The sequence below is a fragment of the Aliivibrio sifiae genome (genome assembly GCF_002954705.1).
Taxonomy (GTDB): domain Bacteria; phylum Pseudomonadota; class Gammaproteobacteria; order Enterobacterales; family Vibrionaceae; genus Aliivibrio; species Aliivibrio sifiae_A.
This window is the reverse complement of record NZ_MSCO01000001.1, coordinates 1,761,266-1,805,450: the sequence shown is the minus strand read 5'-3', so window position 1 is coordinate 1,805,450 and position 44,185 is coordinate 1,761,266. Positions and strand designations below refer to the sequence as shown.

The following is a 44,185-nucleotide window of genomic DNA, read 5'->3' as shown; positions in this document are numbered from 1 at the left end:
TTGAAAAGCCCAGTCAGAAATGATTGGGCTTTTTAACGTTTATAGCAGAATAAAAAGAGGCTCGACTCATGACCTCAATAGCTAGCGGTTCAACTGGCAGAGCGTAACCTTGCCAAGGTTGAGGTCACGCTTAGTACCTCGAAGATCGGGAGCCTCGTGTGTCGCTCCAAATTAAAAAGCCCAGTCAGAAATGATTGGGCTTTTTAACGTCTATACTTTGACAACTATGAATGATAATTTCCATAATATAAACATCTGTGTTACTTTCCTTCACAATCTCGGAATAATTCTGGGGGAGACGCGTTTTAACTTTATATTTTTATTAAAATTTAAAGAGTAAATACGTAGGGTAGGTATCAACAACAATTTGTTGATAGAAGGGATACTAGTGACGGTAACGTCATGCTTATGGGAAACCCAACATTGAACACATTTAAATTACATTCTCAAATCTGCTTAATACTTCCATTATGCCCTGTCCTAGAAACAGGAAGCATCACCGAACCTTGATCCTTTGAAAAATAATGGCCATTACGTGGTAATGCCGATCAGTTAGTCACTTTATTGAGTAATTATGCACTATTTATTCAATGTCTAATAGATATGGCAAAGTACCCGTTAAGAGAGTGAAAGATAGATACAACAAGGGCTCCAGAATGATTGTAATAAATTCGTCTGAAGCCCTTTTTTTTATTGATGTTCGCTTAACTGACTGGCATTAGCCATTACGTGGCTTAATTTCTATATGCATTTTGCTATGGATAGATTTTTCACATCTTAATTTTCAAGGTTATAAAAATGAGTGCACTCTTTGATGAGAGAACTGATGCTGCTATGTCGCAGTTATCAGTTCAATTGCCAGATCCAACTTCTCTTGCTCCCGGTTATACAGGATTAACTTGTATTGGAACTTGGGTGCAAGGTAAAAAAGATGGAAAAGATCGCAGTGTCTTTATCTACAATAATGCTGATCATGAAGTTGCATATAAAGATGTAGAGCATCAAGCGATTTCTTATACTACGGGGGTGCCAGCAATTACTGCAGCATTGCAATACTTCCACGCTGAGTGGTCAGAAGTAGGCGTATTTAATATGGAACAGTTAGATCCAGACCCATTCCTAGAAACAATACCTAAAATTGGTCTAGATTGGCATGTTCAAGAGCTAACGCCGGGACAACCAGACATTAAAACCCTAAAATAATAGGGTATAACTATCGTCATTATAAATGATGGTGAATTAATTTTAAGCCGATGAATTCATCGGCTTTGTTCGATTTATAGAGAAGAGAATCATGACAGCTCAATTGAAAAAAGTGAGTTTAAACCCCATATTTCATGATTGATGAAGCCAAGCTGATAGCGAACCTTGAAGTCGCGAAGCGCTTGAAAGATCTTTCTGGTGTTAAATTAGTACTGGCATTGAAATGTTTTTCGACATGGGGAATTTTTGACATCATCAAGCCTTATCTTGATGGTTCAACTAGCAGTGGTCCATACGAAGTAAAATTAGGCCATGAAACTTTTGGTGGTGAAACGCATGCTTACAGTGTGGGTTATAGCGAAGATGATGTAAAAGAAGTCGTCGATATTTGCGATAAAATGATATTTAATTCGCAATCCCAGTTAGCTGCTTATCGCCATCTAGTTGAAGGGAAAGCGTCAGTTGGACTTCGTTTAAATCCAGGAGTCAGTTATGCAGGACAAGATCTTGCGAATCCTGCGCGTGAGTTTTCACGTTTAGGTGTACAAGCCGATCAATTAGACCCTCTTGTATTTGAAAGCTTGAATGGCGTTATGTTTCACATGAATTGTGAGAATAAAGACGTAGATGCATTTTCATCGTTATTAGATTCGATTTCAGATAAATTCGGCACTTATCTCGACAAGCTAGAATGGGTAAGCTTAGGTGGAGGGGTATTTTTTACATGGCCAAATTATGATGTTGAAAAGCTCGCTTCTGCCTTAAAAATGTTTTCTGAGAAGCATAAAGTGCAACTTTACCTTGAACCGGGCGAAGCGATCATTACAAAAACAGCGGATCTTGTTGTGAGTGTGGTCGATATTGTTGAGAACGGTAAGAAAACAGCCATCGTTGATTCTGCAGCAGAAGCACATCGCCTTGATACCTTAATCTATAATGAACCAGCATCGGTATTAGAGTCCTCTGAGAATGGAAAATACAATTATGTGATTGGATCTTGTTCGTGTTTAGCTGGAGATCAGTTTTGCGAAACGCAATTTGAGCAACCATTAAAAATAGGTCAAAAACTGCATTTTTTGGATAGTGCGGGTTATACCATGGTGAAGCTAAACTGGTTTAATGGTCTGAAAATGCCATCCGTATATTGCGAGAGAGCAACAGGAGAGATCGAAAAACTCAATGAATTTGGTTATGACGATTTTAAACGATCATTATCAAGGTGGGCGGTAAGCTAATATGTATCGTTAGATGTAAAAATGGCAGCGTAGTAAGCTGCCATTTTTGATTGCTTCGTCGCTTTTATTTAAATAACAGTAACGACCATATCATTACTCAGCGCTTCAATCTCCGCTGCTAAGTCATTTATATTAGCTGATATTGGCAACTTTAAGCTTAATGTAGCGGTAAATACACTGGTGCCATTCGCTGGAACACCAATACGGTGGCTGTTCATATCAATTAATTCAACTGATTCTTTTTGCAAGATATTACTAATATCATTAACGATCCCTGCTCGGTCTTCCGCATCGACTTTTAATCTTGTGTGTTGATGTTCAACAATCGTTTCTAATGCATCAGTGAAAGTGACCAATAAGTCATCTTGCGATGCAAAATAATCTTGTACTGCTTTTTTATGGTTTGTTGGGACTTCTATTTTTATTACCGCTGAGATATGAGCATCAAGGTAATGAACTTTACTTACTAGCCATTTTCCTCCTTCCTTATGGGTAACAGAGGCGAGTTGTTTAATTAAATCTGGGCTAGCAATTCCAACAAAAGCAGCAATAAATACACTTTTCATAGTGAGGCCTCCAACTGAGTTAGGGTGTTCTTTTATTAAAAAGTATCTCTAACACCAGTGTAGACGCCTCGTTCTAAAAAAATTTGATAAACATCAAGTTATCGATAAGCCAAAAAGATCCAGTTCAAACTTTAGCCTTCTATTTTTTCTCTGTTACTTGAGTGCCTAATGTTGCTGATAATGCATGCATTTCAGGTAAGATTTGATGCATTAAATGAAGTTGTTGCAGTACCATTTTGACTGAGTCTTCATCTTCATCACGCCATTCGGATAATCGTTTCTCAATGCTTTCTTCTGCGACAATATTTAGTTTTTCACTGCACTCGGTATTACTCAGTTGGCATTGAATTTGATTCAAATGCGAATGAATAATACGGTGTGATTCGGCAACTAATTGGTGTGTTTCTTCATCTTTTAGGCGGACTCTATGGGCTCCAAGTGCAGATATGTAGCTAAGCATTGCATGGCATAAACAAAGAAAGCGGAATGATTCGTCCACTGCGGTTTGGTATTTTCCTGGTTCAATAAGCATGTTACTAATTGCCGAGCTAAGTGCAGCTTCATTATTATGGGCTTGGCGTCGAGATAATCGATATTGAAGAGAATCTTTTTTCCCTGCTCGATACTGAGCAATAATATTTGATAAATAGTCTTGGTGGGCATGAACGGTATCAGCCATTACTTTGTGTAAACGTTTAGATTGCCAGTCAGGCAAAATATAGGTAACAGCAACTACCGCTAAGATACAGCCAACGATTGTATCGCCTAAACGAGGAAGAATCACCGCATAGCCTTCGCCTAATTGGTTAAAGCAGAATAAAACCAAGATGGTGATGAATGCTGTAGCAAAGCCGTAATTAGCAAGACGAAAAGCAAAAAAGAGTACGCCAGCAATAACCATTAAAACTAACTGACTATCAAGAGAGGGGAACAAGACTAACAGTGCCGTCCCTGCCAATAAACCAATAAGTGTTCCAGCGACGCGAGCAACGAGTTTTTCTTTGGTTGCACTGTAGTTTGGTTGGCAAACAAAAAGCGTGGTTAATAAAATCCAATAACCACGGTCTAAATCAAATGCTTGAATAATTCCATAGCCAGTAGTCAATGCTAATGCCATTCGAATTGCATGGCGAAATAGAACGGAATCTGTTGTTAGATTCGCTTTTAATCGTTGCCACATTGCTTTTGGTGTATGTGCGCCTTGATCGGCTAATACTGTATCTTCTTCACTTTCTAAGCTTCGTTCTGGGTTACTTATATTGGCAAACTGGCGCTCAACGGTTGCGAGATTATTAAACAAATACTCCAATTGAATGACAGATAAACGCCATTCAGGTCGCTGTTGTTCTTTTAAAGCAATAAGTGACTGCTGTAGTTCATCTAAAGCAAATATAGAAGTTTGAGTGTGTTGGTAAGGTAAGCCAAGAGACAAGCAACGAGCGACTTCTTTACAAGCTTCCGATTGACTATGTAATAAATGCTTAAAGCGAAAGAGAATGTCACTTCGATTAAATGTATTAGCAAGATCTTGATAGCGATAATGGCTAGAGCTTACTCGCTCATGAATGTCTTGAGCAATAAAATAAATTTTCAGAAAACGGTCGCTTGCACCGACAACATGACCACCTTTTGCTCTTGTTAATAAAGATGCCTTGCTGTTATTCAATGCCGTCACCATTTGTGCGTTATTTTTTGCTTCTTGAAGGCGGTAAGGTTGCGGTATTAAATTTGTGACGGGATGAAACAACTCACTTTTACTATTCAAATAAGTCGCCATGGTTTCAAAAACAGTGGCCAAGTTTTGTTGTACTGGCTGTAAAGGCCAGAAAATTTGCCAAGTCAGTGAAATTGAATAATACCAAGCAGCACCACTAAGCAGAAGCATGGGTTGATACCAAATATTAGGGCTTTCAGATGCACCGAGCATGGTGTAAATCGCTATCAATAAAGAGCCAAACGCAATGCTTGCATAGCGAGGACCTAAAGCACCCAGCATGATAAAAGAGAAAGTCGAACAGAAAAGACCGATCGCAAATAATACGGGGGTTTTGAAAAGAAGTTCAATCGAGAAAGCCGCAACGGCAAAGCAAATAAAGGTTAAGAAAAGAGCTTTGAGTCGACCAGATAATTTATCGTCAGTTTCTGCTAATGCAGCAGCAATAATACCTAAAATTAATGGGGTTATAGCGGTGTTTTGTTCTAGATACCAACATGGGACAACGGCACCCACCAGAGCGATTAATACACGAACACTAAAATTAATGGTTTTATTGGACCAATATTGACGAAAAAGTTGGCGATAGCTCACGATAGGTATTATCTAATTTGTTGAAAAAAACCATCATAACAAAGTCTTATTGAGAAAAAAGTAGTAGAGAGTAGATCATTGTCTTAATACTGATCTGGGACAACAAAAAAAGAACCTGATATCCTATCCATCTTCCAATCATTCATGAGTGTAGAAATTCACTCATAAATACAATTATCTTTAGGTAGTATCGAATCATGCAGATAAAAGCAACCACCTTCGCTCAGTGGTTAGTTCAAGGTGACTATTATCAACTTGAATTAGAGCAAGAGCAGCTGTTGTTTACTTCACATAAGTTCCAAGTATCTGTTCCGTTTGATAAATGGAGTGGCAAGGTTACCTTTCAAAGAGGATTAATTTGGAGTTCACTGTGTTTTTATAACCGCAACGAGCAAGTGGCATGGCGAGTTTCTGGTTTACCTTGGCAAGAGTGTGATGCCATCATCAATACAGTACTAAATTCATACGCAGATTGGAAAGAATCTAAAATTTCGATGCTTAATCAACTGAAACCACAAATGTTGGATTTAGTTGAAGAGTTTAGAGCGCAGCGTCGTTTTCTAAAGCAAACAGAAGCTCTGTTGATGGTTGAAAAGTTGTATGATTTATTTGAAAAAACCGGAATTTCTATTCCGCTTGCTGAGCAACTTCAACCAGATTGTATTGCGCCTGTTTTAGATTGGCTTACTGATCCTGAACTACAATTAAAGGTTCTTAATGATGATTGGTTAGAAGACCAAAAAACAGAATGGAAGGCCTTTTTCTCTGGTTGCGAATCTCAGCCTTTAAATGAATCTCAGCAAAGTGCGTTATTGCTAAATGAAGATCATACTTTAGTTTTGGCAGGGGCTGGTTCTGGCAAAACAAGTGTGTTGGTTGCCCGAGTGAATTATTTAATTGAAAGTGGTCAAGCGCAATCAGAGGAAATATTATTACTTGCTTTTGGTCGTCAAGCAGCCCAAGAGATGTCAGGTAGAATCATTGAAAAGTTGGGCACTGATATTGGCCAAAAGATTAAAGTTGCTACGTTCCATCAACTAGGTTTAGAAATTATTCGTCATGCCGAATACCAACAGCCTAAACTTTCTTGTCTTGTTACTGATGTAAAAAGTCGTAAAGAGTGGTTTATTCATGTACTTGATTCTGAATGGAAAAATGCGACGGCAACCAATCGTTGGAAAAAACACCTTAAAAAGTGGCCAATTGCCTATCTTCGTGGTGATGTAGATTTAAAAGAAGAATCACATAATGAAAAACTTCAAGAATGGTTATATAAACAAATTTGTCAACTAAACGCCCTGCAATTGGATAAAAAGGCAATTTTAGAAAAGATAGAATCGCATGTTGATGCGGCACGATTAAAAAGTGAATTAAATATCGTGTGGCCGTTTTTCAAGGCATATGAACGAACGTTAAAGCATGAAGAAGCGATTGATTATGAATTGATGATCTTAAAAGCGAAGCAATATATAAATAATAAAAAATACGCTTTGCCTTGGGCATTTGTCATGGTTGATGAATATCAAGATATTTCACCACAGCGTTTAGATTTAATTGAAGCTATTTGTCATAATGAAAATGCACGACAAGAAAAAGCGACCTTGTTTGCTGTGGGTGATGATTGGCAGGCAATTTATCGTTTTGCTGGTGCTGATGTATCTTTAACTACTGGATTTGAAAAACGTTTTCAATCAACTCAAATTGCACATTTATCGACAACATATCGTTTTAATGATCAAATTGGTGCGGTAGCAAATAGATTCGTTCAAGAAAATCCAATGCAACTTAAAAAAGAGCTGAACAGTTTTACTAAGCAAAAGCGAAAAGCTGTAAAAGTGATAGAGCATAATTCAATTGAAAAAGAATTACTGTCATTATCAAAAAATAGTAAAACAGGAGATACTGTACTCATTTTAGGCCGTAATCATAACCACAAACCAGACAGCTTTGATGAATGGAAAACATTTTATCCTGGATTGAATTTGGAATATAAAACGTGCCATGCAAGTAAAGGTACAGAAGCAGATTATGTATTCATTGTTGAAATGACAGATGGGCAGTTTCCAATGAAAACTCGAGCTGAATCGTTAGATGGTGCATTACTTCCTCATGAAGAGGAGTTTAGCTATGCAGAAGAGCGTCGTTTATTTTATGTCGCATTAACCAGAGCAAAGAAAAAAGTCTGGATCGCATATCATGGTAAGCCTTCTCCTTTTGTTCAAGAAATAGTCGATAAAGATTACCCTGTTATTCTTGAATGATTTGATTGCTTATATATGAAAAATCCCTTACTTAACAATAGGTAAGGGCTTTTTATTAACCGGTGACTAGATAACGTATTGGATTATAAACGTTCAGCTAAATAGGCTGCGTAATCGGGGATCTCAATCTTAACTTCTTTTGTCATGTTTGGAGATGTAATCATTAGTTTCGCACTTGCGCGATTCATCGCAACAGGAACGTTCCATACAGTCGCTATGCGTAGTAGCGCTTTAACATCAGGATCATGAGGAACTGCGTTTAATGGATCCCAGAAAAAGATCATCATATCAATCTTACCTTCTGAAATTAAAGCGCCTAATTGCTGATCTCCACCCATAGGGCCGCTTAATAAACTTTTAATTGCTAACCCGGTTTCTCTGCTAAGAATATTACCTGTTGTACCTGTCGCAAATAGAAAGTGACCTTGTAATGCTTCCTTGTTTTCTGTAACCCAACGTAAAAGCTCTGGTTTGTAATGGTCATGAGCCACAAGCGCTATATTTTTATGGGCAGGGATAATCCGTGTTGTCTTTTTCATTAAAGGTTCCTTAATTATAATTTTCTTTAATTTATTACTTTTACATCTCAATTAAATGACACCGAAACTAACGTTGCACACCTACAAAAAATGTAGGGCGGTATTCCGCAGGAGAGAGAGAGTCGAGTAATACATTTTTTGGTAAATGGTTTGGTGTTAATGCTTCTATCTTTGGAGATAATCTAAAAGGTAGAGGTTTATGATTTAAGTACCCAATCGCCTGTTGAACACTTAATCTACCTTGTAAAACCATTTTGTCAGTAGGAGAAAATAGCACACGTTTACGTAATAAACCGCGATATACCGCATGACTTAGATAAGTAGATACTAATTCAACTTCATTTTGCATCTTTCTACTAGCAAGTTCACTAATAGCAACCTCAATTGCCACGGCGCCACCTACTAAATAATCTAGTTTTTCACTTTGAAGCGCGTCTTGAATAAGGTTGCGTTGTAATTCTTTGCTATTGTCTCCCCAATAGGTAGCACTAACTACAATATCACTTTCTTTTATTGCGTCATTAAACCCTCTAGTTACCGGTTTTGTTCCGCCACGAGTTTTTGGTCCTGGTAACCAACCAATATAAGTGATACCAGAGTCTTTAGGGTGTCTTTTAGCCAAAAATTCCCCAGCTTTATAGCCCATGTCATACCAATCTACGCCTACTTCACCAAGGTGAATAGGAGGGAGTGGCGGAAATGAACTTGTTAATTGATTTACAGTAGCAAAAGTAGGGATTCCCGAGGTTAAGCTTTTTAAATCATGTTGATAGATAATAGGGTCAACCGTACCTAACAGAATAGCGTCAGCACCAATAGATACGCATTGTTTGATTTGTTCTTTTTGACGTTCAACATTAGGGTAACCACCTGACTCATAAACGGTTAATTCAACATTATTACGCTTTGCTTCTTCAACCATGCCGTAATTGACTGAAAGCCAATAAGAATCTTTTAAGTGTGGATAAATAGCACACAATTTCCATGACTCTTTTGCGTGAGAAAGAGGGGATAATAAGATGGAAATAAATAAGATAGCTACGGAATGAAAAGTAAGTTTCATGGTCTCTTCGCACTGACTTTAGGTTGATGATATGATACTCGCATTACTTCATTTTCTAAAGTGTATTCAAGATTATGTTATTTGCTTCTACAGGGATAGGTCGAAAGCTATTTCTTACTTTTATGGTGATGATTGCTCTTATGGCTTTTGGATCTGTTGTAGGTGTCCTTGGCTTTTCTTATGTTGAAAAAACAGAAAGAACAGTGATAGATTCTGCGATCCCTGCGGTTATTGAAGCTCGATATATTTCCGATTTAAGTACAAAAATCATTTCCACTTCTCAGTTACTTTCTCAAGTAAACTCAGAAAAAGAACGCAAAAAATACGGCAAAGAATTATTTACATCGATTGAAAGTTTGTATGTTAGGTTGAAAGGATTAGGGGTTTATCCATTTGATAAGGCGTTACTTACTCGCTTAGATCATCAAGTGCAAGACATTGTTGATAACTTAGCAACGATGGGAAATAACGTCGGTGAGAAAGTTGTCCTGCACAGCCTTATTCAAAATAAAAGTCAGAAACTCACTCAAACTGCCCTTCAATTAGAAGAATTAGCGCGTTCGCAAGTACTTAACTCTAATACAATCACTATTGCGAATGTTGTTAAAATCTATGATTTTGTCGAAAATAACGATAAAAATTCGGTATATAAAGCATTAGATACTTTGGTGGAAATAGACCTTGATTTAGCGGAGCGTTTGCATGAATTACGTCTACTTACTTTTAAAGTTGTTAATACTATTGATGATGCGAGAAATAGCGATAGTATTGTGAATGTTGAGAAATTACGTCAAGATTTCAATCGAGACATGACAATTATTACTCGCCGTGTGCAAGCTGTAGAAGATCCAAGCAGAACAAAGCAAATGTTGGCATTAGCAAATAATTTAACTAAGAGTGAACGCCTTTTTAATGAGCTAATTCAATTAGTAAATATAAATCAAAAACTGAAATCATTAAGTGATGAAAATATTCATCAATTCCAAGAATTAAATCTCACTATTGCACAACTTTTAGAGCAAGCAAATGACGTTACGCAACAAGCCGTTGCTGATGTGAACTTTGTTTTGAAAGTTGTTCAACAGCTTCTTATATCAATTACATTATTAGGTTTATGTTTAGTTATCTACATTATGTGGCGCTATGTATATGCCCGCGTAATTATGCGACTTAATCAATATGAACAAGCAATTACCGATGTTGCTAATGGGCGATTAGACATAGAGCTAGATACATCAGGAGATGATGAATTGGCTCAAATGGGGCGCTCTATTCTTGTAGCTAGAGATACCGCGCAAGAACTGCAAGATTATAAAGATAGCTTAGAGTTACAAATAGCTCAAAGAACTCAAGAGTTAAAATCGAGTAACGAACGTTTAAATGTTGAAATAATTAATCATGATAAAGCGCGTGATTTAGCAGAACAAGCCAATCGTGCTAAGTCAGCGTTTTTAGCTACGATGAGTCATGAGATCCGAACTCCACTTAATGGTGTACTCGGAACGGGTGAATTATTACGTGGAAGTGGATTAACAGCACAACAGCAACAATATGTAGATATTATCAATCGTAGTGGTGAGAACTTACTTGATTTACTTAATGATATTTTAGACTACTCGAAAATTGAAGCTGGTCACCTATCAATTCGTCAGGTTAATTTTAATGTCCATTCGATGATTACCGACGTACACCACTTATTTGGTTCAAGAGCCCAACAAAAAGGGATCACGCTTGCTTTTGATGTTCCTGCAGACATTCCTGCGTGGTGGATGGGGGATTGTACTCGGATCAGACAAGTGCTAAATAATTTTGTCGGCAATGCGGTTAAATTTACTCATACAGGTAGTGTAACAATTCAATTGCATATCATTTTAGATACCACATTATTATTTGAAGTTGTTGATACAGGTGTTGGTATTGCTGAACATGAGATAAGTAGTTTATTTGAAGCGTTTACACAAGCAGAAGAAGGGCAGAAAGTCTATGGTGGAACCGGTTTAGGACTAGCCATCAGCCAGCGCTTAATTGAAGCAATGGATGGGGAAATCGGTGTTGATTCAAAAGAAGGGGTCGGAAGTACATTTTGGTTCTCTTTAGAATTGGAAAAAGGGCATTGTATTACCGTTTATACTGAAGATAGTACGGTTCCTGATATTGCACCTGCTCATATTCTTTTAGTAGAAGATAATCCTGTTAATCAAATGGTCGCTGTTGGTTTTTTAGAACGTTTAGGTCATAAGATTACTGCTGTTGATACTGGTCTTCTTGCGGAAGAGGCTTTGAAAAAAGACCAATTTGATATGCTACTTTTAGATATCAATTTACCTGATACTGATGGAGTGACTTTACAAAAACGATTGCGAAAGATCGAGCAATTAAAAGAAGGCGATACGAAGAATACGCCGATACTCGCTGTGTCTGCGCATGTATTTAGTGAAGATGTAGAAAGCTATTTAGCAGCAGGTTTTGATGGTTTTTTAGCTAAGCCCCTTATTGAAAATCAATTAATAAAAATGTTAAATCGCTTTTTAAGTAGTGTTTATCCTATGAAAGAATTTGATATAAACCAAGAGGGATTTAACCCTACAATTGACAGCCCCCCTGTTGAGGAAATTGATATGATTTTAAATGAAAAAGTGCTTGAAAGTGATCTTGCCGTATTGGGTGAGGCTAGAATGCTTAAAATTATTGAATTATTTAGACTGTCCTCTAAAGATAATTTAATTCAACTGCAAGATGCGATTGTTAATAAAGAGGCTTACCAAGTCAATCAGCTCGCTCATAAGTTAAAAGGATCTGCAGGTAGTCTTGGATTAATGCAATTGCATGCGATTTGTAATGCTTATGAAGCAAGAGGAAAAAATGGTGATTTATCTGAATGCAGTGAGATTGAAATAGTTCAAGTTTATGAGCTCTCAATAGATGCACTAAATGATTTTTTTGATAAATGAAATTAACTTTATAAATATCAATGGTATGAGGTAAATTTATTCCTGATACCTATGGGTGTGATCAATTTATATTTATGACGATTTGATATAGTCCGTTGAATCATTTTTATTTCATATGGATAGGTTATGAAATTAGTAGGACGTTTGTCAGTAAAAACAAAAATAGCATTGCCAATGGTAGCTATTGTTTTTTTATTCAGTATTATTTCAACTCTTAATGTGATGAAGCTAAATGAGCAAGCGGAGGTTAATTACAAATTAATCGAGCTTGTTCAACCAGTAAATGAATCTTTAGAAGATGCATACCGAGATCTTTATCAAGTTACCGCTGCAGCACAAGGTTTAATGCTTTCAACTACGAAGGCAGAAAGAGATCACCACTCGTTTGAGTTTAAAGATAACGCCTACAAAGCGATTCCTCGTCTAAAAAAAGTAGAAGTCTTATATCAAGAAAATATCCTACCTTTAAATACTCAATTTGAATTAACGACGTTAATTAACGCGGCTGAAAAATGGGTCGCTCTCTATGAGCCTTTGTTCTCAAACCCTGATGATGCTCAATTCTATTATCAAGAAAATAATAGTCAGTTAGAAGACCAGTTTAAGATTATACGTAAGCAACTGAAATCAATTAGTAAGTTAATTATGAGTGAACAGGTCAAACTAGGAGAGCAAAGTCATTATGGGATTAATTCAGGTAAAATAATTTCTGAGGTTGGTGCCATTAGTGCTGTGATTTTTGGCTTGTTTGTTATTTGGTTATCAATTAACTGGATTGTGAAACCAATTCAGTCATTAGAGCTGGCAATGTCAGAGGTAGCTTCTGGCGAAGGAGATCTTACAAAGCGCATCGCGGTTACCTCAAGTGATGAAATTGGTAAACTGGCACAAGCGTTTAATTTATTTGTATCAAAGATTCACGGCACAGTTTCAGATGTGATTGTATCGTCTAATACCGTTCGTTCAGAAATGGATAATATTCAAGTATTAACAAACAATATCGCTAAATTCTCTTCAAGCCAGCAACAAGAAAGTGAAGTGGTTGCAGCTGCTGTACATGAAATGCAAGTGACGAGTAATACGGTGAATGAAAATGCTAATGAAGCGGCGCGCGCAAGTTTAGGAGCAACAACAGAAGCCGATACGACAGAAGCCATTTTACAACAAACCGTGGTATCGATTGAAGGATTGGCTAATGAGATCACTCAAGCAGGTACTGTAATTCATACTTTGGATAGTGATGTATCAAACATAGCATCAATTTTAGATGTAATTAAAGGGATTGCAGACCAAACGAATTTATTAGCGTTAAATGCAGCAATAGAGGCAGCACGAGCTGGCGAGCAAGGACGTGGTTTTGCGGTTGTTGCTGATGAAGTAAGAGCGCTAGCAAGTAAAACACAAGACAGTACTGGTGAAATTGAAAAGATGATTGAACGCTTACAATCGGGAGCGAAAGAAGCGGTAGTTGCGATGGAGTCGAGTACTAAAAGTGGCAAAGAAACGATTGATTTAGCAAATGAAGCCTCTAAATCATTAAAACAGATCACAAGAGCGATTGTTATTATGAATGATATGAATACACATATAGCGACAGCAGCTAATGAACAAAGTCATGTTAGCGATGATGTCAACTCAAATGTACAGCGTATTGCTGATAATAGTACTCAAATGGTACAGATGGTGAATAGCTCCGAAAGTGCATGTGTTTCATTATCAGAACAGTGTGAGAGACTTGATGGTTTGGTTTCACAATTCAAAGTGTAATACCAATCGTAGTAAATTTGGATTGTAGAATAACTACTTATCGAAGCTATTTGTCGAAAAGTGCCGCCTTGTTCTCAAGCATTTTCCCTGCGCTATTTCTGAGCGCTTACTTACTGTGATTGGTATAATTTTTAAATTTAAGTACTTATAAAAAATAGCCCACAATGATTGTGGGCTATTTTTATGTCTATTATATTTGTATAGAGCGTTTATTTATTTTGTAATAAGTAAGCGGAAAAACGGTCTTGCGTTTCTTTATCTGCTTTTTCATACCAGTAATGCAGCATTTGTTCAGCTGTATTCTGGCCTTGCTCATTTTTAATTTCTTTATGTGTTACGGTTACTATGCCTTCTTTAAAAGCAGCAGGATCGTTAGTTGTATTGAATTGGGCTAGTTCAAATTGAATATTTCGACCAACTTGAACACCGTGATGGATAAGCTGTGATTGAGCGTAAGGGATCTTGGTATTATTTTGATCGATAAGTTGCCAATTTAAATCAGTATTAAAAGCTTCTGCTTTTTCTGGCGAATTATAGGTTGGAAACTTAAAGGTAATTTCTTTATCTGACGCTGAAAATTTAGAAATGATAATATCGCTAGAGACGATGATATTATCTTTACCTTGTTTAAAGACTGGGTTGTATCTAAATGCAATTTGGTGCTCGCCGTTTTCTAACTCAAGATTTGATGAAGTAGAGAAGAAAGAACTTTCTAATTCAACTTCTTGATTGTCAACCAATAGTAGCTCAACATCTCCAGGAATCGTCAGTTGGATTGAGGCATTTGCACTTACTGAAGTAAGAAGACAAATACTGGCAGCAAAGAGAGAATTAATTTTCATTTAAGTACACCTAATCATTATTATTAGATTAAGTGTACTTAGATTCTAGTAATAAATAAACGCTTAACTGAATTAGAAATTATACGTTAATCCGAGATAAGTGGTCCCAAAGTCATATCCAATACCATCCATAATCGCACGTGCTATGTTGTGACCTGCTGTCAAAGTGAAATGTGTTGTAAAGTCATATCCAGCTTCAAAACCATAAGATAAGCCTAAGGCACTTTGGCTTTGGGCTCCTTTTCCTTTAAAACCTTTATTTCCTTCTTCTAAGTAAAAATCAATATCCATATCTAAGTAGTAATAGCCATACCCAAACATACTAGTGATAAAGAAATCAGACTCCAATATATAAGCTCGGTATTTCAAGTTTGCACCAAAAAAATGGGCATCGACATGACTCCTTGCAAACTCATTATCTTTCTTCCAGTCGTAATCAAAGCTGCCCATATTGTTATATTCAAGTTCAACAGACATATAAAATGTATCTGAAATTGGGAAATCATAACCACCTTTAATGTTATAACCACGATCAAGATCTGTTTGAACCCCAAGAAAAGTTACTGAAGATTCTTCGAGATTAGTTGTTATGTAATAGCCTGATTTATCAGCTTGAACAGAAAAAGAAAACAATATAAATGATATAAAACTCAATAACTTCATGCAATTATCCGTAATTTAATCTAGTTATCTTTATTATTCATAATGAATATAATAAATCCATAAATATAACAAGTTAATTACAAGTTTTAACAAAAAAAGCCCCTAGCTAGTAGGGGCAAAAGTTTCCATCGCTTTTGTTATAATTCAAAAATAGGATTAACCGAAGTCACCATTTACATAACCTTGGGTACGATCATCTTTTGGATTTGAAAAGATAATATGAGTATCGTCATGCTCTACTAATTCGCCCATCAAAAAGAAAGCTGTTTTATCTGAAATACGACGAGCTTGCTGCATAGAGTGAGTAACGATAACAATCGTATAATCTTTTTTAAGTGTTTCCATTAATTCTTCAATTTTATGTGTAGCAATTGGATCCAATGCAGATGTAGGTTCATCCATTAAAATTACATCTGGTTCCATAGCTATAGTTCGAGCGATACATAGACGTTGTTGTTGGCCCCCAGATAGTCCAAAAGCATGAGATTTTAAGCGGTCTTTTACTTCATCCCAAAGAGCGGCACTGCGTAATGATTTCTCTACTACCGCATCTAATACTTTCTTATCTTTAACGCCTTGTGCTTTTAAACCATACGCGACATTTTCATAAATACTCATTGGGAAGGGATTCGCCTTTTGGAAAACCATTCCTACTTTGATACGTAGGTCGGCAACGTCAATGTTACCGTAAATATCATCGCCATCTAGACTTACAAGCCCCGTTATTTTTACGCCTTCAATCAAATCATTCATGCGGTTCAAACAACGAAGTAGGGTTGATTTACCACAACCAGATGGACCAATTAACGCCGTCACTTGTTTTGCTGGGATCGGTAAGTTAATGCTTTTTAGTGCTTGGTTTTGACCGTAAAAAAGGTCTAAGCTTTCAATGTTAAATTTGTTCATTTTAATTTCCTTACTGGCTGCAACTTCTTTTCGTGCAACCAGTGAATAAATAATGGGTAATAAGTTTTATATTAATGTGATGCTTTATTTATTTTTTGAGCTAGTAGCTTTGTAAGCATATTAATAACTAAGACAAGAACAATAAGTACTGTTGCTGTGCCATAGGCCTGATTCCATTCTTCTATAGTGAAGAGTTCAGTCGTTAACTTATATAGGTGAACGGTTAATGTTCTACCCGAATCAAATAATGAATCAGGGATACGAGCGACCATACCTGCGGTTAAGAATACTGGCGCAGACTCACCGATTACTCGACCGATACTTAAAATAACTGAGGTTAAAATGCCAGGCATTGCGCTTGGTAAAATTAAACGCCAGATAGTATAGATTTTTGATGCTCCTAACCCATAAGACCCTTCTCGGAAGGTTTGAGGAACTGCCATTAATGCCTCTTCTGTTGTTCGGATAATGACAGGTAAAATAAGTATACTTAGTGTTAATGCACCCGAAAGGATTGAGAAGCCTAGGCCTAAGATCCCCACAAAGAAAGTCATACCAAATAAACCGAAAATAATCGATGGAATGCCCGCAAGAGATTCAGTGCAGAAGCGGATAACTTTAACGAACTTACTGCCAATCTTGGCGTACTCGGTTAGGTATATTGCGGTCATTATTCCTAGAGGAGCAGCGACAGCAATAGAGGCTAATACCATATAGAGCGTAGCGACTATCATTGGGAAGATGCCGTGTTCTTCACCTGTACGAGTGTAGTCATCGGTAATGAATGACCAACTTACGTGTTGTAAGCCATTTGAAAGAATATACCAGATGATCCAGAATAAGAATCCAACGGTAATCGCGGCTGATAGCCAGATGAATCCCGCGGCAATCTGATCTTTTATTTGACGTTGCTTTTTAAGTTTATTCATTGTCTTATTTCGCCGTTTCACGATTTAAGTAAAGAAGAATGCCGTTAAGTGACATGATGAAAACTAACAGAACAACACCCGTTGCGTATAACGCGTTAGCATGGATACCACTTGCGTATGACATTTCAATTGCGATGTTTGCGGTTAATGTTCGCGCTGAATCTAAGATACCTTCTGGCATGGCAGGGGCATTACCCATAACCATAATGATTGCCATCGTTTCGCCTAATGCTCGAGCAATACCTAAAATTACGCCAGTCATTATGCCTGAACGAGCAGCAGGAAGAAGGATGCGGAATATGGTAAATATTTTAGATGCCCCGAGTGCCAAAGACCCTTCTTTATAAGTGGCAGGAACTGCTCTGATAGAGGTTTCTGATACCGTAATAACGGTAGGTAAGATCATTACTCCTAGCACGATAATACCAGCCAGAATGGTGTTACCAGCAGGAACTTGAAAGACGTCTTGAATAAGCGGAACGATAATAACAAGACCAAAAAAACCATAAACAACTGATGGGATACCAGCCAGCAGCTCAACGGCAGGACGAATGATATCAGCAACACGTTTAGGGGCGATTTCTGCAATAAAAATAGCCGTTAGTATTCCAATAGGCACACCAACAAGAACGGCACCGAAGGTTGACACAACAGAAGCAACAATCATGGTGAAGACACCATAGAGCGCAGGCGGTAGCCAATCTTGACCAAATACAATACCGCTTACACCAACTTGTTGGAATGCTGGAATACTTTCTTTAACGATGAAATAAGCAATAGTTGCTAGTGAAACGATACCAATAACAGCACAACTTAAAAATAAACCGTGAAAAATTCGTTCTCTCCAATCCACTCGCTTTTTTTGCCTTAGCGGGCTTTTTGAAGGGGTATCTTGATTTACTGAATTTTGATTATTCATTGCGATGGTCATAAAAATACTCACATGTCGAAAAATTCGAAATGGAAAAAGCCTGACCTTCGCAGGTCAGGCAAATTAAGGTAGAAATTAGTTAACTGAGATGTAGCCTTTCTTTTCAACTAGGTTTTGAGCTGTTTCTGCTGTCATCCATTCTAGGAATTTTTGAGCTTCAGCTGATGGTTGTCCTTCTTTGTATAGGACAAGGAAAGGGCGAGACACTTTATATGTACCATTTTTAATATCGGCAACGCTTGGTACTACATTATCAATTGAAAGTGCATGAACAGAGCTATCTACAGTGCCTAAAGAAATGTAACCAATAGCGTATGGATTACTTGCAACCATTGTTTTTAAGGCGCCATTGCCATTAGCAACTTGAGCTCGTTGTGAAATCGCTGAAACTTTCATACCTGATACTTTTTTCTTTAGGCTCATGATGTCTTCAAATGCGCCACGAGTACCAGAAGCGGTGTCACGAGTAATAGCAACGATTGGTTTGTCTGCACCACCAACTTCTTTCCAGTTTTTCACTTCACCTTTGTAGATAGCAGTTACTTGTTCAGAAGTTAACCCTTTTAATTTATTACTTGGGTTAACCACAACAGCGATGCCATCGTGTGCAACTACTAATTCTTTTAGTGTTGATTCTTTTTCTGATGCTTTAAGGTTACGTGATGACATACCTAAATCTGCAGAACCATTCTTTGCCGCTTTTACACCAGCTGAAGAACCAGGACCTTGAACTTCGATATACACGGTTGAGTGATCTTTCATGTAAGTTTCAGAAAACACTTCCATTAAAGGGGTCACGCTGCTTGAACCAACGGCAGAAATAGTTTCTTTCGCTGATGCTGGTAATGCTACTACTGAACTCAGAATTGCTAGTGCGCCGATAACTGACTTTTTCATTTTCATTTCCTTTATGAGGCATACGTGCCGGATTAAGTTGACGAGGTCACTTTAGGAAATTTATATGACAGTAATATTTCAGTTTTCTTAAAAGTGTATGACAAGGCTATATTTATTTTTTTAAGGAAATGTTTTTTATCTATTTGTTTTTAATTATCATGGAGATATGTTTTTTCTTTGTGTTTTTAATGAAAAATAAATAATACTTTTATTCATGATTTTATAAGAAGATACTTCATGTATGGTTAATTTTTTGGTGATATTTCAACCAATGAGAATGTAATCGTTTGTTATTTAATCAACTTTTTATTGATGTGTTTCGCAAATAAATAAACGGCGCTAGTGGTTTATTCGCTTATTTTTTTTAAAATATGCATTATTGTGTATTAATCCGAATTGGGTGCTGATAAATAAAAATGATTCAGAGTCTTGAACTGACTAACGCTGAGAGTAAACAAACGTTAGAGCAAAAAATAATTCAATGTCATGATAGACAAATCATTTCGGATCTTCTTTTTGAGTACTTCTCATCTAATTTTGAAGCGACATCAGCAGCCATTATTTCTTTTCGTAAAGACAGCTATGATTATCATGAAGATTATATATATGGTGATGACTTACCTTTAGACCGTATTCCTATGAGCCTTTGGGTTTGGGCTAGTCAATTTGGCAGTAGTGATGGGCTAATTTCTATTGCTAGTAATAGCATTGGCTGGGATTACAGACAAGCATTGAGTCATAACACATTCTTGTTTGTATTAGATAGCCATACCAGTAATCGTACCTATTTAGTGATTGAAAACATAAAGATCTCTCCTGAAATTTTAGCTGAACAGCATAAGCTGAACTTTCTATACATCGCTGCATCTCAGTGGCAATGTATTAGAGCTGAAAGGAATGCGAGCAATGAAATTCGCTTAAGAGACATGAGAGCGGCTAAATACTTAGATGAGATAAAAGAACGCGAGCTTTTTCTTGATAAAATGAAACTAGTCCAAAATATCTCTCTTAACTTATCAAAACATGAAACATTGGATGAATTGTTTAAAGCGGCGGTTGAAGCCGTTCGAGATGATATGGGTTTTGATCGTAGTGTATTTATGCTACTGGATTATAAGCAGAGATCCTTTAGTAGTACATATGGGACAAATGAGAATGGAGAGACGGTTCGAGAGCATCATAAAACATACGACTTAAATCAATTAGAACCTTCTTATATTGATGCACTATACAGCCGTTCAGAAACGTTAGTTGTCGTTGAGCCCGCACCACTTTATACAGCAGGGGAGGTTGTTGGCGAAGGATGGAATGCGATGTTGATATTAAGGGGGGAGAACTACCCTGTAGGTTGGTTAGCGTTAGATAACTTTATTCATCGTGAACCAATTACTATTTATCAGCAAGAGATGTTGAAGTCTTTTGCAGCATTATTATCTCAGATTTATATTAGAAAGCGACGTGAGCAAGCGGTACGTTTATTGAATATCAGTTTAGTCGGTTTCTCTCGTTGTGAAACATTAAGTGATGTATGTCAAAGTGCAGTTTCTTTTGCTATTAAGCATTTAGGTGTAGACCGTCTTGGCATTTTATTAACTAATGAAGACTGTACAAGTTTGCAAGGAACATGGGGGACAGATCAGCAAGGCAACACCGTTGATGAATCTTATTTCTATAGTGAAAATCTAGATGTAGTTCAAGAAGCAATAGATAAACCTGAAACACTTATATATACAGAATCAGCCCCTATTTTTCATGACATGGAAGTGATTGGTTTTGGGTGTAAAGGCATTGCATTAATACAAACTACAGATAAGAAACCCTTTGCCTTTGTTGTTGTAGATAACTTTTTGACGAAGAAAGTTCTCAGTACAGAAGAAAGAGAAATAGTTAATTTATTTATATCTACATTAAGTGAGGTCTTACAACGTACCCAAGCAACTGAACGTTTAGAGAAATTAAATAAAGAACTAGAACTTAAAATTAAAGCGAGAACAAAGCAGTTAGAAACAATGAATGAACAGTTAGAGTTATTATCTTTGCAAGATCCTTTAACTGAGCTTGGTAATCGGCGACAGTTTGAAAAAAAATTCAATCAGATATTAAAAACACCAAATGCATCAAACGTAGCTGTGCTTTTAATTGATATTGATTTTTTTGGACTTTATAACACTTGTTATGGGCATTTACAGGGAGATAAAGCACTGTTGATGCTCGCAAGGATTTTAAATGATGCTGTTAATGCGCTTCCGGGAGCTTCTTTTTGCCGTATAGGTGGGGAGGAGTTTGCAGTGTGTTTATCTGGCGTTAATATTGATGATTTAGAACAAATAGCATGTCGTATTCAACATCTATTAGCGGTTAAGAAAATTGAGCATAACTTAAGTTCTGTTTCTGAGTTTTTAACTGTTTCTATTGGTTGTATTGTTGCAAACAAAGCCGTCAAAAGTATCGACCATATATATCATGAAGCGGATATTCAATTATATAAAGCGAAAGAAAAAAGGAATTCAATCTGCTGTAAAACGGTTAATTAAAGCTACTTATTTTTAGTAGATAAGTAGCTTTAAATGACCAGTGAACTTATATAGAGCATACCGAACATGAAGATTGCTTCATCAACTTCATTTCACGCCAGTTCATTGAAAGGGCATCTAATATTAGTAATTTATTGATCAGCGGTTGGCCATAATTAGCTAATACTTTAATTGCTTCCAAGGCTTGAGTTGCGCCAATAATCCCAACGACAGGGGACATTACTCCAGCTTCAACACAGGTTAATGTTTGTTGACCAAATAAACTGCTTAAGCACTGATAACATGGTTCATTATCTTGATAAGTATAAACGCTTACTTGACCTTCCATGCGTATCGCTGCACCAGATACCAATGGTGTTTTTGACTCAAAGCATAAGCGATTTAATTGATTACGAGTATCTACGTTATCAGTACCATCTAGTACTAGATCATGATTAGTAATAAGTGTACGTAACTCATCATCAGATAAGCGCTTATCAAGAGTATCAATATGGCAATGAGGATTGATGCGATTCAATGCCATTTTTGCAGAAATAACTTTTTTACCTCCAATGGTTTCATCGCAATGAAGAACTTGGCGTTGGAGATTAGAGAGTTCAACAATATCATCGTCCACTAGGGTGAGCTTTCCCACACCCGCAGCTGCTAAATATTGGCTCGAAGCACAGCCTAAACCGCCAGCACCAATAATTAGAATTGAACTTTCTTTTAAGCGTTCTTGACCATCAAAATCAAAATTTCTTAGAATGATTTGACGATTGTAGCGCAACATTTCTTGATCGGTTAATTCAGCCATCTTTAAATGCTCTTTAATACAAAGAAGAGTTAAACAATTCAATAGTGACCATTTCGCCCGCTTCAACACGGCCGCGCTCGCGTTCTAACACAACAAAACAGTTTGCAACACTCATTGAGCTGAATGCGCCTGAACCTTGGTTGCCTGTTGTTGCTACTTCAAATTGTCCTTGAGCATTAATAGAGTAAATGCCACGCTGATAATCTGTACGGCCTGGGCGTTTCTTAAATAGTGTTGTTGAGACGGCAGGGATGGATTGTGGTGCTTCCCACTTTGAGTGACCCGCTAATTTCGCTAACATTGGCTGAACTAACACATACATGGTTAGCATCGCAGAAACTGGATTACCTGGTAATCCGCAGAAATAAGAATTTGGTAAATTACCAAATGCGAACGGTTTACCCGGTTTAATCGCGAGCTTCCAAAAGCCAATTTTCCCGAGTTCATCTAAAATGTCTTTTGTATAATCAGCTTCACCAACGCTTACTCCGCCAGAAGTAACGACAACATCGGCTTCTTTATCTGCTTTTAAGAACACTTCTTTTAGTGTTTTTGGGCAATCAGGGATGATACCTAAATCAATAGCTTCGCAACCAAAACGTTCGATGAGTACTTTGATACCATAGCGGTTACTGTCGTAGATCTGACCATCTTCTAATGGTTGGCCTAACGGTTTTAGCTCATCACCGGTAGAGAAGAAGGCAACTTTTGGTTTTACTACCACTGGAATATCATTAATGCCTAAAGAAGCAATTAGAGGGATATCTCGTGGTGTTAAGCGATGGCCTTTTTCTAAAACGGTTTGTCCTTGAGCAACATCATCACCAATTGGGCGGATATTGGTTTGTGGTTTAACATCAGCTAAAGACAGATCAAAGGTAATGTTACCGCCTGAATCTGAAGTCAGTTCTTGCATAATAACGGCGTCACAACCCTCAGGGATTTTTGCTCCGGTCATGATTCTGATGGTACTTTGTGCTGCCCACTTTCCTTCAAAGGGGATCCCTGCAAATGATTTTCCTGTTAGAGGCAGTGTTAAGGATTGCTCTAAGTCAGAGATACGAACGGCATAGCCATCCATTGCAGAGTTTGCAAAAGGAGGAACATTAATTGGAGAGCAGATATCTTCAGCTAAAACAAAACCAATCGCATCAGAAAGCGGTAATGTGTTTGTATTTGAGATAGGGGAAACTTGAGATAAAAGGGTGTCCAAAGCGGTTTCTACGGGGATCAAACCTTGAGTTGCGCAGCAATCCATCATGATACTCTCTAAATTAATAGTAATAATGACTGCACATTATCATATTTTACCTCTGAACATCTAATAGACCCAGTAAAATCAGGGTGTATTTATCTGACAGAGCGAGTATCCTTAGCAAAGTTCAATTGATTAGGTTATTTGGAGTATACGATGTCATCATTCAGTGAATCAGCCATTTTAGTGCGTGATGCCCTTATCGCGCGTGGTCTTGAGACGCCAATGAAGGAAAATGGAATTAGTCGTGAAGAAAAAAAAGAACGTATAGAAGACCACATGCGTGAAATCTTAACGCTGTTAAGTCTAGATCTTAGTGATGATAGTTTAGAGGAAACGCCTCACCGAATTGCTAAAATGTATGTAGATGAGATTTTTTCTGGTTTAGATTACGCGAATTTCCCTAAAATTACTGTCATTGAAAATAAGATGAATTGTGATGAAATGGTACGAGTGAATGATATTACGCTTACTAGTACTTGTGAGCATCACTTAGTCACTATTGACGGGAAAGCAACGGTTGCTTATATCCCTCGTCAGAAAATTATTGGCTTATCTAAAATTAATCGTATTGTTCGATTCTTTGCGCAGCGCCCACAAGTGCAAGAACGCATGACTCAACAAATTTTAGTTGCGTTGCAAACGTTACTTGGTAGTGATGATGTTGCGATAACGATGGAAGCTACGCATTATTGCGTTAAATCTCGTGGCATTATGGACGCAACAAGCAGTACAACAACCACTGCTCTTGGTGGGATTTTTAAACGAAACCCAGCAACAAGACATGAGTTTTTAAGCGGTATTCGTTAATAGAAATATGATATTTAAAAGCCCGTCACTTAAATGCTAAGAGACGGGCTTTTTTATGTTTATTAGATTTTCTTATATTAAGTTTTGGAATTAGTACTGTTAAAGCAATGGACTAAACATAGAAAAGAATCGTTCAGTAAAACGATGCGGTAAATTACGTTGTTGCCAAGTTGCTAAATCAACAGGTGTTGATTGATCTAAGTAACTATCAAGAACCCATGAGAGTTGTTTAGTAAATTCAGGATCATCAACAATTAAACTTACTTCAAAGTTGAGCCAAAAACTTCGCATATCTAAGTTGACGGTACCAATAATACAATGGCTATTATCAATAACGACGGATTTGGTATGCAATAGCCCTCCATTAAATTCATGGATTTGAACACCGGCTTTAAGTAGTGTCTCAAAGAAAGATTTAGATGCCCAACTCACCATCAATGAGTCATTTTTCTTCGGTAAAATTAATTTAACTTCAACTCCTCGATGTGCTGTAGTTCGTAATGTATGAAGCAATATTTCACTAGGCACAAAATAAGGAGTTGTGATCGTAATTGATGTTCTTGCTTGATTAATTGCAGTGATTAAAACCTGTTGAATAATATCATCAGGCATCCCTGGCCCTGATGGAACCACTTGAGTTGTGTGATTGAATGGGTCTATTGAAATAGGACATTCAGGTAACGTCGGTAATTCTCTGATCCCTGTTTCTACTTCCCAATCCCACGCATGAATCGTATTTAACACTGCGACATTAGGACCAGTTAAGCGGATCATTACGTCAACCCATTGCCCAACCCCTGAGTTTTGCTTGAAATATTGAGGATCAACTAGATTCATTGAACCGGTATAAGCAATCATATTATCGATGACGACAATTTTACGATGGAGACGTAAATCTAACCGTCTAAAAAACATACGAAGAGGGCTAACACTGAGTGCTTCTACAATATTGACGCCTGAACTTCTAAGAAGCTTAGGCCAATGACTTTTAAAGAAATCGATACTTCCTGCCGAATCTAAAAGTACATTAACGACAACGCCACGTTTTGCTGCTTTTATTAATGCACTTGCAACACTGTCAGCTAGCCCCCCATGATGCCAAATGTAAAACTCCATATTGATTTCATGTTCTGCTTTTTCAATATCTCTAACAATAGCCATTAAAATTTCAGATGGTGTATTTAATAGCGAAAGAGTATCGCCACTCAACGCGGGAATACCTAATCTATTTGAGCAGAGATTATGAATTGCTGAGATTCTATGAGAAATAGATTGAGGTTGGTGGTGCTGACAATTATGGACTTGTGCAAACCATTCTTCATAAGGAGTAAACATAGCTCTAGCTCGTTCACCACGGGTTCGGCCAAGATTCAGTTCTCCAATTAAGAAATATGCCATTACCCCTAATACTGGAATGATATAAATGATCATTAACCAAGCTAAAGAGACACCAACAGGTCTTGGTTTAAAAACAACACGTATCGTTACACCGGCGACGAGTAGCCAATATAAAATAAAACCAATAAGAGTAAGTGCTTGATAAAATTTATCCATTAGCCTTTGTCATTGAAATAGTAAATGAATCTCTATTAAATCAGGTGTTGTAGGAAAAGAGTAGATAAGGAGGGAAAAATTTACAAAATAAAATTCATTGATGGTTTTGTAAATATTTAAGTTAAAAAAGAGAGGTATACGTTAAAAAATTTAACATAAGGGCTTTCAATTTTATTCCTAAACTGTTCTACTTGCAATATTGAGCGTTAACCCAACCTTTTATAAGTGTATACTTTTTTGTACACCATTTTGATGCTCATATACAAACACAGCGCATATATAACGATATAAAATATTTGGAGAACTTGTGGCTATGAGTAATACCACTAATCCCCGTGATACCTGGGGTTCAAAATTAGGATTTGTAATGGCTGCGGCAGGATCTGCTGTTGGTTTAGGTAACATTTGGAAATTCCCATATACAGCCGGAGAAAATGGTGGTGGTGCATTTGTTGCTATCTACTTATTCTTCGTGATTTTTATTGGTTTTAGTGTGATGTTGACTGAATTTGCTATCGGCCGACGAACTCAAAAATCTGCAGTAGGTGCATTTAAATCGACAGATCGTCGTTGGACTTTTGCTGGTGTTATTGGCGTTGTCAGTGGTCTATTGATCATGGGCTTCTACCCGGTAGTCGGTGGTTGGGCCATTGCTTATATTGCTAAAGTAGGTACGGGGCTTTTAGATACTCCATCCGCTATTGGCGATAGCTTTGGTGCTTTTATCTCGAACCCTGTAGAGCCGCTTATGTGGATGGGGTTATACCTACTTCTAAACATTGTTATAGTAATAAAAGGGATTTCTGGTGGTATAGAGAAAGCCGGTAAAATATTAATGCCTTTACTGTTTCTTATCTTAGTCATTGTTTCTGTAAAAGGATTAATGCTTCCAGGTGCGATGGCTGGTCTTGATTTCTTATTTAGTCCTGATTTTTCTAAAATTGACAGTAATGTAATTCTTGCTGCGTTAGGTCAAGCCTTCTTCTCATTATCTCTTGGTATGGGTTGTATGATGACTTATGGTTCTTACCTGAAGAAAAAAGAGAATTTAGTTCAAACAACCGCGATGGTTACGGCAATGGATACAGGTGTTGCTGTTCTTGCTGGTGTCGCTATGTTCCCTGCAATGTTTGCATTTGGCATGGCGCCGACAGCCGGTCCAGGTTTGGTGTTTGTTGTTGTTCCACAAATATTTGCCGAGATGGGTGGCCTGATTGGTCTTCTGCTTGCCTTATTATTCTTTATTGGTTTAAGTGTTGCAGCATTAACGTCTTCAGTATCTCTACTAGAAGTAGTCGTTTCTTACTTAATTGATGAGAAGAAATTTACTCGAATTAAAGCGGTAATTGCTGCAAGTTCTGTAATGGCTATTTTATGTGTGTTTGCTTCATTATCTTTAGGTGGTCTTGGACCAACATTGTTTGATACTGGTGCGTTTGATATCTTTGATTTATTAACTGATAAGATATTCTTAGCTGTTGGTGGTATGTTGGTATGTATCTTCGCTGGTTGGAGATTGAAACGTGAAGATCTTGAAGATGAAGTAACCAATGGCGGTGAAATTAAATTTCCACTATTTGGTTTATGGTACGCATTGGTTAAGTATATTATTCCTGTTGCAATCGCAATCGTTGCATTCATGGGGATTTCATCTGGCTTTGATGGTGGTAAAGGCCCAATCATGCTGTTAGGTGTTGCTATTATTGCTGGTTCTGCGCTTATTTCTAAGAAGTTCTAATTTAAGATAAGTGGCAGTAAATATACAGAACTATTAAATATAAACGAGAGTCTTATGACCCTCGTTTTTTTGATTTAATGGAAATGAAAAAGCCTGATATAAATATCAGGCCTTAATGTATTTTAATGTGAGAGTATGGTTTATTCAATCTCACCATCAACGTAGTACCATTTTCCATCTTCTTTTAGGAAGCGAGAGTGTTCTTTTAATTGATGTAATTGCCCATTTTCAGAATAGGTTGCTTTAAAAGAAACAAAACCTTCATCATCGCTAGTATCTGATAAGTGTGAAGATACAACTTTCAGTTTTCGCCACTCGAGCTCTATAGATTCTTCTATACCATCTCTAAACTCTTTAGCGTGACAACAGGGATGGTAAGTATCAACAATATATTGTGTCAATTGTTTCACATGAGCACTATAACGAGAACGCATTAGTAATTCTGGTGTTTTTGCTAATTCATGGTTGTTATGAATTGGCTCACAACAAACAGAATAATTTTTTTTTGTACCACATGGACAATGATTTTTTTTAGGCATAATGGCGTTTGTTCTCTATTTTTCTATGTCATCTACCCATTCGGCAGATTCTTTATAACAGGTTGTAAATTCTTGTTCTGTAATTTTCAAGGAAACACAACATTGAGATACGGTGTTCCAATTGGCTTTTTCATAACTTTCTATCGCTAAGATTAATTTACCTAAAGAACCTTGACGCTCTGTTAATGCTAGCTTTATTTCAGTCGAAATTGGTAAGTGCTGGATCAGACTATTCAAAGGTTGATCTAATAAAGGTTCTAATAGTGAGAACAAACCGACTAAAAATGCTTGGTTTGGTTCTAGGTTGATATTGGTTTTATTTACAATTAACTCACATAACTTTGCACGATGTATGGAAAGAGTATAAAGAGATTGTGGTTTGTGTTGTGTTGCATGAGCGACAGCAACCAGCGATACAAATTGACGTAACTTGGTTTCACCTAAATAGACAAGAGCCTGCTTAAAAGAGGTTATTGGTTTATCAATGACTGAAGAGGCATTAACAAAACGCAGTAATTTATAAGATAATGAGACATCTTGAACTAAGTATTTTTCAACGGCATTAAAGTCAACAATCGGTGCTGAGATTTCTTTATATAGCTGCATTATTGACAATTGATTTGGTTGAATCGCTCGCTGTTGAAACATTTCTGGTTTACTGAAAAAATAACCTTGAAAATAAATAAACCCAGCGGCTTTTGCTTGCTCAAATTCTTCATAAGTCTCTACTTTTTCAGCAAGGAAAGAAATATTATATTTTTCACAATGACGAATGAATAGTTTTGCTTTTAAAATAGGTGTAGTACGAATATCAAACTTAATAATGTCTATATAAGGTAAAAATGGAGTCCATTGAGGATTTGGTTCGAAATCATCAAGTGCTAATTTATAGCCGCGTTCTGCAAGAGTTTTAACTGCATTAAGTAAGTCTTGGTTTGGGATACAATCCTCAAGGATCTCAACGACTAGATTATGGGAGTTAAATAGCATTGGAACTAAGTTAATTAAACTTTGTTGAGGAAAATTTACAAAGCCTAATTTATCATTGATAGCATTACACTGTGAGCTTAAAAAGTGATCAGATAGTAATCGACTTGTTGCTTCTTCTGCTTCTACTGCTGGAAACGTATTTTTGGGACCATCTCGGAATAATAATTCGTAACCAATCGTATTTTTTTTGATGTCTAAGATAGGTTGACGAGCAACATATGAATACATAAACGTTATTCTCTACAGCGTGTTGAATCGAAACTGGCCTAATCATAATCTCTTTATTAAGAAAAGACTATGATCCTCCTTATTACAAAATAAGAGTGGGTTATTAATGTGATTTATTTAAAACTTTTTTCATGAAGTGTATATATATTGTTCTTATATTCAAGAATCGAGCCTTGCGTATACCAATCCCCAAGTACAATACGAGTCATTTCTTGATCATTAAAAGTGAAAACATGAGTATCTGGACGGTGAGTGTGCCCATGAATCAACCTTTTTACACCTTCTTCTGACATCACTTTTTCAACCTCACTCTGAGTGACATCCATAATCGTTAATTCTTTATGTTGTTTCTTCTCTTTGATTTTATCTTGTACGTTTTTAACAATACGTTGACGTATAAAAAGAGGGATACGATTGAATACCCATTGGAGCCATGGTTGGTGAACTTTTGCGCGGAATTCTTGATATTTGATGTCATCAATACAAAGCGTATCACCGTGCATGATTAGAACTTTTTCGCCATCCATATGAATAACGGTGTGGTCAGCTAAAAGTTGAACTCCGGTTTCTTTACAAAAGCGCTTATTAAGTAAGAAGTCTCGGTTTCCTTGAATAAAGTAACACTCAACACCTTGTTGGGTTAACGCTTTAAATGCATCTTTAATTACAACATTAAATGGTGAGTTATCATCATCGCCAATCCAAAATTCAAATAAATCACCTAATACATAAAGCTTTTCTGCATGAATAGCTTCATTGCTCATAAAATCTAGAAAGCAATCAGTGATTTCAGGTCTAAGAGGGGATAGGTGGAGATCAGAGATAAATAGAATAGTCATAAAATGCTTTTGGTTTATTAGGATGATGCCAGCTCTAATTTATAAAGCTGGCATAAAAACAGAATTATTCTGTAATTGTTGCACCAGTAATGAATACTTCTTCAACTGGAACATCTTGGTGTACATAACCGTAGTTACCTGTTGCAACACCTTTGATTTTATTTACTACGTCCATACCTTCAACAACTTCAGCGAATACACAGTAACCCCAACCATCCATAGACTCAGATTTAAAATCTAGGAATTTGTTGTCATTAACGTTGATGAAGAATTGAGAACTTGCTGAATGCGGTTCCATAGTACGAGCCATTGCTAATGTACCTACTTTGTTGCTTAGGCCATTGTTTGCTTCGTTTTTGATTGTTGCACGGCCAGTTTTTTCTTCAAGACCAGCAGTCATGCCGCCGCCTTGAACCATAAAGCCATCAATTACACGGTGGAAAAGCGTGTTGTCGTAGAAACCTTCTTGACAGTATTGTAAGAAGTTAGCACAAGTTGCAGGTGCTTTATCTTCGTGAAGTTTAACTGTGATGTCACCAAAAGATGTGTGAAGGATGATCATGAAATTACCTTTGTAATTGTATTTAAATAGAATTTGATTTTACCTAAGATTAAGGAGGATCTACAGGGAATTTTCTTGCTATCATTACTTAATATAGGTTTAATAGCCTTTATATATCCTTTAAACAAATAATGAGTAAAAAAAGAGCATGTTGAAAATATATAACTCACTTACACGCCAAAAAGAAGAATTTAAACCAATTACCGAAGGTAAAATCGGTATGTATGTGTGTGGGGTTACCATTTACGACTTGTGTCATATTGGTCATGGCCGTACGTTTGTCTCTTTTGATGTGATTTCTCGTTATTTACGTTTTTTAGGTTACGATCTTACTTTTGTTCGTAACATTACAGATATTGACGATAAGATCATTAAACGTGCCGCTGAAAATGGCGAAACGTGTGATACATTAACTGAGCGTCTAATTGCTGATATGCATGCTGATTTTGACGCTTTAAATATGAAACGTCCAGATGTTGAACCAAGAGCAACAGAATACATTACTGAAATTGTAGAGTTAGTAGAGCGTTTGATCGAGCGTGGTTTTGCTTACGTTGCATCTAATGGTGATGTTATGTTTGAAGTGAAAAAATACGACGAATACGGTCGCCTTTCTCGTCAAGACCTTGAGCAACTTCAAGCGGGCTCTCGCGTCACAATTGAAGAAGCAAGTGTAAAGCGTAGTGGTATGGACTTCGTATTATGGAAAATGTCTAAACCAGGCGAACCAACATGGGAATCACCATGGGGTCCTGGCCGTCCAGGCTGGCATATCGAATGTTCTGCAATGAACTCTTCTATTTTGGGTAATCATTTTGATATTCATGGGGGGGGCTCTGACCTTATGTTCCCACATCATGAAAATGAAATCGCTCAATCATGTTGCGCACATGATTCTAAGTACGTAAATACTTGGATGCACAGCGGCATGGTAATGGTTGACCGTGAAAAAATGTCTAAGTCATTAGGAAACTTTTTTACTATCCGTGACGTATTAGCGCATTACGATTCTGAAACAGTTCGCTATTTCTTAATGTCTGGTCATTACCGTAGCCAATTGAATTACAGTGAAGATAATTTAAACCAAGCTCGTGCTTCACTAGAGCGTTTGTATACCTCTTTACGTGGCCTTGATTTAACCGTTACTGCTGCTGGTGGTGAAGAGTTTGTTTCTCGTTTTTCAACCGCAATGAATGATGATTTCAATACGCCAGAGGCTTATTCTGTATTGTTTGAGATGGCGCGTGAAGTAAACCGCCTGAAAACAGAAAATGTTGAAGCTGCCTCTAAGCTTGGTGCGTTGATGCGTGAACTTGCTGAAGTATTAGGCTTATTATCTCAAGATCCAGAAGCTTTTTTACAAGGCGATAGTGGCAGCGATGATGAAGTTGCTGAAATTGAAGCATTGATTAAAGCGCGTAATGATGCTCGTGCAGCAAAAGATTGGGCAGCTGCTGATGCCGCTCGTGATGCTATTGCAGCGCTAAATATTGTTCTTGAAGATGGCCCAGAGGGCACGACATGGCGTCGTAAATAATATAAACAGTTTTATATAAAGGGCTGGTATTTCCAGCCTTTTTTATTACCAAATTTTTAAACTTTAATAGAGGACACATTTGTGGCTCAAATGTACTTTTATTACTCAGCAATGAATGCGGGTAAATCAACAACACTTCTTCAATCGTCTTTTAATTATCAAGAACGCGGAATGAACCCTGCAATTTTCACTGCAGCTATTGATGATCGTTATGGTGTGGGAAAAGTGAGTTCTCGTATTGGTTTAGATGCGGATGCGCATTTATTTAATACTGATATGGATTTGTTTGAGGTAATTAAAACACTTCATGAAAAAGAGAAACTTCATTGTGTGTTAATTGATGAATGCCAATTCTTAACTAAAGAACAAGTTTATCAGCTAACAGAAGTAGTTGATAAGCTGCATATTCCTGCGTTGTGTTATGGTTTACGTACTGATTTTTTAGGTGAACTATTTGAAGGCAGTAAGTACTTGTTATCTTGGGCTGATAAATTAGTTGAACTAAAAACAATTTGTCATTGTGGCCGTAAAGCGAACATGGTTATTCGTACTGATGAGCATGGGGTTGCTATTGCTGATGGCGATCAAGTTGCTATTGGTGGTAATGAATTGTATGTATCAGTTTGTCGTACTCACTATAAAGAGGCGTTAGGTAAATAAAACCAGTGCCAATAGCAATGGATATGTGAATTCTTATAGTGAAGAAATTAAGGCCAAATCCATTGTAATGGATTTGGCCTTTTTATCGTCGTTTTAAAAGAGTATTAATTACAAGTAGAAATACCTACTTCCTTCCATACTCCCCATTCACCAGAGGTTGATGGATCATTACCTTGAGTCCACCATTTTGCTTCCCATGTTTTACCTGCTTGAGACACTTGATCGCCACCAGTGTAAACCGCTGTTGCATCCCATGCATTGTCACAAGTTACAGGTGGGTTCCCAACATCTTTTAGTACAGTAACGCTTACTGTTGCTGTATTTGATGCTTGGCCATCATTTGCAGTTACCGAGAATGATAACGGAGTATCTGTTGTATAAGAACCTGCAGTAAAGGTTACTTTAGACCCTGTAACCGTTGCATCTATTCCTGATGGAACAGCCCACGTAAACGTAAGGGGATCGTTATCTGCATCAGTAGAAGAAGAGGCATCCAATATAACGACATCACCTTTATTGACAGAGCTTGGTGCAATAATTGCTGCCACTGGTGGGGTATTAACTGGTTCAGTTCCCTCAACTGTGACTGCTACAGAGGTAGAGTCAGAAGCTGTTGCGCCTTTATTGTCAGTTACCGTTAATGTAAATTGTAGAGTTTCAGATTGAGCAAAACCATCGGTAGAAAAACTAGCGTTAGCACTATTTGGATTGCTTAATGTTATTACTGGACCAGAGGTTTGAGTCCAAACATAAGAGACAATAGTTCCATCGCTGTCTGATGATAAAGATCCATCAAGTTGAACTGTAGCAGGAGCGATAACAGCAATATCAACTCCGGCATTAGCAATTGGTTTCTTATTTACTGGAGGAATTACCGTACCATCACCAGCAAGACCTTCTTGCATTGCATTAAGAATATCACCATTATCTGCGTCAATTTCCCATGCAAATAAGCCACCTAAACCAAGTGAACGAACGTATTCACCTTTAGCAAGTACAGATTGTTTATTGTCATAAGTGATTAAATCACCATTGCTTGGGTCATAAGCATATGCAGCTTGAGCAATGTCATCATAACCTACTTCAACACCTGCTTTATTTACGTAATTGGTCACTACATCTTTATAATCAATTACGCCAGCTTCCCAAGAACCAGCAACTTTACCATTACCAACACCTGTCATAGGGTTTGTCGGGTCAGTCATGCTGTCACGTGTAACACCAGTCCAGCCACGCGCATACATAGCAGCACCAACGACTAATTTTTTAGCATCAACACCTTGAGCAAGTAATAAGTCGATCGCATTAGTGATTGTATAAGCAGGACCTTTACGAGGCTCGCCTTTATCATCTAACCCTGTTCCATCACATTCGCCTTGTGACATGTGTGAGCCACAGTTTAATGCAGTTTGATGCCCAACGACGTTATTCCAGCCGCCAAAGAAGTCATAAGTCATCGCAAAGATATAATCCATATATTGAGAAGCTGCTGCATAATCAACATCCTCAATCTTATCGTAACCAGCACCAATCGCAGAGGTTAACTCATACGTTTTACCTGTTTCAGCACTTAACTCATCAAGCATTGCTCTTAGTTCTTGCATTAATGCAACATAAGCTGGGCCATCATTTACAGGGTCACCACCTGTTGCACTTGCACCGTCACCACCAGGGAATTCCCAATCGATATCTACACCATCATAAAATTTCCATGTTTTAAGGAATTTTTTAACTGAAGCAACGAAGATGTCTCGCTTAGGTTTATCAACAAAGTCATAAAAAGGGTCTGATAAAGTCCAACCACCGATTGATGGAACAATTTTTAGGTCTGGATAACGTTGCTTAAGTGCCATCATTTGTCCATAAGTCCCTTTATAAGGAGTACTATGAACGTGACCAGATTGAGGCTGCGGCATTTGAACAGCAGCCCATGGGTCATGAATAACAACTTCATAGTCAGGAGTTCCTGCACAAGCACGGTTTAGAGCAGCTAAGCTGTTGCCGTTTTCAATTTCACCTAAAGAAGGGTTAGGGCCACAGATAGGAACAAAACCATAAAGAATATGGGTTAGATTTTGTGCTGGAATTTGGTCAACAGCAAACTTACGACCGTAAACCCCCCATTCAACAAAATAAGCACCAGAAACCATTCCATCAGGCGTGGTGTAATTTCCATTAGCAGGATCGACATTCATTGGCAGAGGATCTAAATGGCTACCATCAGTATCGGCAACAACAATTGCTTTGGCTGCACTGGTGCTACATTCTTCTGTTGCGCCTGAGCCATTACAAAGTTCTACCGTCATTTCGTATTGACCGCCTTGACGAACTTGTAGAACCGTAGAGGCTTTTTGTGAAGCTGAAGGAGAAACCGCTTCTTCATGAACCACAACGCCATTTAATAGCACGCGCCATTTTTCTGCAGATTCACCAGACCAGCGATCCCAAGTAACAGGTACTTCTGCAAATTCTTTAATTGTCACTAAATCTTTATATGAGGTAGCAGCTTGATCTACATCGATAATTGAAAAATCACTTTCCATCCAAGAAATAATTGCTTGGCCAGGGACCGCAGCATAGCCTGGAGCGGATAGAGCAAGGGCAATTGCTGCAGAGCAAACCCCTAGTTTATTTTTAAACATAAATAACATCCTTGATTAATTAATCCTAAATGGATTGCTGCTGAAAAATTCAGCATTGCTACTATTTTTGTTCATATTTTATAAATATCCAATTGCGATGCTGAGTTTGGTAGCAATCTAGGATAATCAACATGTTTTATTTGTAATTCAGCTAAAATAATGAAGGGTCTGTCTAAAATTTATGTTTTATGTATTGCGTTAATTAAGGTGCTTAATTATTAGAGTTAATTAACTTTTTTGCGTAAAAAAAGCTATTAATTAGTGTTTTTATCTGTATTTTGAGCGGTTTTTTAGCTTTCTATTCTTTTTTTAATATTCTTCTAGTCGAAATAGTATGAAATTTTATTTTTTTTATAGTGTATTGGTACTCATATTTACTGAAAGGTTAAAATGTGGTCGTTTATCCTGCTGATTGTGATGTTTTTAAAAATTATTAGGCGTTTTGTAACAAAAATGTGGCAAGTTACTTCAATGATTGATAATGTTTCCCACAATTCTTCGAAGGTTTTTATGTTTTTTAAGCGTATTTCACGTTTTTAGATAATAAATGATTGGCAAGTCGTTTTGCCCGAAGAGTGTCATGGAAGCTAAATAAAATGTATTGGAGTTAATGCATGTATAAGAATAAAATTACACAAGCGATCTTGCTTGGTGGCCTGTCACTAACACTTGTCGGCTGTGGAGATAAAACCGCAGAGCAACCAGTTAAAGAAACTAAACCTGCTGAAAAACCAATGTCGACAGAAGTGGTTTATGCAGATGTTCAAGAACTGACTCGTGGTAATGGTACTGAAGTTGCAACTCTTGATCCTCATAAGTCTCAAGGTGTACCTGAGTCTCACGTGATTCGTGATTTACTTGAAGGTCTGGTGAATCAAGATGCAGAAGGTAATACCATTCCTGGTGTTGCAGAAAGTTGGGAAACAACGGACAACCAAAAATTTATTTTCCATTTACGTAAAGATGCTAAGTGGTCAAATGGCGATCCTGTAACTGCAGATGATTTCGTATACAGCTTCCAACGTGCTGTTGATCCTGCAACTGCATCTCCTTACTCTTGGTATATGGAATATACTAAGATGGCGAATGCTAAAGACATCGTTGCGGGTAAAAAAGATAAGAGTGAACTAGGTGTTAAAGCAATTGATGCCAACACTTTAGAAGTTCAACTTGATACTGCTGTTCCTTACTTTGTTAAAATGATGGGTCACACAACAGTAAAACCTGTTCATAAAGCAACGATTGAAAAATTTGGTGACCAGTGGACTAAGCCGGGTAATTTTGTTGGTAATGGTGCTTATGTTGTTGACCAATGGGTTGTGAATGAGCGTTTAGATCTAGTTCGTAACGAACAGTATTGGGATAACGCGAATACGAAAATCAATAAAGTCACTTTCTTACCGATTGAAAATCAAGTGTCAGAAATGAATCGTTTCCTTTCTGGCGAGTTGGATTTTACAAACGAATTGCCTGTGGAGCACTTTAAACGCCTAAAAAAAGAAGAGCCTGAATCTGTTTCAGTTGTTGGTAGTCTATGTACTTACTACTACTCGTTTAATACAAAAAAAGCACCGTTTGATGACGTTCGAGTTCGTAAAGCTATCTCTTATGCCATTGACCGCCCAATTATTTCTGATGTCATTTTAGGCCAAGGTCAAAAACCAGCGTATTTCTTAACACCAGAAATTACTGCAGGCTTTAACCCTGAGCTTCCTGTTTACGGAAAAATGACGCAAGATGAACGGAATGCTGAAGCAAAACGTCTATTAGCTGAAGCCGGCTTTGGTCCTGAAAATCCACTTAAATTTACTCTTCTATACAATACGTCAGAAAACCATAAGAAAATTGCAGTCGCTGCAGGCTCTATGTGGAAGAAGACTCTTGGCTTAGAAGTTGTTTTAGAAAACCAAGAATGGAAAACCTACCTAGATTCAAAAGACCAAGGTCAATTTGAAGTAGCACGTGCTGGCTGGTGTGGTGATTACAATGAAGCATCTGCTTTTTTAACATTAATGGTTAGTAAGAATACAACTGGCGGTCAACATTACGGAAGTGCTGAATATGATGCATTGATTGAAAAAGCATTGGCATCAACTTCAGAAGAAGAGCGTACTGCTATCTATCTACAAGCTGAGCAGCTATTAGCGAAAGATATGCCAATTGCGCCTATCTATCAGTACGTTAAATCTCGTCTATTATCCCCTCAAGTTGGTGGTTTCCCAACAGGAAACGCAGAAGAGAAAATCTACTCAAAAGATCTTTACATCAAAGCTAAGTAATTAGTAGTAACTAAAACTATAAAAAAAGCCACTACACGCAGGATAGCGTGTAGTGGTTAGATCGATCTTTATTTTATTTTTTGTCACAGACTGGAAGAGTGAATTATGTTTCAATTCATTATCAAACGGATCCTTGAAGCAATCCCAACAATGTTGGTATTGATCACTATCTCATTTTTTTTAATGAGGTTTGCTCCTGGTAACCCATTTTCTACAGAACGGCCACTTCCGCCAGAAGTAATGGCGAATATCAATGCAAAGTATGGTTTAGATAAGCCTGTATTTGAACAATACACCACTTACCTTGGAAACATTCTGCAAGGTGATTTTGGACCATCATTTAAATACCAAGATTACACAGTTAATGAGCTGGTTGAAGCGGCATTACCCGTTTCTGCAAAAGTCGGTTTTTTTGCCTTTATCTTTACCGTTGTACTTGGTGTCTCCATTGGTACGTTAGCCGCATTGAGGCAAAATACCTGGTTAGATTACAGTATAATGTCAACAGCCATGATAGGGGTCGTAATGCCATCCTTTGTATTGGCCCCTGCACTTATTTATCTCTTTTCTATTGAACTTGGTTGGTTCTCTGCCGGGGGCTGGCATGATGGTTCATTTAAATACATGTTTTTACCAATTATGGGTATGTCCTTTCTCTACGTAGCAACGTTTGCTCGTATCACTCGCGGTAGCATGATTGAAACACTTAATAGTAACTTTATTCGTACGGCTCGAGCAAAAGGATTAAGTTACCGCTACATCGTTCTAAAACATGCGTTAAAACCAGCAATGCTACCTGTTGTTTCTTATATGGGTCCAGCATTCGTAGGTATTATCACCGGTTCTGTTGTTATCGAAACCATTTTTGGTTTGCCAGGTATTGGTAAGTTATTCGTAAATGCAGCTTTTAACCGTGATTATTCGTTAGTAATGGGGGTTACCATTTTAATTGGTTTCCTATTTATCTTATTCAACGCGATTGTTGATGTATTACTAGCTGTAATTGACCCGAAAATTCGTTTTTAATAGGGGACGGACGTATGTTAACTAAAAAAGAAAATTTAGAAGCGATCGAAAAGTTCTCAGAAAATCTAGAGATTGAAGGTCGTAGTTTATGGCAAGATGCGCGTCTTCGTTTTATGCGAAACAAAGCGGCAATGATAAGCCTTTGTGTGCTTACAGTAATGACATTAGCTGTGATTTTTTTACCTATGTTTAGTCAGTATGCTTATGATGATACCGATTGGTATGCATTGCATGAAGCACCAAGTATGACTCACCTTTTTGGTACAGATAGTTTAGGGCGAGATCTTTTTGTTCGAACTTTAGTTGGTGGAAGAATTTCATTAATGGTTGGTATCCTCGGTGCATTTGTCGCGGTACTTATCGGTACGCTTTATGGTGCAACTTCAGGATTTGTTGGCGGTAAAGTCGACCGTATCATGATGCGTTTTATTGAGATTTTATATGCGGTCCCATTTATGTTCCTCGTAATTGTACTAGTGACATTCTTTGGCCGTAATATCGTACTTATCTTTGTTGCTATCGGTGCAATTGCTTGGCTTGATATGGCTCGTATAGTTCGTGGTCAGACACTGAGCTTACGTAGTAAAGAGTTTATCGAAGCGGCACACGTTTGTGGTGTGAGCAAGTGGGGTATCATCACTCGCCATATCGTTCCAAACGTATTAGGTATTGTTGCTGTTTATTCAACGTTACTTATCCCAAGTATGATCTTAACAGAATCTTTCTTATCCTTCCTCGGTCTTGGTGTTCAAGAGCCAATGACAAGCTGGGGGGCTTTACTTCAAGAAGGCTCTCAAACAATGGAAGTCGCTATTTGGCAACTAACTTTCCCCGCTTTATTTATGGTTGTTACCTTATTTTGCTTTAACTACGTGGGTGATGGTTTACGTGATGCGCTGGATCCAAAAGACAGATAATTCTCTGTGTGGACAGCTAATTATTAAACAAATTTGAGTAGGAAAGAATTATGAGTTTATTAGATGTAAAAGATCTGCGCGTAGAGTTTACAACTCAAGATGGTAACGTAACCGCAGTAAATGATTTAAATTTTTCACTTCAGCAAGGTGAGACATTGGGCATCGTAGGTGAGTCAGGCTCTGGTAAGTCACAGACAGTATTTGCACTAATGGGTCTATTAGCTAAAAACGGTATTATTACTGGTAGCGCAAAATTTGAAGGTAGAGAGGTTCTAAATCTTCCTGAAAAAGAGCTGAATAAAATTCGTGCGGAACAGATGGCAATGATTTTCCAAGATCCAATGACGTCTCTAAATCCATATATGAAAGTTAGCGACCAGCTAATGGAAGTATTAATGTTGCATAAAGGCATGGGTAAAGCAGAAGCATTTGAAGAATCAGTTCGTATGCTAGAAGCGGTTAAAATACCAGAAGCTCGTAAGCGTATTACTATGTATCCGCATGAGTTTTCAGGTGGTATGCGTCAACGTGTAATGATAGCAATGGCATTATTATGTCGTCCAAAATTATTGATCGCTGATGAACCAACAACGGCACTAGATGTAACGATTCAAGCACAAATCATGCAGTTATTGAATGAACTTAAAAGTGAATTTAACACCGCTATTATTATGATCACCCATGATTTGGGTGTGGTAGCTGGTTCGTGTGACAAAGTGTTGGTTATGTACGCAGGTCGTACAATGGAATATGGTTCAGTGAATGAAATTTTCTATGAGCCAAGCCATCCATACGCAGAAGGTCTGTTAAAAGCTATTCCTCGTTTAGATCAAGAGGGTGAGATTTTATCAACTATCCCTGGTAATCCACCAAACTTACTTCGATTACCTACAGGCTGCCCTTATCAAGAGCGTTGTCATCGTGTAATGGACCGTTGTAAGCAAGAAGCACCGATACTGCAACCATTTGCAAACGGTCGTTTACGTGCTTGTTTTTCTGAACAGGAGACGTGGTAATGTCAGCAGATAAAAAATTAATATTAGACATAAAGAACTTAAAAGTTCACTTTAGCATTCCATCAAAATCAGTGTGGCCTTGGGCGAAACCTGCAAATTTAAAAGCGGTAGATGGTGTAAACGTTCGCTTATATGAAGGCGAAACATTGGGTGTTGTTGGTGAGTCTGGTTGTGGTAAATCAACGTTTGCTCGTGCAATTATTGGTTTAGTCGAAGCAACAGAAGGTGAAGTTGTGTGGCTTGGTCAGGACTTGACTAAACTGGAAGATGAGCCATTACGCCAAAAACGTAAAGAGATTCAAATGATCTTCCAAGATCCACTTGCTTCTCTTAATCCACGTATGACTGTAGGCGATATTATTGCTGAACCATTACAAACCTTCTATCCAAAACTGACAAAAGATGAAGTGAAAGATAGGGTAAAAGAAATGATGGCAAAGGTAGGTTTATTACCTAATGTTATTAACCGTTACCCTCATGAATTCTCTGGTGGGCAATGTCAGCGTATCGGTATTGCGCGTGCGCTTATTTTAAAACCAAAAATGATCATCTGTGATGAACCAGTTTCAGCTCTGGATGTTTCAATTCAAGCACAAGTAGTAAATCTACTGAAAGAGCTACAAAAAGAGTTAGGATTAAGCTTAGTTTTCATTGCTCATGACTTATCAGTAGTGAAGCACATTTCTGATCGTGTATTGGTTATGTATTTAGGTAATGAGGTTGAATTGGGTGAGTCAGATGCGTTATTTAGCAACCCTAAACACCCGTATACAAAAGCGCTAATGTCAGCAGTACCAATTCCAGATCCAAAGCTTGAAAGAGCAAAGGTAATTGAGATGCTAGAAGGTGATTTACCTTCACCAATCAGTCCACCTTCTGGTTGTGTATTCCGTACTCGTTGTCCTCAAGCTACAGATATATGTGCACAGACTAAACCAGAGCTAAAAGGAACAGATGTACACGCCGTTTCTTGTTTAGCTGTAACCGATATCTAATGTAAAAAGCCATCATAATTCGATTAATTATGATGGCAATTTCAGTTTTTAATCATTCAGCCTGTGACAGGCTTAAGCGCGATAATCTATTTATATCGCGCTTTTTTTATTCTTCGTCTTCCTCTGATTCTACGAACCAGTAACCGGTATTTACAAACTGCAGTAAGTTAGACACTGAATGTGGATCTTGTAGTAAATTTTCTATATCAAGAAGTGTAAATTCTGAAGCTTCACATAAAGCGATGACATCATTTTTTACTGCCAGTGGGAAAACATAGCTTTCACCATCAATATAAAGCGTCATATTATCCTCACATGCTTCAGCTTCATGATAGAAGGCACGAATACCTGCAACTTTAATCAGAGCTTGTCCTGATTGTAAATAGCTTAATAACTCTTCAGTTGTCCATTTTTCAGAATCAGGAAGGATGTTTAAATGATGACGAGAATTACTTAAATATTCACCCATAAATTGCTTTAGCGTTTGTTCATCCGACATAGCATTTAACATCATCGCTTTTAGGTCTTCAAAGCTTTGTGTCGTAATTTTAGTGCCGTGATCTTGTGCTTGAAGATCTGGGTTGTGGTAATGCACATCACTTTTTTCATTTTCAATAATGAAATCAGCAAAATTACTTACTAACTCTTGCTCTTTTGGAGAGCGGAAGCCAGCAGAATAGCTCATTGATGGTTCTAGTGCATAGCCATCATGTGGGAAGCCCGGTGGGATATAAAGAATATCACCAGGTTCTAAGATTTGATCAATGATAGGATCAAAACCTGTGATTTGCTTTAATGCGCCATGACGGTGTTCTTCTTCGTATTCACCAATATCACCAACACGCCAATGACGTTTACCTTGACCTTGAATGATGAAAACATCGTATTGATCGATGTGTGGACCAACGCCACCATCAGGCACAGAGTAGCTGATCATGATGTCATCAAATAACCAGTTTGGCATTTGTTTGAATGGCTTAAATAACTCTGCTGCACCTTCGTGCCAGTGGTTAGCCGCTTGAACAATAATAGACCAATTGGTTTCGCCAAGCGTATCAAATAACTCTTCGCTCAATGGGCCGTGTTCTGCTTTCCATTCGTTATTTAAATTGGATACAAAGCGAGAATCGACATCACTTTCTAGTGTTAAACCCGCCAGTTCTTCAGGAGTAACAGGGTCTTGGAAGTTTTCAAAACCGCCTTTAATAATGACAGGTTTTTTCTGCCAGTACTCCGCAAGGAATTCTTTTAATGAGAAGCTTAATTGATACATGATTTTTTCCAATAAAAATGCCCGATAGTCGGGCATTTAGAATAAATTTAGGATGAGTAAAATGGTTAGTATTTAACGTTATTGTTATATTGACTTAAGATCTCTACCATTTTTTCCATTGTTTCTTTAGAAGGAGGATTAACGCCTTCAAGAGGGTAGCTAAGCCCCATCGCTTCCCATTTATGTGCACCTAATTGGTGGTAAGGAAGCAATTCAATTTTCTCAATGTTATCCATGTCTTTAATGAATTCACCAAGTAGGTGTGCTGATTCTTCATCGTCAGTATAACCAGGAACAATTACGTAGCGGATCCATGTTTTTTGACCGATTTTGTGTAAGTAACGAGCAAAATCTAGAACACGAGCGTTGGATACACCAATGAATTCTTTATGAACGTCATCTTTCATTTGTTTAAGGTCAAGCATAACAAGATCAGAGGCTTCCAATACTTCATCTATAACATCGCTATGTTTACGAATATAGCCATTAGTATCTAAGCACGTATGCATGCCTTCAGCTTGTGCTGCACGGAAGAAATCACGAACAAATTCAGGTTGAAGCATCGCTTCGCCACCAGAACAAGTAATGCCGCCGCCAGATGCTTTCATGAAATGACGATAGCTTTTCGCTTCTTCAATTAACTCTGTGACAGTAACTTCTTTACCTTCATGGGTATCCCAAGTATCGCGATTATGGCAATACATGCAACGCATTAAGCAGCCTTGCAAAAAGATGATAAAGCGAATACCTGGACCATCAACGGTACCACAAGATTCAAAAGAGTGAATACGACCTACAGACATGACGACATTTCTCCGAACTATAATTATGAGGTCATTTTATTACACTTTGAGGTAATTAAGTAGGGCAAACCATAGAGAAATAGGGGGAATTATGAGGAAAGTGGAAATAAAAAAGCCCTACCAAAATGGCT

General features: G+C 37.6%; 34 protein-coding genes and 1 pseudogene. 15 read left to right on the top strand and 20 right to left on the bottom strand.

Features of this window, described 5'->3' with window-relative positions; all coding sequences use genetic code 11:
* Nucleotides 1-843: 843 nt before the first annotated feature.
* Both BTO22_RS07960 and nspC read left to right on the top strand, forming a co-directional pair.
* Nucleotides 844-1,203, top strand: a pseudogene (locus BTO22_RS07960) (saccharopine dehydrogenase family protein); the annotation flags it as partial.
* A gap of 134 nt (nucleotides 1,204-1,337) precedes the next feature.
* Nucleotides 1,338-2,438, top strand: a complete 1,101-nt coding sequence (gene nspC / locus BTO22_RS07955; RefSeq protein WP_105055035.1) for a carboxynorspermidine decarboxylase — start codon at nucleotides 1,338-1,340, stop codon at nucleotides 2,436-2,438.
* Nucleotides 2,439-2,506: 68 nt separating this feature from the next.
* Here the strand turns inward: nspC and BTO22_RS07950 are convergent, their stop codons facing one another.
* Nucleotides 2,507-3,004, bottom strand: coding sequence for a glycine cleavage system protein R (locus BTO22_RS07950; protein ID WP_105055034.1), 498 nt, complete (start codon nucleotides 3,002-3,004; stop codon nucleotides 2,507-2,509).
* 139 nt (nucleotides 3,005-3,143) lie between these two features.
* Nucleotides 3,144-5,312 (bottom strand): YccS family putative transporter, encoded by a 2,169-nt coding sequence (yccS, locus tag BTO22_RS07945; RefSeq protein ID WP_105055033.1) that lies wholly within the window; start codon nucleotides 5,310-5,312, stop codon nucleotides 3,144-3,146.
* A 197-nt stretch (nucleotides 5,313-5,509) separates the two neighbouring features.
* On the opposite strand from yccS, the gene helD reads away from it, so the two are divergent.
* Nucleotides 5,510-7,573 (top strand): DNA helicase IV, encoded by a 2,064-nt coding sequence (helD, locus tag BTO22_RS07940; RefSeq protein ID WP_105055032.1) that lies wholly within the window; start codon nucleotides 5,510-5,512, stop codon nucleotides 7,571-7,573.
* Between the two features lie 83 nt (nucleotides 7,574-7,656).
* Here the strand turns inward: helD and BTO22_RS07935 are convergent, their stop codons facing one another.
* Nucleotides 7,657-8,112 carry a methylglyoxal synthase gene (locus BTO22_RS07935; RefSeq protein WP_060991337.1) on the bottom strand — a complete coding sequence of 152 codons (456 nt, stop codon included), beginning with the start codon at nucleotides 8,110-8,112 and terminating at the stop codon, nucleotides 7,657-7,659.
* A gap of 67 nt (nucleotides 8,113-8,179) precedes the next feature.
* Nucleotides 8,180-9,175: a TMAO reductase system periplasmic protein TorT gene (gene torT / locus BTO22_RS07930; protein ID WP_105055031.1), complete on the bottom strand. Its 996-nt coding sequence runs from the start codon at nucleotides 9,173-9,175 to the stop codon at nucleotides 8,180-8,182.
* A 74-nt stretch (nucleotides 9,176-9,249) separates the two neighbouring features.
* On the opposite strand from torT, the gene torS reads away from it, so the two are divergent.
* Together torS and BTO22_RS07920 are read left to right on the top strand one after the other, a co-directional pair.
* The gene (gene torS / locus BTO22_RS07925; RefSeq protein ID WP_105055030.1) at nucleotides 9,250-12,126 is read left to right on the top strand and encodes a TMAO reductase system sensor histidine kinase/response regulator TorS; all 2,877 of its coding nucleotides are present in this window, start codon (nucleotides 9,250-9,252) and stop codon (nucleotides 12,124-12,126) included.
* A gap of 126 nt (nucleotides 12,127-12,252) precedes the next feature.
* Nucleotides 12,253-13,893, top strand: coding sequence for a methyl-accepting chemotaxis protein (locus tag BTO22_RS07920; RefSeq protein ID WP_105055029.1), 1,641 nt, complete (start codon nucleotides 12,253-12,255; stop codon nucleotides 13,891-13,893).
* Between the two features lie 209 nt (nucleotides 13,894-14,102).
* Here the strand turns inward: BTO22_RS07920 and BTO22_RS07915 are convergent, their stop codons facing one another.
* From BTO22_RS07915 to BTO22_RS07890, 6 genes are all read right to left on the bottom strand, one after another.
* The gene (locus tag BTO22_RS07915) at nucleotides 14,103-14,735 is read right to left on the bottom strand and encodes a YccT family protein (protein ID WP_105055028.1); all 633 of its coding nucleotides are present in this window, start codon (nucleotides 14,733-14,735) and stop codon (nucleotides 14,103-14,105) included.
* Nucleotides 14,736-14,807: 72 nt separating this feature from the next.
* Nucleotides 14,808-15,398: a porin family protein gene (locus BTO22_RS07910; RefSeq protein WP_105055027.1), complete on the bottom strand. Its 591-nt coding sequence runs from the start codon at nucleotides 15,396-15,398 to the stop codon at nucleotides 14,808-14,810.
* Between the two features lie 156 nt (nucleotides 15,399-15,554).
* Nucleotides 15,555-16,304 (bottom strand): phosphate ABC transporter ATP-binding protein PstB, encoded by a 750-nt coding sequence (pstB, locus tag BTO22_RS07905; protein ID WP_105055026.1) that lies wholly within the window; start codon nucleotides 16,302-16,304, stop codon nucleotides 15,555-15,557.
* Nucleotides 16,305-16,375: 71 nt separating this feature from the next.
* Entirely contained in the window at nucleotides 16,376-17,233 is an 858-nt protein-coding gene (gene pstA, locus BTO22_RS07900) for a phosphate ABC transporter permease PstA (protein WP_105055025.1), read from the bottom strand.
* 4 nt (nucleotides 17,234-17,237) lie between these two features.
* Nucleotides 17,238-18,164, bottom strand: coding sequence for a phosphate ABC transporter permease subunit PstC (gene pstC, locus BTO22_RS07895; RefSeq protein ID WP_105055024.1), 927 nt, complete (start codon nucleotides 18,162-18,164; stop codon nucleotides 17,238-17,240).
* Nucleotides 18,165-18,239: 75 nt separating this feature from the next.
* Nucleotides 18,240-19,061, bottom strand: a complete 822-nt coding sequence (locus BTO22_RS07890; protein ID WP_105055023.1) for a phosphate ABC transporter substrate-binding protein — start codon at nucleotides 19,059-19,061, stop codon at nucleotides 18,240-18,242.
* Between the two features lie 416 nt (nucleotides 19,062-19,477).
* Here BTO22_RS07890 and BTO22_RS07885 point away from each other — a divergent pair, with 416 nt between their 5' ends.
* On the top strand, nucleotides 19,478-21,595 hold the full coding sequence (locus BTO22_RS07885; protein WP_105055022.1) for a sensor domain-containing diguanylate cyclase: 2,118 nt from the start codon (nucleotides 19,478-19,480) through the stop codon (nucleotides 21,593-21,595).
* 46 nt (nucleotides 21,596-21,641) lie between these two features.
* Here BTO22_RS07885 and moeB read toward each other — a convergent pair whose 3' ends face one another.
* Entirely contained in the window at nucleotides 21,642-22,391 is a 750-nt protein-coding gene (moeB, locus tag BTO22_RS07880; RefSeq protein WP_105055021.1) for a molybdopterin-synthase adenylyltransferase MoeB, read from the bottom strand.
* A 13-nt stretch (nucleotides 22,392-22,404) separates the two neighbouring features.
* Nucleotides 22,405-23,649: a molybdopterin molybdotransferase MoeA gene (gene moeA / locus BTO22_RS07875; RefSeq protein WP_105055580.1), complete on the bottom strand. Its 1,245-nt coding sequence runs from the start codon at nucleotides 23,647-23,649 to the stop codon at nucleotides 22,405-22,407.
* Between the two features lie 153 nt (nucleotides 23,650-23,802).
* On the opposite strand from moeA, the gene folE reads away from it, so the two are divergent.
* Nucleotides 23,803-24,456: a GTP cyclohydrolase I FolE gene (gene folE / locus BTO22_RS07870; protein WP_105055020.1), complete on the top strand. Its 654-nt coding sequence runs from the start codon at nucleotides 23,803-23,805 to the stop codon at nucleotides 24,454-24,456.
* Between the two features lie 99 nt (nucleotides 24,457-24,555).
* Here folE and cls read toward each other — a convergent pair whose 3' ends face one another.
* Nucleotides 24,556-26,010 (bottom strand): cardiolipin synthase, encoded by a 1,455-nt coding sequence (cls, locus tag BTO22_RS07865; protein WP_105055019.1) that lies wholly within the window; start codon nucleotides 26,008-26,010, stop codon nucleotides 24,556-24,558.
* Between the two features lie 307 nt (nucleotides 26,011-26,317).
* Here cls and BTO22_RS07860 point away from each other — a divergent pair, with 307 nt between their 5' ends.
* Nucleotides 26,318-27,748, top strand: coding sequence for a sodium-dependent transporter (locus tag BTO22_RS07860; protein WP_181044579.1), 1,431 nt, complete (start codon nucleotides 26,318-26,320; stop codon nucleotides 27,746-27,748).
* Nucleotides 27,749-27,888: 140 nt separating this feature from the next.
* On the opposite strand, the gene BTO22_RS07855 is transcribed toward BTO22_RS07860, so the two are convergent.
* From BTO22_RS07855 to BTO22_RS07840, 4 genes are all read right to left on the bottom strand, one after another.
* A complete protein-coding gene (locus BTO22_RS07855) occupies nucleotides 27,889-28,287 on the bottom strand; it encodes a YchJ family protein (protein WP_105055018.1) in 399 nt (132 codons plus the stop codon).
* Nucleotides 28,288-28,302: 15 nt separating this feature from the next.
* On the bottom strand, nucleotides 28,303-29,505 hold the full coding sequence (locus BTO22_RS07850) for an EAL and HDOD domain-containing protein (protein ID WP_105055017.1): 1,203 nt from the start codon (nucleotides 29,503-29,505) through the stop codon (nucleotides 28,303-28,305).
* 113 nt (nucleotides 29,506-29,618) lie between these two features.
* On the bottom strand, nucleotides 29,619-30,344 hold the full coding sequence (gene lpxH / locus BTO22_RS07845) for a UDP-2,3-diacylglucosamine diphosphatase (RefSeq protein ID WP_105055016.1): 726 nt from the start codon (nucleotides 30,342-30,344) through the stop codon (nucleotides 29,619-29,621).
* 64 nt (nucleotides 30,345-30,408) lie between these two features.
* On the bottom strand, nucleotides 30,409-30,906 hold the full coding sequence (locus tag BTO22_RS07840) for a peptidylprolyl isomerase (RefSeq protein ID WP_105055015.1): 498 nt from the start codon (nucleotides 30,904-30,906) through the stop codon (nucleotides 30,409-30,411).
* 148 nt (nucleotides 30,907-31,054) lie between these two features.
* Between BTO22_RS07840 and cysS the strand changes: the two genes are divergently transcribed.
* Both cysS and BTO22_RS07830 read left to right on the top strand, forming a co-directional pair.
* Nucleotides 31,055-32,443, top strand: coding sequence for a cysteine--tRNA ligase (gene cysS, locus BTO22_RS07835; protein WP_105055014.1), 1,389 nt, complete (start codon nucleotides 31,055-31,057; stop codon nucleotides 32,441-32,443).
* A gap of 81 nt (nucleotides 32,444-32,524) precedes the next feature.
* Nucleotides 32,525-33,103, top strand: coding sequence for a thymidine kinase (locus BTO22_RS07830; protein WP_105055013.1), 579 nt, complete (start codon nucleotides 32,525-32,527; stop codon nucleotides 33,101-33,103).
* Nucleotides 33,104-33,207: 104 nt separating this feature from the next.
* Here BTO22_RS07830 and BTO22_RS07825 read toward each other — a convergent pair whose 3' ends face one another.
* Nucleotides 33,208-35,745, bottom strand: a complete 2,538-nt coding sequence (locus BTO22_RS07825) for a glycosyl hydrolase family 18 protein (protein ID WP_105055012.1) — start codon at nucleotides 35,743-35,745, stop codon at nucleotides 33,208-33,210.
* A 614-nt stretch (nucleotides 35,746-36,359) separates the two neighbouring features.
* On the opposite strand from BTO22_RS07825, the gene BTO22_RS07820 reads away from it, so the two are divergent.
* From BTO22_RS07820 to oppF, 5 genes are all read left to right on the top strand, one after another.
* The gene (locus BTO22_RS07820; protein WP_105055011.1) at nucleotides 36,360-38,024 is read left to right on the top strand and encodes an ABC transporter substrate-binding protein; all 1,665 of its coding nucleotides are present in this window, start codon (nucleotides 36,360-36,362) and stop codon (nucleotides 38,022-38,024) included.
* Nucleotides 38,025-38,129: 105 nt separating this feature from the next.
* Nucleotides 38,130-39,050 carry an oligopeptide ABC transporter permease OppB gene (oppB, locus tag BTO22_RS07815; RefSeq protein ID WP_105055010.1) on the top strand — a complete coding sequence of 307 codons (921 nt, stop codon included), beginning with the start codon at nucleotides 38,130-38,132 and terminating at the stop codon, nucleotides 39,048-39,050.
* 14 nt (nucleotides 39,051-39,064) lie between these two features.
* Entirely contained in the window at nucleotides 39,065-39,967 is a 903-nt protein-coding gene (oppC, locus tag BTO22_RS07810; protein WP_105055009.1) for an oligopeptide ABC transporter permease OppC, read from the top strand.
* A 50-nt stretch (nucleotides 39,968-40,017) separates the two neighbouring features.
* The gene (locus BTO22_RS07805; protein ID WP_105055008.1) at nucleotides 40,018-40,983 is read left to right on the top strand and encodes an ABC transporter ATP-binding protein; all 966 of its coding nucleotides are present in this window, start codon (nucleotides 40,018-40,020) and stop codon (nucleotides 40,981-40,983) included.
* Entirely contained in the window at nucleotides 40,983-41,978 is a 996-nt protein-coding gene (gene oppF, locus BTO22_RS07800) for a murein tripeptide/oligopeptide ABC transporter ATP binding protein OppF (RefSeq protein ID WP_105055007.1), read from the top strand. Before BTO22_RS07805 ends, oppF begins: the two co-directional genes overlap by 1 nt.
* 106 nt (nucleotides 41,979-42,084) lie before the next feature.
* On the opposite strand, the gene BTO22_RS07795 is transcribed toward oppF, so the two are convergent.
* Together BTO22_RS07795 and pflA are read right to left on the bottom strand one after the other, a co-directional pair.
* Nucleotides 42,085-43,251, bottom strand: a complete 1,167-nt coding sequence (locus BTO22_RS07795) for a cupin domain-containing protein (protein ID WP_181044578.1) — start codon at nucleotides 43,249-43,251, stop codon at nucleotides 42,085-42,087.
* A 65-nt stretch (nucleotides 43,252-43,316) separates the two neighbouring features.
* Nucleotides 43,317-44,054: a pyruvate formate lyase 1-activating protein gene (gene pflA / locus BTO22_RS07790; protein WP_105055005.1), complete on the bottom strand. Its 738-nt coding sequence runs from the start codon at nucleotides 44,052-44,054 to the stop codon at nucleotides 43,317-43,319.
* Nucleotides 44,055-44,185 lie beyond the last annotated feature (131 nt).

Bases quoted from the DNA above. Each gene is read 5' to 3' on its own strand.
- pstA (WP_105055025.1), bottom strand. From the start codon at position 17,233: ATGAATAAACTTAAAAAGCAACGTCAAATAAAAGATCAGATTGCCGCG.
- BTO22_RS07910 (WP_105055027.1), bottom strand. From the start codon at position 15,398: ATGAAGTTATTGAGTTTTATATCATTTATATTGTTTTCTTTTTCTGTT.
- cysS (WP_105055014.1), top strand. From the start codon at position 31,055: ATGTTGAAAATATATAACTCACTTACACGCCAAAAAGAAGAATTTAAA.
- lpxH (WP_105055016.1), bottom strand. From the start codon at position 30,344: ATGACTATTCTATTTATCTCTGATCTCCACCTATCCCCTCTTAGACCT.
- pstC (WP_105055024.1), bottom strand. From the start codon at position 18,164: ATGACCATCGCAATGAATAATCAAAATTCAGTAAATCAAGATACCCCT.
- BTO22_RS07795 (WP_181044578.1), bottom strand. From the start codon at position 43,251: ATGTATCAATTAAGCTTCTCATTAAAAGAATTCCTTGCGGAGTACTGG.
- BTO22_RS07820 (WP_105055011.1), top strand. From the start codon at position 36,360: ATGTATAAGAATAAAATTACACAAGCGATCTTGCTTGGTGGCCTGTCA.
- pflA (WP_105055005.1), bottom strand. From the start codon at position 44,054: ATGTCTGTAGGTCGTATTCACTCTTTTGAATCTTGTGGTACCGTTGAT.
- torT (WP_105055031.1), bottom strand. From the start codon at position 9,175: ATGAAACTTACTTTTCATTCCGTAGCTATCTTATTTATTTCCATCTTA.
- BTO22_RS07920 (WP_105055029.1), top strand. From the start codon at position 12,253: ATGAAATTAGTAGGACGTTTGTCAGTAAAAACAAAAATAGCATTGCCA.
- moeB (WP_105055021.1), bottom strand. From the start codon at position 22,391: ATGGCTGAATTAACCGATCAAGAAATGTTGCGCTACAATCGTCAAATC.
- BTO22_RS07915 (WP_105055028.1), bottom strand. From the start codon at position 14,735: ATGAAAATTAATTCTCTCTTTGCTGCCAGTATTTGTCTTCTTACTTCA.
- BTO22_RS07950 (WP_105055034.1), bottom strand. From the start codon at position 3,004: ATGAAAAGTGTATTTATTGCTGCTTTTGTTGGAATTGCTAGCCCAGAT.
- BTO22_RS07805 (WP_105055008.1), top strand. From the start codon at position 40,018: ATGAGTTTATTAGATGTAAAAGATCTGCGCGTAGAGTTTACAACTCAA.
- BTO22_RS07890 (WP_105055023.1), bottom strand. From the start codon at position 19,061: ATGAAAAAGTCAGTTATCGGCGCACTAGCAATTCTGAGTTCAGTAGTA.
- BTO22_RS07840 (WP_105055015.1), bottom strand. From the start codon at position 30,906: ATGATCATCCTTCACACATCTTTTGGTGACATCACAGTTAAACTTCAC.
- BTO22_RS07935 (WP_060991337.1), bottom strand. From the start codon at position 8,112: ATGAAAAAGACAACACGGATTATCCCTGCCCATAAAAATATAGCGCTT.
- BTO22_RS07855 (WP_105055018.1), bottom strand. From the start codon at position 28,287: ATGCCTAAAAAAAATCATTGTCCATGTGGTACAAAAAAAAATTATTCT.
- helD (WP_105055032.1), top strand. From the start codon at position 5,510: ATGCAGATAAAAGCAACCACCTTCGCTCAGTGGTTAGTTCAAGGTGAC.
- oppF (WP_105055007.1), top strand. From the start codon at position 40,983: ATGTCAGCAGATAAAAAATTAATATTAGACATAAAGAACTTAAAAGTT.
- BTO22_RS07825 (WP_105055012.1), bottom strand. From the start codon at position 35,745: ATGTTTAAAAATAAACTAGGGGTTTGCTCTGCAGCAATTGCCCTTGCT.
- folE (WP_105055020.1), top strand. From the start codon at position 23,803: ATGTCATCATTCAGTGAATCAGCCATTTTAGTGCGTGATGCCCTTATC.
- oppC (WP_105055009.1), top strand. From the start codon at position 39,065: ATGTTAACTAAAAAAGAAAATTTAGAAGCGATCGAAAAGTTCTCAGAA.
- oppB (WP_105055010.1), top strand. From the start codon at position 38,130: ATGTTTCAATTCATTATCAAACGGATCCTTGAAGCAATCCCAACAATG.
- BTO22_RS07850 (WP_105055017.1), bottom strand. From the start codon at position 29,505: ATGTATTCATATGTTGCTCGTCAACCTATCTTAGACATCAAAAAAAAT.
- moeA (WP_105055580.1), bottom strand. From the start codon at position 23,649: ATGGATTGCTGCGCAACTCAAGGTTTGATCCCCGTAGAAACCGCTTTG.
- cls (WP_105055019.1), bottom strand. From the start codon at position 26,010: ATGGATAAATTTTATCAAGCACTTACTCTTATTGGTTTTATTTTATAT.
- torS (WP_105055030.1), top strand. From the start codon at position 9,250: ATGTTATTTGCTTCTACAGGGATAGGTCGAAAGCTATTTCTTACTTTT.
- BTO22_RS07885 (WP_105055022.1), top strand. From the start codon at position 19,478: ATGATTCAGAGTCTTGAACTGACTAACGCTGAGAGTAAACAAACGTTA.
- pstB (WP_105055026.1), bottom strand. From the start codon at position 16,304: ATGAACAAATTTAACATTGAAAGCTTAGACCTTTTTTACGGTCAAAAC.
- nspC (WP_105055035.1), top strand. From the start codon at position 1,338: ATGATTGATGAAGCCAAGCTGATAGCGAACCTTGAAGTCGCGAAGCGC.